This window comes from Jiella sp. M17.18 (assembly GCF_041027365.1).
Lineage (GTDB): Bacteria > Pseudomonadota > Alphaproteobacteria > Rhizobiales > Rhizobiaceae > VKMB-3413.
On the sequence record NZ_JBFTEH010000002.1, the window covers coordinates 54,817 to 110,001 of the forward strand.

57 protein-coding genes (2 of these 57 cut by a window edge) are annotated in these 55,185 nt (G+C 67.3%); 37 read left to right on the forward strand and 20 right to left on the reverse strand.

The genetic code is table 11. The features are described 5' to 3' along the window. From AB5S17_RS03630 to AB5S17_RS03640, 3 genes are all read right to left on the reverse strand, one after another. Positions 1–172: the beginning of a substrate-binding domain-containing protein gene (locus tag AB5S17_RS03630; RefSeq protein WP_369237373.1), read on the reverse strand. The gene continues 737 nt to the left of window position 1, outside the view; only the first 172 of its 909 coding nucleotides appear in the window; its start codon is at positions 170–172; its stop codon lies off the left edge, out of view. A 64-nt stretch (positions 173–236) separates the two neighbouring features. Then, positions 237–1,001, reverse strand: coding sequence for a c-type cytochrome (locus AB5S17_RS03635; protein WP_369236264.1), 765 nt, complete (start codon positions 999–1,001; stop codon positions 237–239). Positions 1,002–1,188: 187 nt separating this feature from the next. Beyond that, positions 1,189–3,036 carry a methanol/ethanol family PQQ-dependent dehydrogenase gene (locus AB5S17_RS03640; protein ID WP_369236266.1) on the reverse strand — a complete coding sequence of 616 codons (1,848 nt, stop codon included), beginning with the start codon at positions 3,034–3,036 and terminating at the stop codon, positions 1,189–1,191. A gap of 661 nt (positions 3,037–3,697) precedes the next feature. Here AB5S17_RS03640 and AB5S17_RS03645 point away from each other — a divergent pair. Then, the gene (locus tag AB5S17_RS03645; protein ID WP_369236268.1) at positions 3,698–4,639 is read left to right on the forward strand and encodes a quinoprotein relay system zinc metallohydrolase 2; all 942 of its coding nucleotides are present in this window, start codon (positions 3,698–3,700) and stop codon (positions 4,637–4,639) included. A gap of 161 nt (positions 4,640–4,800) precedes the next feature. Further along, positions 4,801–5,652 (forward strand): quinoprotein dehydrogenase-associated SoxYZ-like carrier, encoded by an 852-nt coding sequence (locus AB5S17_RS03650; RefSeq protein ID WP_369236270.1) that lies wholly within the window; start codon positions 4,801–4,803, stop codon positions 5,650–5,652. A gap of 128 nt (positions 5,653–5,780) precedes the next feature. Here AB5S17_RS03650 and AB5S17_RS03655 read toward each other — a convergent pair whose 3' ends face one another. Both AB5S17_RS03655 and pncA read right to left on the reverse strand, forming a co-directional pair. Then, the gene (locus tag AB5S17_RS03655) at positions 5,781–6,206 is read right to left on the reverse strand and encodes a hypothetical protein (RefSeq protein ID WP_369236272.1); all 426 of its coding nucleotides are present in this window, start codon (positions 6,204–6,206) and stop codon (positions 5,781–5,783) included. 146 nt (positions 6,207–6,352) lie between these two features. Continuing rightward, positions 6,353–6,991: a bifunctional nicotinamidase/pyrazinamidase gene (gene pncA / locus AB5S17_RS03660; protein WP_369236274.1), complete on the reverse strand. Its 639-nt coding sequence runs from the start codon at positions 6,989–6,991 to the stop codon at positions 6,353–6,355. Between the two features lie 320 nt (positions 6,992–7,311). Here pncA and AB5S17_RS03665 point away from each other — a divergent pair, with 320 nt between their 5' ends. From AB5S17_RS03665 to AB5S17_RS03680, 4 genes are all read left to right on the forward strand, one after another. Next, positions 7,312–7,554, forward strand: coding sequence for a hypothetical protein (locus tag AB5S17_RS03665; RefSeq protein WP_369236276.1), 243 nt, complete (start codon positions 7,312–7,314; stop codon positions 7,552–7,554). A gap of 248 nt (positions 7,555–7,802) precedes the next feature. After that, the gene (locus tag AB5S17_RS03670; protein WP_369236278.1) at positions 7,803–8,309 is read left to right on the forward strand and encodes a hypothetical protein; all 507 of its coding nucleotides are present in this window, start codon (positions 7,803–7,805) and stop codon (positions 8,307–8,309) included. 636 nt (positions 8,310–8,945) lie between these two features. Further along, entirely contained in the window at positions 8,946–9,098 is a 153-nt protein-coding gene (locus tag AB5S17_RS03675) for an ABC transporter (protein ID WP_369236280.1), read from the forward strand. Between the two features lie 296 nt (positions 9,099–9,394). Beyond that, positions 9,395–9,916, forward strand: a complete 522-nt coding sequence (locus AB5S17_RS03680; protein ID WP_369236282.1) for a hypothetical protein — start codon at positions 9,395–9,397, stop codon at positions 9,914–9,916. A 148-nt stretch (positions 9,917–10,064) separates the two neighbouring features. Here the strand turns inward: AB5S17_RS03680 and AB5S17_RS03685 are convergent, their stop codons facing one another. Beyond that, entirely contained in the window at positions 10,065–10,811 is a 747-nt protein-coding gene (locus tag AB5S17_RS03685) for a GntR family transcriptional regulator (RefSeq protein WP_369236284.1), read from the reverse strand. A gap of 99 nt (positions 10,812–10,910) precedes the next feature. Here AB5S17_RS03685 and dctP point away from each other — a divergent pair, with 99 nt between their 5' ends. From dctP to AB5S17_RS03710, 5 genes are all read left to right on the forward strand, one after another. Next, a complete protein-coding gene (gene dctP / locus AB5S17_RS03690) occupies positions 10,911–11,900 on the forward strand; it encodes a TRAP transporter substrate-binding protein DctP (RefSeq protein WP_369236286.1) in 990 nt (329 codons plus the stop codon). Positions 11,901–11,968: 68 nt separating this feature from the next. Further along, a complete protein-coding gene (locus tag AB5S17_RS03695) occupies positions 11,969–12,514 on the forward strand; it encodes a TRAP transporter small permease subunit (protein ID WP_369236288.1) in 546 nt (181 codons plus the stop codon). Continuing rightward, the gene (locus AB5S17_RS03700) at positions 12,511–13,839 is read left to right on the forward strand and encodes a TRAP transporter large permease (protein WP_369236290.1); all 1,329 of its coding nucleotides are present in this window, start codon (positions 12,511–12,513) and stop codon (positions 13,837–13,839) included. The genes AB5S17_RS03695 and AB5S17_RS03700 overlap by 4 nt, the downstream gene beginning before the upstream one ends. Further along, positions 13,836–15,188 (forward strand): malonyl-CoA decarboxylase, encoded by a 1,353-nt coding sequence (locus AB5S17_RS03705; RefSeq protein WP_369236292.1) that lies wholly within the window; start codon positions 13,836–13,838, stop codon positions 15,186–15,188. Before AB5S17_RS03700 ends, AB5S17_RS03705 begins: the two co-directional genes overlap by 4 nt. After that, entirely contained in the window at positions 15,185–16,708 is a 1,524-nt protein-coding gene (locus tag AB5S17_RS03710) for a malonyl-CoA synthase (RefSeq protein WP_369236294.1), read from the forward strand. The genes AB5S17_RS03705 and AB5S17_RS03710 overlap by 4 nt, the downstream gene beginning before the upstream one ends. 20 nt (positions 16,709–16,728) lie before the next feature. Here the strand turns inward: AB5S17_RS03710 and AB5S17_RS03715 are convergent, their stop codons facing one another. Together AB5S17_RS03715 and AB5S17_RS03720 are read right to left on the reverse strand one after the other, a co-directional pair. Further along, complete coding sequence (locus AB5S17_RS03715) at positions 16,729–17,190, reverse strand: DUF5615 family PIN-like protein (RefSeq protein ID WP_369236296.1); 462 nt, start codon at positions 17,188–17,190, stop codon at positions 16,729–16,731. Beyond that, positions 17,117–17,395 carry a DUF433 domain-containing protein gene (locus tag AB5S17_RS03720; RefSeq protein ID WP_369236298.1) on the reverse strand — a complete coding sequence of 93 codons (279 nt, stop codon included), beginning with the start codon at positions 17,393–17,395 and terminating at the stop codon, positions 17,117–17,119. Before AB5S17_RS03720 ends, AB5S17_RS03715 begins: the two co-directional genes overlap by 74 nt. A gap of 159 nt (positions 17,396–17,554) precedes the next feature. Here AB5S17_RS03720 and AB5S17_RS03725 point away from each other — a divergent pair, with 159 nt between their 5' ends. From AB5S17_RS03725 to AB5S17_RS03750, 6 genes are all read left to right on the forward strand, one after another. Continuing rightward, positions 17,555–18,340, forward strand: coding sequence for a DeoR/GlpR family DNA-binding transcription regulator (locus tag AB5S17_RS03725; RefSeq protein WP_369236300.1), 786 nt, complete (start codon positions 17,555–17,557; stop codon positions 18,338–18,340). 101 nt (positions 18,341–18,441) lie between these two features. Continuing rightward, positions 18,442–19,944 carry a glycerol-3-phosphate dehydrogenase gene (gene glpD / locus AB5S17_RS03730; protein ID WP_369236302.1) on the forward strand — a complete coding sequence of 501 codons (1,503 nt, stop codon included), beginning with the start codon at positions 18,442–18,444 and terminating at the stop codon, positions 19,942–19,944. Positions 19,945–19,962: 18 nt separating this feature from the next. Continuing rightward, on the forward strand, positions 19,963–21,039 hold the full coding sequence (locus AB5S17_RS03735; protein WP_369236304.1) for an ABC transporter ATP-binding protein: 1,077 nt from the start codon (positions 19,963–19,965) through the stop codon (positions 21,037–21,039). A gap of 11 nt (positions 21,040–21,050) precedes the next feature. After that, complete coding sequence (locus AB5S17_RS03740; protein WP_369236306.1) at positions 21,051–22,127, forward strand: ABC transporter ATP-binding protein; 1,077 nt, start codon at positions 21,051–21,053, stop codon at positions 22,125–22,127. A gap of 11 nt (positions 22,128–22,138) precedes the next feature. Next, positions 22,139–23,026, forward strand: coding sequence for a carbohydrate ABC transporter permease (locus tag AB5S17_RS03745; RefSeq protein WP_369236308.1), 888 nt, complete (start codon positions 22,139–22,141; stop codon positions 23,024–23,026). Continuing rightward, positions 23,023–23,916 carry a carbohydrate ABC transporter permease gene (locus AB5S17_RS03750; RefSeq protein ID WP_369236310.1) on the forward strand — a complete coding sequence of 298 codons (894 nt, stop codon included), beginning with the start codon at positions 23,023–23,025 and terminating at the stop codon, positions 23,914–23,916. Before AB5S17_RS03745 ends, AB5S17_RS03750 begins: the two co-directional genes overlap by 4 nt. 212 nt (positions 23,917–24,128) lie before the next feature. On the opposite strand, the gene AB5S17_RS03755 is transcribed toward AB5S17_RS03750, so the two are convergent. Beyond that, positions 24,129–24,485: a helix-turn-helix transcriptional regulator gene (locus AB5S17_RS03755; protein WP_369236312.1), complete on the reverse strand. Its 357-nt coding sequence runs from the start codon at positions 24,483–24,485 to the stop codon at positions 24,129–24,131. Between the two features lie 9 nt (positions 24,486–24,494). Next, entirely contained in the window at positions 24,495–24,731 is a 237-nt protein-coding gene (locus AB5S17_RS03760; RefSeq protein WP_369236314.1) for a type II toxin-antitoxin system RelE/ParE family toxin, read from the reverse strand. Positions 24,732–24,797: 66 nt separating this feature from the next. Here AB5S17_RS03760 and AB5S17_RS03765 point away from each other — a divergent pair, with 66 nt between their 5' ends. From AB5S17_RS03765 to AB5S17_RS03815, 11 genes are all read left to right on the forward strand, one after another. Further along, positions 24,798–25,082: a DUF2160 domain-containing protein gene (locus AB5S17_RS03765; protein WP_369236316.1), complete on the forward strand. Its 285-nt coding sequence runs from the start codon at positions 24,798–24,800 to the stop codon at positions 25,080–25,082. A gap of 89 nt (positions 25,083–25,171) precedes the next feature. Next, a complete protein-coding gene (locus tag AB5S17_RS03770) occupies positions 25,172–26,923 on the forward strand; it encodes an ABC transporter substrate-binding protein (protein ID WP_369236318.1) in 1,752 nt (583 codons plus the stop codon). Between the two features lie 118 nt (positions 26,924–27,041). Then, a complete protein-coding gene (gene glpK / locus AB5S17_RS03775; RefSeq protein WP_369236320.1) occupies positions 27,042–28,529 on the forward strand; it encodes a glycerol kinase GlpK in 1,488 nt (495 codons plus the stop codon). 125 nt (positions 28,530–28,654) lie between these two features. Beyond that, positions 28,655–28,918: a type II toxin-antitoxin system VapB family antitoxin gene (locus AB5S17_RS03780; protein WP_369236322.1), complete on the forward strand. Its 264-nt coding sequence runs from the start codon at positions 28,655–28,657 to the stop codon at positions 28,916–28,918. After that, positions 28,918–29,313: a type II toxin-antitoxin system VapC family toxin gene (locus tag AB5S17_RS03785; RefSeq protein ID WP_369236324.1), complete on the forward strand. Its 396-nt coding sequence runs from the start codon at positions 28,918–28,920 to the stop codon at positions 29,311–29,313. Before AB5S17_RS03780 ends, AB5S17_RS03785 begins: the two co-directional genes overlap by 1 nt. 150 nt (positions 29,314–29,463) lie before the next feature. Further along, on the forward strand, positions 29,464–30,027 hold the full coding sequence (locus AB5S17_RS03790) for a biotin transporter BioY (protein ID WP_369236326.1): 564 nt from the start codon (positions 29,464–29,466) through the stop codon (positions 30,025–30,027). Next, positions 30,020–30,715 carry an energy-coupling factor ABC transporter ATP-binding protein gene (locus AB5S17_RS03795; RefSeq protein ID WP_369236328.1) on the forward strand — a complete coding sequence of 232 codons (696 nt, stop codon included), beginning with the start codon at positions 30,020–30,022 and terminating at the stop codon, positions 30,713–30,715. The genes AB5S17_RS03790 and AB5S17_RS03795 overlap by 8 nt, the downstream gene beginning before the upstream one ends. After that, the gene (locus tag AB5S17_RS03800) at positions 30,712–31,302 is read left to right on the forward strand and encodes an energy-coupling factor transporter transmembrane protein EcfT (RefSeq protein ID WP_369236330.1); all 591 of its coding nucleotides are present in this window, start codon (positions 30,712–30,714) and stop codon (positions 31,300–31,302) included. Before AB5S17_RS03795 ends, AB5S17_RS03800 begins: the two co-directional genes overlap by 4 nt. A gap of 103 nt (positions 31,303–31,405) precedes the next feature. Then, positions 31,406–32,392 (forward strand): ABC transporter substrate-binding protein, encoded by a 987-nt coding sequence (locus AB5S17_RS03805; RefSeq protein WP_369236332.1) that lies wholly within the window; start codon positions 31,406–31,408, stop codon positions 32,390–32,392. Between the two features lie 16 nt (positions 32,393–32,408). Next, on the forward strand, positions 32,409–33,185 hold the full coding sequence (locus AB5S17_RS03810; protein ID WP_369236334.1) for an ABC transporter permease: 777 nt from the start codon (positions 32,409–32,411) through the stop codon (positions 33,183–33,185). Positions 33,186–33,216: 31 nt separating this feature from the next. Next, entirely contained in the window at positions 33,217–33,897 is a 681-nt protein-coding gene (locus AB5S17_RS03815; protein ID WP_369236336.1) for an ABC transporter ATP-binding protein, read from the forward strand. A gap of 7 nt (positions 33,898–33,904) precedes the next feature. Here AB5S17_RS03815 and AB5S17_RS03820 read toward each other — a convergent pair whose 3' ends face one another. Both AB5S17_RS03820 and AB5S17_RS03825 read right to left on the reverse strand, forming a co-directional pair. Beyond that, a complete protein-coding gene (locus AB5S17_RS03820; RefSeq protein ID WP_369236338.1) occupies positions 33,905–34,288 on the reverse strand; it encodes a type II toxin-antitoxin system VapC family toxin in 384 nt (127 codons plus the stop codon). Beyond that, a complete protein-coding gene (locus AB5S17_RS03825; protein ID WP_369236340.1) occupies positions 34,285–34,548 on the reverse strand; it encodes a type II toxin-antitoxin system Phd/YefM family antitoxin in 264 nt (87 codons plus the stop codon). Before AB5S17_RS03825 ends, AB5S17_RS03820 begins: the two co-directional genes overlap by 4 nt. A gap of 140 nt (positions 34,549–34,688) precedes the next feature. On the opposite strand from AB5S17_RS03825, the gene AB5S17_RS03830 reads away from it, so the two are divergent. After that, complete coding sequence (locus AB5S17_RS03830) at positions 34,689–35,294, forward strand: TIGR00730 family Rossman fold protein (protein ID WP_369236342.1); 606 nt, start codon at positions 34,689–34,691, stop codon at positions 35,292–35,294. A gap of 13 nt (positions 35,295–35,307) precedes the next feature. Here AB5S17_RS03830 and AB5S17_RS03835 read toward each other — a convergent pair whose 3' ends face one another. Next, entirely contained in the window at positions 35,308–36,630 is a 1,323-nt protein-coding gene (locus AB5S17_RS03835) for an ABC1 kinase family protein (RefSeq protein ID WP_369236344.1), read from the reverse strand. 205 nt (positions 36,631–36,835) lie between these two features. On the opposite strand from AB5S17_RS03835, the gene AB5S17_RS03840 reads away from it, so the two are divergent. After that, the gene (locus tag AB5S17_RS03840; RefSeq protein ID WP_369236346.1) at positions 36,836–37,408 is read left to right on the forward strand and encodes a cysteine hydrolase family protein; all 573 of its coding nucleotides are present in this window, start codon (positions 36,836–36,838) and stop codon (positions 37,406–37,408) included. 116 nt (positions 37,409–37,524) lie between these two features. Continuing rightward, entirely contained in the window at positions 37,525–39,075 is a 1,551-nt protein-coding gene (locus AB5S17_RS03845) for a GNAT family N-acetyltransferase (RefSeq protein ID WP_369236348.1), read from the forward strand. Between the two features lie 22 nt (positions 39,076–39,097). On the opposite strand, the gene rarD is transcribed toward AB5S17_RS03845, so the two are convergent. The 4 genes from rarD to pip (AB5S17_RS03865) form a co-directional block, all read right to left on the reverse strand. Then, positions 39,098–40,057 carry an EamA family transporter RarD gene (gene rarD, locus AB5S17_RS03850; protein ID WP_369236350.1) on the reverse strand — a complete coding sequence of 320 codons (960 nt, stop codon included), beginning with the start codon at positions 40,055–40,057 and terminating at the stop codon, positions 39,098–39,100. A gap of 114 nt (positions 40,058–40,171) precedes the next feature. Next, a complete protein-coding gene (gene pip / locus AB5S17_RS03855; RefSeq protein WP_369237375.1) occupies positions 40,172–41,128 on the reverse strand; it encodes a prolyl aminopeptidase in 957 nt (318 codons plus the stop codon). 31 nt (positions 41,129–41,159) lie between these two features. After that, positions 41,160–41,621: a GFA family protein gene (locus AB5S17_RS03860; protein ID WP_369236352.1), complete on the reverse strand. Its 462-nt coding sequence runs from the start codon at positions 41,619–41,621 to the stop codon at positions 41,160–41,162. Between the two features lie 108 nt (positions 41,622–41,729). Then, complete coding sequence (gene pip / locus AB5S17_RS03865; RefSeq protein ID WP_369236354.1) at positions 41,730–42,695, reverse strand: prolyl aminopeptidase; 966 nt, start codon at positions 42,693–42,695, stop codon at positions 41,730–41,732. A gap of 321 nt (positions 42,696–43,016) precedes the next feature. On the opposite strand from pip (AB5S17_RS03865), the gene AB5S17_RS03870 reads away from it, so the two are divergent. Further along, the gene (locus tag AB5S17_RS03870; RefSeq protein ID WP_369236356.1) at positions 43,017–43,358 is read left to right on the forward strand and encodes a hypothetical protein; all 342 of its coding nucleotides are present in this window, start codon (positions 43,017–43,019) and stop codon (positions 43,356–43,358) included. 133 nt (positions 43,359–43,491) lie between these two features. Here the strand turns inward: AB5S17_RS03870 and AB5S17_RS03875 are convergent, their stop codons facing one another. Next, positions 43,492–44,763 carry a flagellin gene (locus AB5S17_RS03875; RefSeq protein WP_369236358.1) on the reverse strand — a complete coding sequence of 424 codons (1,272 nt, stop codon included), beginning with the start codon at positions 44,761–44,763 and terminating at the stop codon, positions 43,492–43,494. A gap of 580 nt (positions 44,764–45,343) precedes the next feature. Between AB5S17_RS03875 and AB5S17_RS03880 the strand changes: the two genes are divergently transcribed. Next, on the forward strand, positions 45,344–45,928 hold the full coding sequence (locus tag AB5S17_RS03880; RefSeq protein WP_369236360.1) for a DUF922 domain-containing protein: 585 nt from the start codon (positions 45,344–45,346) through the stop codon (positions 45,926–45,928). Between the two features lie 114 nt (positions 45,929–46,042). On the opposite strand, the gene AB5S17_RS03885 is transcribed toward AB5S17_RS03880, so the two are convergent. Together AB5S17_RS03885 and AB5S17_RS03890 are read right to left on the reverse strand one after the other, a co-directional pair. Further along, on the reverse strand, positions 46,043–46,750 hold the full coding sequence (locus AB5S17_RS03885; RefSeq protein WP_369236362.1) for a DUF1007 family protein: 708 nt from the start codon (positions 46,748–46,750) through the stop codon (positions 46,043–46,045). A 1-nt stretch (position 46,751) separates the two neighbouring features. Further along, positions 46,752–47,939 (reverse strand): nickel/cobalt transporter, encoded by a 1,188-nt coding sequence (locus tag AB5S17_RS03890; RefSeq protein WP_369236364.1) that lies wholly within the window; start codon positions 47,937–47,939, stop codon positions 46,752–46,754. A 500-nt stretch (positions 47,940–48,439) separates the two neighbouring features. Between AB5S17_RS03890 and AB5S17_RS03895 the strand changes: the two genes are divergently transcribed. The 4 genes from AB5S17_RS03895 to AB5S17_RS03910 all read left to right on the forward strand — a co-directional run. After that, positions 48,440–50,473 (forward strand): hypothetical protein, encoded by a 2,034-nt coding sequence (locus AB5S17_RS03895; protein ID WP_369236366.1) that lies wholly within the window; start codon positions 48,440–48,442, stop codon positions 50,471–50,473. 234 nt (positions 50,474–50,707) lie between these two features. After that, the gene (locus tag AB5S17_RS03900; RefSeq protein WP_369236368.1) at positions 50,708–54,073 is read left to right on the forward strand and encodes a multiheme c-type cytochrome; all 3,366 of its coding nucleotides are present in this window, start codon (positions 50,708–50,710) and stop codon (positions 54,071–54,073) included. 1 nt (position 54,074) lies between these two features. Next, a complete protein-coding gene (locus tag AB5S17_RS03905) occupies positions 54,075–54,911 on the forward strand; it encodes an FTR1 family protein (RefSeq protein WP_369236370.1) in 837 nt (278 codons plus the stop codon). After that, on the forward strand, positions 54,851–55,185 hold the beginning of the coding sequence (locus tag AB5S17_RS03910; protein WP_369236372.1) for an FAD-dependent oxidoreductase. 1,126 nt of this gene lie beyond the right edge of the window; only the first 335 of its 1,461 coding nucleotides appear in the window; its start codon is at positions 54,851–54,853; its stop codon lies beyond the right edge, outside the window. The genes AB5S17_RS03905 and AB5S17_RS03910 overlap by 61 nt, the downstream gene beginning before the upstream one ends.

A 55,185-nucleotide genomic window follows, 5' to 3' on the forward strand; every position in this document is an offset into this window, starting at 1 on the left:
ACTTGCGGCCGAGCTTTCCCGCCAGGAACCGCGCCAGCGCCTGTTCGAAGCCCTGCTCCTTCTGGTTCGAATACGGCATGTTGTTGGGATCGGCGCAGACCCGGAGAACGTCCGGATCCACGAGCTCGATCTCGCCGCCGAATTGCCGGTCGACCTGAGCCGAGGCTTGCATGGGAACGGCGAGCGCAAACGCGCCCGCAATCCCGAGGAGAAGCTTCGAAAGGGCTGTCGTCATGTCAGAATCCTAGGCAGGAATATTCCTGTTTCTGAGCCTCCTTGTTGGCGGCGTGCGGCTTCGGCTCGCCGCGCGGCACGACGCCGTCGGCCCGGCCCCGCAGATAGATGTAGATCGCATCGAGCGAGCACATCACGTTGGGGTCGTTGCCCCAGGCCGGCATGACCGAATTGCCCGACGGGTTCCACTTGTTCTTCTGGCCGCCGACGACGATACCGGCGAAATCGTAATAGCTCAGATTCGTCAGCTGGTCGGTGAGGTTCGGCGCGAAGGAGGAGCCGAGGCCGTCGGGACCGTGGCACTGCATGCAGTTCGCCATGAACTTCTTGTAGCCGCGCCAGGTGTACCAGTCGAACTTGCCGTCGGCAGAGATGTCGTAGGTGGGGTTGCCCGCCGGGTCCTTGGCCTCGCCGAGATCGCCGACGGTCGGGAAGTTGCCCTCGGTGGCGGTGTCCTTCGACGGCGACTTGTCCGGCTGCATGGTCTTGACGTCGGACATCTTCTTCTGGTCCGAGCCGGCAGAGGCCTGGCCGGACGCATCCGAGGACGACGTCGCCGCCTGTCCGGTCGCCGCAGCGCCCGCACCCTGGCTCGCCTGGTTCCCCTGGCTGGTCTGACCTGTCGCCGCCGGCTGAGCTGCCGCGCCCTTGGTCCCTGCATCGGCGGACTGGCCGGCCGGAACGATCGTCGTGCCGCCCTGGGCGAGAGCCAGACCGGTCGTCGAAAGAAGGACGGCCGCGGCGAACGCGTACAACTGTTTTGACATTCAAACCTCGTGGATCGTGCAGGTCCGCGCCTGCCCTGGCCGGAACCGGAATCGTGAGCTGCGGGACGGGGGCGGACGGCCCGCCGTTCAAGACGAGAGCCCGGCGTCGAGGTCGTGCCTGACAGCGGGCCCTCTGAACATCGAAGGCCGGCGCCTCCTTTCGGGCGGCGCCGGCCGTCGCCTGGCGTTACTTCGAAGCCGTCTGGTCGGGGACGGTGAAGACCGTCAGCTGACCGCCCAGCGCAGTGTACTTCGACAGGGCCGCATAGCCGCCGACGGCGCCGAGGCCGGCATTCGGATCGGTGAGGCCCGCAGCGAGGCCGATGCCCGCCCAGCCGCCGACGCCGGAGAGGATGCCGACATATTCCTTGCCGTTGTGCTGATAGGCCATGACGTTGCCGATGATGCCCGACGGGGTCTTGAACTTGTAGAGTTCGTTGCCCGTCTTGGCGTCGACCGCCTTCAGATAGCCTTCGAGCGTGCCGTAGAAGACGACGCCGCCCTTGGTGGCGAGGGCGCCCGACCAGACCGAGAACTGCTCGGGCAGCGACCAGACGATCTTGCCCTGGTCCGGATCCCAGGCGATGAAGTTGCCCATGCCGCCATGGCTGTTCGGCGCGGGATACATCGACAGGGTCGCACCGACATAGGGCTGTCCGGCCGTGTAGGCGACGCGGAACGGCTCGTAGTCCATGCAGACGTGGTTGGTCGGCACGTAGAACAGCTTGGTGTCCGGCGAATAGGCCGCCGGCTGTTCGTCCTTGGTGCCGAGCGCCGCCGGGCAGATGCCGGTCGTGTTGTTGTCCTCGCCGTTCGCCTCGGTCGAGTACTTCTCGTTGACGAGCGGCCGGCCGTAGGTCTTGGAGTTCGGATCCATGTCGACCTTGGAGGCCCAGTTCACCGCCGGGTCGTACTTCTTGGCCATCAGCAGGGCGCCGGTCTTGCGGTCGAGCTCGTAGACGAAGCCGTTGCGGTCGAAGTGGACGAGGCCCTTGTGCTGCTTGCCGTCGACGGTGATGTCCGCGAGGATCATCTCGTTGACGCCGTCATAGTCCCACTGGTCGTGCGGGGTCATCTGATAGACCCACTTCGCCTCGCCGGTATCGAGGTCGCGGGCGTTGATGGTCATCGACCACTTGTTGTCGCCCGGACGCTGCGCCGGGTTCCAGGTCGAGGGGTTGCCCGAGCCGTAATAGACCATGTTCAGGTCCGGGTCATAGGCGATCCAGCCCCAGGTGCCGCCGCCGCCGATCTTCCACTGATCGCCCTTCCAGGTCTTCAGCGAGGAGTCCTTGCCGACCGGCTTGCCGAGTTCGGTGGTCTTCTGCGGGTCGATCAGCATCTCCTTGTCGGGGCCGGTCGAGTAGGCCTTCCAGGCTTCCTTCCCGTCCTTCAGGTTGTATGCCGTCATGCGGCCGCGCACACCGAACTCGCCGCCGGAGATGCCGACCAGGACCTTGTCCTTGATCACGTAGGGCGCCGCGGTCCCGGTCTCGCCCTTGGACGGGTCGCCGTTCTTGACGGACCATACGACGTCGCCGGTGTCGGCGTTCAGCGCCACCAGCGTCGCATCGGCCTGGTCGAGGATGACGAGCGCCGGATGGCCGTCACCGGCCGGGGCATAGGCGACGCCGCGGTTGACCGTGTCGCAGCACATCACCGGAATGACGTTCGGATCCTGCTTCGGCTCGTAGCGCCACTTGATCGCACCGTCGTTCTTCAGGTCGAGCGCGTAGACGATGTTCGGGAACGGCGTATGGACATACATCGTGTCGCCGATCACGAGCGGGTTGCCCTCGTGGCCGCGCAGGACGCCCGTCGAGAAGGTCCAGGCGGGGACCATGTTCTTGACGTTGTCCTTGTTGATCTGATCGAGCGAGGAATACCGCCAGTTCGCGTAATTGCCCGTCGGCATCACCCACTGCGAGGCGTCCTGCGCCATCTCCTGCAGATTGGTGTCCGCCGCCGAAGCGGAGGCGGCGAAGCCGACGATCATCGTCGTGGCGAGCGCTGCCTTCGTTAGTGTCCTGAGCATCAACTGTCCTCCCAAAGGAACTGATTGGTGGTGCCTGCCGATCGGTGACCGACGAACATCATTCCATCTGTACGGGGGAAGGTTTCCGGCAGCGTGTCACGACCGCCAATAGGGGTCTAGGTGGGCACCGTTGATGAATCGCCCTACCGAGGCCTTCGAAAACCGGGGTGCTCCCAACACCCGCGATCTTGAAGCCGGAAACCATGACACGACCCTAGATCGGGAAGTTTTCCTGCGCAAGCTCGGAAAAGGAGATTTTCTGGTTGCACTGCACAAATTCGAGTGTGCAAGGCAATATCCATCAAGTTGACGATCGCCGTTACCTCCCGCGGGCGAAATATCCGACGAGAATATCCTCTCCTCCCTTGGTCGAAATCTGGCAAAGCGTGCGAGTATTCGCCCCCGCTCCGAACGGAGGAACGGTTCGGCAGCTTCACGCGCCCGCAAATGTGACGAAATTTTCCTCACCAGGACGGTGCGCCTGCACGGCGCCTGAGAGGGAGGATCTTGCTGGTTCTCTTTCAGCGCAACTTTCGCAGCCGGTCGTCGGGGCCAAGCAATACATAACTGCCACTGGCATGGCGGCGACTTGACGTCAGGGCGGGCGCGTGCGGTTCAATAGGCTGATGTCGCAGCAAGATCTCCCTCCGCGGACGAGGACATGAGCGTGTCGCGCCTCCTGATCGCCCTTTGCGGGCTCCTTGCCTGCTTCGCCGGCGCGCGGGCAGCGGAATCACAAGGCCCCGACCCCCTCGCCTTCTCCGAGGTCGCGCCCGGCGTCTATGTCCATCACGGCCATGTTGCCGTGCAGTCGGCTGACAACGGCGGCGACATCGCCAATATCGGCTTCGTCGTCGGGGCCGACGCGGTCGCGATGATCGACAGCGGCGGCAGCGTCGCCGAGGGCAAGGCGGCCCTCGCAGCGATCCGGGCCGTGACGGACAAGCCGGTCCGCTGGCTGATCGACACGCACATGCATCCCGACCACATCTTCGGCAACCAGGTGTTCAAGGCAGCCGGGGCGACGATCATCGGCCATCGCCGGTTGCCGGCGGCGCTGGCTGCTCGTGCCAAGTTCTACAAGCAATCGATGCGCGACCAAATGGGCGCCGCGCTGGTCGACCCGGTGGTCGTGACCCCGCCGGACGAGACCGTGCCGGACGAGCGCGTGATCGATCTCGGCGACCGGAAGCTCACGCTGAAGGCGTGGGGCACGGCGCATACCGACAACGACCTGACGGTGTTCGACCAGAAGACGAAGACGCTGTTTGCCGGCGATCTCGTCTTCCTCGACCACATCCCGGTCATCGACGGGTCGATCAAGGGCTGGCTGGCGCAGCTCCCGGCGCTGACAGCGACCCCGGCGGAGCGGGTCGTGCCCGGCCACGGACCGGTGAGCGCTCCCTGGCCGCAAGCGCTGGCACCGGAGAGCGAGTATCTGAAGACGCTCGCCGCCGACGTCCGCAAGGCGATCGCCGACGGCGTGCCTCTGTCCGAGGCGGCGCAGACGGCCGGGCAGAGCGAATCCGCGAAATGGAAGCTGTTCGGCGACTACAACGCCCGCAACGCGACCGCAGCCTATGCCGAGCTCGAATGGGAGTGACGGCGACCGGGGCTCCGGGCGCTTCGACCGCAGGCGGCATCAGCCGGAGTTGATCGCGGGACCGCTTGCCGCTGCCGGGCGGCGGCGTCACATAGAGGAGACGGAACGGTGACCGGCCAGCGTGCCATCGACGGATCCGCGCATCTTGGGAGGATGACGACATGTTCCAAAAGCTTCGGCGCGGCACGGCGCCGCTCGCGGTCCACGCTGCGAGTGCCCTCGTCCTGACTGGTCTGTCGCTCGCTGCGGCACCGGCGCTCGCCGATGCGGCGAAGGCAACGCCGCAGGAGGCCGCGGCCAGCAGCGATTCGGCCTGGACCGGCCTGAAGAAGGATCTCGTCGGAGACCACGCCCTCGTCGAAGGCACCGACGCGGTGACGCTCGACGCGCCGCATCGCGCCACCGATCCCGCCATCGTTCCGATCAAGCTGACGCTCGACCCCGCCAAGCATATCCGCAAGGTGACGCTGGTGATCGACGAGAATCCGGCGCCCGTCGCCGCGACCTTTCACCTCGCCGAGGGCGCCGGCATCAGCGAGTTGTCCACCCGCGTGCGCGTCAACGCCTACACCGACATCCACGCCATCGCCGAGGCGGCGGACGGGACGCTCTACGTCACCAAGAAGTTCGTGAAGGCGGCGGGCGGCTGCGCGGCGCCTTCCGCCAAGGATCCCGAGGCGGCAAAGCGCGACATCGGCAAGATGAAGCTCAGGGAGTTTCCCACAGATCAGAAGGGCGTCCGCGAGGCGCAGCTGATGATCAAGCATCCAAACAATTCCGGGCTGCAGAAGGATCAGGTGACGCTCCTCTACATCCCCGCCCATTTCATCACCGACCTCGAGGTCGACAAGGGCGGCCGGAAGCTGTTCTCGATGGAGGGCGGGATCTCGATCTCGGAGGATCCGAGCTTCCGCTTTCGCTATGCGAGCGATGCCGCGGGCCCGTTCCACGTCAAGGCGAGCGACACCGAGAACATGGTCTTCGAAAAGACCTTTGACGGCAGCCAGTCCTGACAGGACGCTGTCGCCGCCGGCTTGGCACGCCCCGCGCCGGACTCACCGTCGCCGGGGAAGCCCGGCCGCATCCACCGCGGCCGCAGCCCGCCGGAAGTCGGCCCGCACGGGCGCCCGACGGGCCGCGCCTATTCGAAGCAGCGGACCTCGGCCTCGGCCTGCGCGCGCCTGAGGTCGCCGATCGCGGCTTTCGATTCGGCCCCGCCCTTGAACATCGATCCCTTCTCGCCCGCGACCTGGCCCATCGACAGGAAGGTCGAGGCCTCGACGTAGCGATCGTAGGGCACCAGCGAGGCGACGACGTCGAAGGAGCAGGAGCACTGCTCCAGCGCGGTCTGCGAATTGCCGTTCGTCGCCATGCAGGCGAAGACGTAGTCGGCGACGGCGTCGGTCGGATAGTCCGCGCGGGCCGGGTTCGGCGTCTTGCCGGGGACGATCGGACCGGCGCGCCCGGCCGTGGCCGGCCTTGGGGCGGACTGCGCCAGCACCGGCGAGGCGAGTCCCGCTGCAGCCATGAGCGTCAGGACGCGCCCGAGGGACATTGCTATCGTCATGTTCTTCTCCTCCCGCGGGCGCCGACCGGACAGCGCCTCCCGGCAACAAGTCGCGGTTCCGTCTCCAGATCCAGAGACGGGCAACCGCTCCACCGCGGGATTGTTGCACCCCGCACGGCGCAGTTCTCAACCCGACTTTTTCCCGATTAGGCGCTGGTAAACGCCGAGACCTCGGCGCGCTCGACGCCCGCCGCACGCATGTCCTGCCAGGCCCTTGCCAGGGATCCCTCCAGATCGATCGCCCGGCACGCGTCCTCGACGACGATCGCTTCGAAGCCCGCCCGCCTGGCATCGAGCGCCGTCCAGGCGACGCAGAAATCCGTGGCCAGACCGGCGATGACGACGCGGCGGACCTGCCTCTCCCTGAGATAGCCGGCAAGGCCGGTGGGCGTGCGGCGATCGGCTTCGACGAAGGCGGAATAGCTGTCGATGCCGCGATGGAAGCCCTTGCGCACGATCAGTTGCGCGCCCGGCACGTCGAGAGCCGGATGAAGCGCGGCGCCCGGCGTCCCCATGACGCAGTGGTCCGGCCAGAGCACCTGCGGGCCGTAGGACAGTTCGATCGTCTCGAACGGCGTGCAGCCATGGCTGCTGGCGAAGGATGCGTGGCCCGGCGTGTGCCAGTCCTGCGTCAGGACGACGACCGGAAAGGCCCGCGCCAATCGGTTCACCGCCGGGACGACGGCATCGCCGTCCGGCACGGCAAGGGCGCCGCCCGCGCAGAAGTCGTTCTGGACGTCGACGATGATCAGGGCGTCGCCGTCGCCATTGCGTGTCTCAACCATGCCGCCAGCATGCCATCACCGTCGCGCGCGGGGAAGACCGGAGGCCGGTGCCGTCCGTTTCCCGTTCCGGTCCCGCGGCACAGCCGTTCGCGACGCTGGCGGAGTTCGGGCCGGCATCCGTCGCCGAAGCCGACGGAAGTGGAACGCGAGCAGGCCGGCGCGAATTCTCCGGACGACACCACCGAGGAGAAATGTCGATGTCATCGCGCACACTGCTATCGCGCACACTGCTACCGGCCCTGCTGGTCCTTTCGGGTTTGGCGGGCCCGGCACTCGCACAGGCATCCCCGGCGACCGAGGGGTCCGCCGCGGACGATGGCATGGTCGAGGTCTCCCTCGGCGACTGGGGCGTCAAGACGCGGCTCGCGGCCGACCTGTCACAAGAGATCGGGGACATTCCGCTGACGGTATCGGTGCCGGCGGATGTGGCGAGCAGGGTGTGCCCGGTCGGCGCAGACGACCTCGAACAGCAGGTGGTGGTGAGCCCGACCCGCACCTGCACCGCCAAGTCGGCATCGCCCGCCTTGCGCGACGCCGTGCGCCGAACGATCTCCAGCCGCTGAGACGGCAGCCCCGGCCGCAGAATCGGGCGCGGCTTGCGGTGTCTGCTTCCCCCGGGCGACAGGCTCTTGCGCCACACCTTCGCCCGATTTTGCGCTTCACAGACCCGGCAGCGGCCGCCAAGCCTGCCCGACGCTGGATTCCGCGACTTCCACAGAGGTCTCGGGCGCTCTGCGGGCTGGCCGTTTCGCCCGCCGGGCCGTAAGCCATTGCCTCCGGTCCGGCCCGGAACGAACAGAACAGGTGACGGATGACACGCATTTTCTCGGCGCTGGCGATCGCCCTCCTCCTTTCCGGCTGCGCGACCTCGGACGGCGGGGTGGACGAGGCCGCCTTCCAGATGAACGCCTCGGCCGACGATGCGCACTGCCAGTCCCTGCTGATGCGGCCGGGAGACCTCGTCTACGCTCAGTGCCGCCTGGCGCTGCGCAAGACCTATCTCAACGACTACGCAGCGCGGAAGAAGGTGATCGAGGCGAAGTACGGCCCGATCGATCACGCGCTCGATCTGGCGCTGCGCAACGACGCCTTCTGCAATTACGACCAGAGCACCCAGATGGTGCTGAAGCAGATGTCGGATCAGGCCGTAGCCGAAGCCGCCTATGGCAACTGCTCCGACCGCCGCAACGAGCTCGACGCCGAATTCACCAAGGCGAAGGGCGTGCCCGGCGAGACGCTGAACGCCATGGAGCGTCCGATGATCATCCGGCAGAACATCCAGGCGGTCCAGGAAGCCAAGGACGTCATCAACGGCTGAAGCCGCAAGAGCGCCGCGGCGGCCTGCGGTTCGTGCCGGACCGCCTGCGCCTCCCCCGGGCGTATGAACGCGGGCAGCCTCGTGCCACGGCCGTGCCGCAGGTCTTGCCCGGCGGCCCGTGAACGGGCCCCTGTCGCAGGACCGCCCTCGCCTTCGAGCCTCGGCGACCCCGTTCGCGCCACGGGCTGTTCCGGCGGCCGACTCTCCGGTAACTTTCAAGATCACAGACGAAGATCTCGAGCCGCCATTCTTCTCGCTTGGAGCGTCGATGCTCCGGAGCATAAGCGCGTCTGATTCGTCGAAACCGGCGGCATGCAGGGCCATGCGACGCGCCGCCTCGCGGCAGATTACGCGTTTTCACGCAAGTTGAGGCGCCGGAACCACAGTCCGGCGAGCCCAACGCGGCGGCGCCCGATCTGACCGATCCCCCGGATTCCCGGGCTTTCAGAACCGCATCGGGCGAAGCGTAAGCATTCGTTAAGCTTGCCCGGGCAAGCTTCTGACGTTCGCCGCGGAGTGTGTCATTTGCGCACTTGCCGGTAGCGCCTTTAAGCAACAGGTTGCCGAAGCACCGGCCGCAAACGCGTCGGGATCTTGAACTGCGGCATCAACCGTCAGGCACTGATAGGTATTACCATGAAGAAAATCGTCATCGCATCGGTCGCGTGCTTCGCCCTCGCCACCTTCGCTGGTTGCATGGGCAAGGGCGTCGGCTTCGGCAAGGGCAAGGGCAAGGCTCCGGTTGCTCAGCCGGTCGTCGAGCAGCCGGCTTACGTCACCAAGGGCTAATGGCTCTTTGGTCTTGGGGGAGGCGTCACATTGGCGCGCTCCCCCAAGCCATCGCATACCCTATCTGATGTCCGGCGTGCGTGCCGGACTGACCGGTCGAGCCGTTTCGGCCCGGCCCCATCGAACCGGGTACATGCAAGCGCCCTCGTTCGACTCCCCCTTTGAAAGGCGAGACAATGGTTCCCCCCCTCGTCCGGCTTGCTGCTGCCCTGATTCTCACCACTGCGGTTGCCGGCTGCACGACCGGCGCATCGAATTCGGTCACGTCCGACGCTGCGTTCAGCGGTGATTCCTCCGTGCTGAAGCCGCTGGCCTATGCGTCGACCGGCGAATCGCGCAATCCGCAGGTCGCCAAGCCCTATTTCATCTCGTTCCGGGCGCGCACCGCGCTCAGCTACGGACATTCCTTCGTCATCTTCGGCAAGCTCGACGAGCACGGCCGGGTCCCGATGGATTCGCACGGCGTGCTGCGGCCTGACATGGCCGAGATCGCCGGCCTGCATCCGGCGACCTCGAGCAACGTGCCGTACACGATCGGCCATCTGCTGCCGGTGCCCTCGGAGACCGGCCCGAGCGACGGCGACAGCGAGCAGGAATACATGACGGCCCAGTTCACCATCCCGCTGACCAAGGCGCAGTACGAGGATGTCGCGGCCTATATCCACAAGCGGCAGAAGGACAGCCCGGTGTGGCATGCGGTCCTTTACAACTGCAGCGGCTGGATCGGCGAGATCGCCCAGCACATGGGCCTGAAGACGCCGAACTCGATCCTCTTCCCGAAAGAGTATGTCGAGGAACTGAAGAAGATGAACACCTGAGACGATCGACCGATCGCGAAAGACTGAATTTTAAGAGCCCGGTGCGCAGCGCCGGGCTCTTTGCATTGCGGGGGAGCCTCGCGCCCTGCGCCCCTTCCCGGCCCGCCCGCGGTCGGTCGATCAGATACCGGCGCATCGGCGACGCCGATCAGCGCGCCGGCGTCTTCAGGCTCGCGACGAGATCGGCGAACCGCTCCCCCTGCACCGCGACATGCGCCCGCAGCTCCCGCTCCGCCGCTTCGCCGTCGCCGCTTTCGATCGCGGCGACGATGCGGTCATGCTCGGCGAGTGAATCGCGCATGCGCCGCGGCACGCGCAGCTGCAAGCGCCGGAAGGTCTTGAGCCGCAGGTGCAGGCGCCGCGCCTCCCCCGCGAGAAACGCGTTGCCGCACGCCTCGTAGATGAGGTGGTGGAAGCGCTCGTTCTCATAATAGTAGGCGTCCGGATCCTGTGACCCGCCGGCTTCCGCGCAGGCCACCAGCGCCTGCCGAAGCGCCGCCAGCGCCGCCGGCCCGGCGCGGCGGGCCGCCAGCCGGCCGGCCATGCCTTCGAGCTCGGCCATCACCTCGAACATCTCGACCAGTTCGGCCAGCCCCACCTGGCGCACGAAGGCGCCGCGATTGGGAATGTGCTCGATCAGCCCGGCCGAGGCGAGCTGGTTGATCGCTTCGCGGACGGGCGTCCGCGACACGCCGAAGCGGGTCCCGAGCGCGGATTCGTCCAGCCGCTCGCCCGCCGAGAAGACGCCGGTGAGGATCTCCTGTTCGAGCACATCCTTGATGCCACCGGCCTTGCGGCCGGCCGAGCGCGATCGGGGCGCGGCGGCGTCGTCACTGCCGGAACGCTGCGAGCTGGGCGGTGCGGTCACGTCCGACGAGAGATCTGATGCACTCATGAGAATATCGTATACAATCAAGTTGACAGCGCATGCAACGCTGTGTTTGCTGACGGGAAGGCGCTTGGGAGGGCGCCGCCTGAACCTTGGGAGGAAGACATGAAATCGTTACTGCTCGCGGCTGTTTGCAGCCTCGCCCTTTCCGGCGGCGCCTTTGCCGCCGACATCACCCTGCGCGCCTCGCACCAGTGGCCGGGCGGCAAGGGCGACGTGCGCGACGAGATGGTCCAGATGATCGGCAAGGACATCGCGGCCGCCAATGTCGGGCTGAAGCTGCAGGTCTTCCCGAACGAATCGCTGTTCAAGGCGAAGGATCAGTGGGGCGCGGTGACCAAGGGCCAGGTGGACATCACCGCCTTTCCGCTCGACTACGCCTCCGGGCGCCACCCGGCCTTCTCGGCGACGCTGATGCCCGGCCTCGTCGGCAGCCACGAGCGCGCCAAGCGGCTGAACGACTCGGCCTTCATGAAGGACATCAAGGCGGAGATCGAGAAGGCCGGCGCGATCGTCCTCTCCGACGCCTGGCTCGCCGGCGGCTTCGTCTCCTCCAAGGAGTGCATCACGACACCGGCGAGCGCCAAGGGTCAGACGCTGCGCGCCGCCGGCCCGGCCTTCGAGCAGATGCTGGTCGGCGCGGGCGCCTCGATCTCCTCCATGCCGTCCTCGGAAATCTATACGGGCATGCAGCAGAACGTCCTGACCGGCGCCAACACCTCGTCCGGCTCGCTGGTCTCCTATCGCATCTACGAAGTGTCGAAATGCCTGACGGCGCCCGGGGAGAACGCGCTCTGGTTCATGTACGAGCCGATCCTGATGTCGAAGCGCTCCTTCGACCGGCTCGACAAGAAGCAGCAGGAGGCGATCCTTTCCGCCGGCAAGAAGGCGGAGGACTATTTTGCCAAGGAAGCGCCGAAGCTAGATAAGGAACTCGTCGACGTCTACAAGAAGCACGGCGTGAAGGTCGTGACGATGTCGAAGGAGAACTACAACGCCTGGCTCAATATCGCGAAGAAGACCTCCTACAAGGACTTCGCGGAGAAGGTGCCGAACGGCAAGAAGCTGATCGACGAAGCGCTGGCCGTCAAGTAACCGGGCCGTACTCACCGGGCGGGCCGGTCGGCTCGCCCGCGTCCTTCGATGAACAGGCGGGGAGCGGCATGCGCCTCTATATCGTGGTCGTTTCGGCGGTGTCGCGGGTCTTCGGTGTCGTCGCCGCCGCCGCGCTCGTCTCGGCGGTCCTGTCGGTCAGCGACATGGTCTTCGTACGCTATGCGCTCGGCCAGTCGACGGTCTGGCAGACGGAGTACACCACCTATGCCATCGTGGCCGCGACCTTTCTCGGCGCGCCCTGGGTGCTGATCGAGCGCGGCCACGTCAATGTCGACATCCTGCAGCTGGCGGCGGCCCCGCGCGTCCGGCTCGTCATGCAGGCGCTCGCGGGCCTGTTCTCGCTCCTCTTCGTGGCGCTGCTCGCCTATGCTGGCTGGTTCCACTTCGAAGAGGCCTGGAGCGGCGGCTGGACCAGCGACACGGTGTGGGCGGTGCCCCTGTGGATGCCGCTCCTGCCGATGCCGGTCGGGACGATCCTCCTCGCCCTGCAATATGTCGCGGAGCTGATGCGGCTCGTCACCGAGGGTCCGGTGACGGCAGAGACCCCGAACGACACGCTGTTCTCCGATACCACCAAGGAAGCGCATCCATGACGCCGCTGACCGACGGGCTGGTGATGCTCGTCGCCCTTCTCGGGCTCCTGGCGATCGGCACGCCCATCGCCTTCGCGCTCGGCCTCGTCTCGATGGGCGCGCTGTTCTCCGTCTACGGCGTCTTCTTCCTGCAGACGCTCGGCGAGCAGTTCTTTGGCGCCCTCTCCTCGTTCAGCCTCGTCTCGGTGCCGATGTTCATCCTGATGGGTGCGGCGGTCGCCTCCTCGCCGGCGGGCAAGGATCTCTACGAGGCGCTGGACCGCTGGCTGAACCGCGTGCCCGGCGGGCTCGTCCTGTCGAACCTCGGCGCCTGCTCGATCTTCGCCGCCCTGTCCGGCTCCTCGCCCGCGACCTGCGCCGCGATCGGCAAGATGGGCATTCCGGAGATGCGCCAGCGCGGCTATCCCTCGGAGATCGCCGCCGGCTCGATCGCCGCCGGCGGCACGCTCGGCATCCTGATCCCGCCTTCGGTCACGATGATCGTCTACGGCATCGCGACCGAGACCTCGATCGGCCGGCTGTTCCTCGCGGGCCTCCTGCCCGGGCTGATGCTGACCGTGTTCTTCATGGCCTGGACGATCATCGCCTGCAAACGCCGCGGGCTCGGCCTGTCGGACCTGACGCAGAGCTTCTCCATGCGCGAACGCTTCGCCGCGCTGCCGCGCGTCCTGCCGTTCCTGGCGATCATCGTCGGTGTCTTGTTCGTGCTCTATGGCGGCGTCGCGACGCCGTCCGAAGCCGCCGGCGTCGGCGCGCTGTTCTGCCTGATCCTCGTCGCGGTGGTCTACGGCATCTTCTCGCATTCCTGGAAGTTCTCGCAGATGCGGGCGATCTTCCGCGATACGCTGAAGGAAAGCGTGATGATCATGCTGATCATCGGCGCCTCCGAACTCTTCGCCTTCGCCCTCTCCTCGCTGTTCATCACCCAGACCGTCGCTCAGGCGATCGCCGACATGGACGTGAACCGCTGGGTGCTGATGGGGGTGATCAACCTCTTCCTGCTCGTCGCCGGCTTCTTCCTGCCGCCGGTGGGCGTGATCCTGATGACCGCGCCGATCCTGTTGCCGATCGTCACCCATGCCGGCTTCGACCCCTACTGGTTCGCGGTCATCCTGACGATCAACATGGAGATCGGCCTGATCACTCCGCCGGTCGGGCTGAACCTCTACGTGATCAACGGCATCGCGCCTGACATCTCGCTCGGCCAGATCCTCAGGGGCTCGCTGCCCTATGTCCTGTGCATGATCCTCGGCATCGTCATGCTCTGCCTGTTCCCGCAGATCGCGCTGGTGCTGCCGAACCTCGTCATGGGAGCCGACCTGTGAGCCGCGTCTCGCTTCTGTCCGATCTTCTGAGCTCGCTCGGCGCAAGGTCCTGGTTCCTCGGCGACGAGGTCAAGCCGATGGACGTCCCGGCGATCTGCGGCCTCTGCAAGAAACTGGTCTCGTCGAAGGGCGAGGCCACCGGCGTGCGGCTCGCCGCGGAGATCCTGAAGGGCATCCGCGCCCTCGACGAAGCCGGAACGGTCCGGCTGTTCGAGATGTTCGCGGCGGAGTTCACCCCGGACGCCGAAGCGTTGCGCGCGGCGGCCGAAGCCTATGCCGCCGATCCCGGCCCGGCCACGCTCGCCAGGCTCCAGCATCTCGCCGAGCCGCCGCGCCAGGAACTCTTCCGCCGCTTGAACCTTGCGCCCGGCGGCACGGCGGAACTCGTCAAGCTGCGCGAGAAGCTGCTGCCGCATCTGCGCGAGGATCGGGAGCGCTTCGGGCCGGTCGATGCCGACCTCCGGCATCTCTTCCAGTCGTGGTTCAACCGCGGCTTCCTGATGCTGCGGCCGATCGACTGGAACACGCCGGCGGCGATCCTGGAGAAGATCATCCGCTACGAGGCGGTCCACGCCATCGGCGACTGGGACGAGCTGCGCCAGCGCCTCGCACCCGCCGACCGGCGCTGCTTCGCCTTCTTCCACCCGTCGATCCCCGACGATCCGCTGATCTTCGTGGAGGTCGCGCTGACCGAGGCGATCCCCGCCTCGATCGCCGCCGTGCTCGATCCCGACCGGCTGGTCATCTCGCCGGAGGAGGCGGAGACGGCCGTCTTCTACTCGATCTCCAACTGCCACAGCGGCCTGGCCGGCATCTCCTTCGGCTCCTTCCTGATCAAACAGGTGGCCGAGGACCTGAAGGAGACGATCCCGAACCTGAAGACCTTCGTCACCCTGTCGCCGGTGCCGGGCTTCGCGGCCTGGCTGAAGAGCCTGCCCGCCGAGATGGCCGAGCGGCTTGAGCCGGAGGAGAAGCAGGCGCTGGCGATCGTCTCGGAGGAGGGCTGGGCGAGCGATCCGACGCTGGCCGGCGAAGCGCGGAGCGGCCTGCTGTCGCTCGCCGCGCGCTATTTCCTGCGCGCCAGGCGCCCGGACGGCCAGCCGCAGGACCCCGTCGCCCGCTTCCATCTCGGCAACGGCGCGATGCTGAACCGCATCATGCACCTCGGCGATCCGTCGAGGCGCGGGCTCGCCCAGGCGCATGGGCTGATGGTCAACTATCTCTACGATCTGCCCCGGGTCGAGCAGCGGCACGAGGCCTATGCGGCGGAGGGCGAGATCGCCGCCAGCCGCGCCGTCACCGCCCTCCTGCCCGGCCGGGCCGGCCACACGATGAAGGATGTCGCATGACCAACACGCTGTTCGACGCCCTGCTGGCGGCCGGCCGCCGCGATCTCAGCCGCCGCTTCGCGCTCCTGCCGGACGGCCGGGACTACAGCTACGAGGCTGTCGAGGCCGTCTCGGCACGCTTTGCCAATGTGTTGACGAAGCTCGGGCTCCAGCCCGGCGACCGGGTGGCGGTGCAGGTCGAGAAGTCGATCGAGGCGCTGATGCTCTATCTCGGCACGGTGCGCGCCGGCGGCGTCTTCCTGCCGCTCAACACGGCTTATACGCCGGCCGAGGTCGAGTATTTCCTGACCGACGCCAAGCCACGGGTCTTCGTCTGCGATCCGAAGAAGCGCGACCAGCTGGCCCCGATCGCGGAAGCCGCGGGCGCAACGATCGAGACGCTCGGCGTCTGGGCGTCGGAGGGCCAGAGCGCCGGCTCCCTGAGCGACAAGGCCCTGGCGGCCAGCAACCGCTTTGCCACGGTCGAACGCGGCCCGGAGGATCTCGCCGCCATCCTCTACACCTCCGGCACCACCGGCCGGTCGAAGGGCGCGATGCTCACCCACGCCAATCTCCTCTCCAACGCCGAAGTGCTGAAGGAGACCTGGCGCTTCACCGAGGACGACGTCCTCCTCCACGCGCTGCCGATCTTCCACACCCACGGCCTCTTCGTCGCGTCCAACACACTGCTCGTCGCCGGCGGCGCGATGATCTTCCTGCCGAAGTTCGATGTCGACGAGGTCTTCCGCCATCTCGGCCAGGCGACGTCGATGATGGGCGTGCCGACCTTCTACACGAGGCTTCTCGCCGACGAGCGGCTGTCACGCGAGACCGCCGGCCACATCCGCCTGTTCACCTCGGGCTCCGCGCCGCTTCTCGCCGAAACGCATCGAGCCTTCGAGGCCCGGACCGGCCAGCGCATCCTCGAGCGCTACGGCATGACCGAGACCAACATGAACACGTCGAACCCCTATGACGGCGAGCGGCGCGCCGGCACGGTCGGCTTTCCCCTGCCCGGCGTCTCGCTGCGCATCGCCGATCCGGAGACCGGTGCCGAGCTGCCGGTGGGCGAGATCGGCATGATCGAGGTGAAGGGGCCGAACGTGTTCTCCGGCTATTGGCAGATGCCGGAAAAGACCGCCTCGGAGTTCCGCAAGGACGGCTTCTTCATCACCGGCGATCTCGGCCTGATCGATGCGGACGGCTATGTCTCCATCGTCGGGCGCGGCAAGGATCTCGTCATTACCGGCGGCTTCAACGTCTATCCCAAGGAGGTGGAGCTCGCGATCGACGAGCTGCCGGGCGTCGTCGAGAGCGCCGTGATCGGCGTGCCGCACAAGGATTTCGGCGAAGGCGTCGTCGGCTGCGTGGTGGCGAAGGAGCCGCTTGAGGAAGAGGCGGTGATCGGGGCGCTGAAGGACAAGCTCGCCCGCTTCAAGCAGCCGAAGCGCATCGTCTTCGTCGACGAGCTACCGCGCAACACCATGGGCAAGGTGCAGAAGAACATCCTGCGCGAGCGGTTTGCGGGGCTGTTGAGCTGAGGCTGAGGGATCTCGCCGTTTCAGCGCTTGAAGGGCGATACCGGCGGAAGGGACGTATCCTCCTGCTTCAGATCGTCGAGCCGCCGAAGGGTCCTGCCGCCCTTCCAGTCGACGACCACAAGCGCGCTGTGGTCCAGTTCGGCAAGCTCATCGACGGCGGTTCTTAAGCCGACGGCGTTGGCCCGCAGCAATGTCAGATTGTTGGTCGGCAGGACGATGATGGAGAGCGTCCGGCCGACCAGGCTGTTCTGGAACGCCATGTTGCTGTCGGACGTCACCAGGACGTCGAACGACGCTTCCACGAGCGCGAGAAGTTCGCCGTTCTGTTTGCCCTTCCAGCCTTCGCGCTCGACGAACGAGACGACGTGGCCTTGGAGGACCTGCCGCAGCGGGCGAGGCATGTTCTCGTCAAGGAACACCCGCACGGCTTTTCGCCTCGCTTTCTTCGGTCGCTTGGTGAGCGACCGCAGGCGCGGCGTCAATCAGGCGCTTCCCGGCTTCGAGGATTGCGGCGCGCAGGTCGTCTCGGTCGAGCGTCGGGAAGTTGTCCAGGATCTCGTCGAGACTGTAGCCTTCGGCAAGGTTCTCGAACAGCATCTCCGCCTGGACACGGGTGCCGCGGAAGGTGGGTCGACCGCCCAGCACGCCTTCCTGCCGGACGATGACCGCCTGTCGGTCGGTAGCCATGGCGCTCTTCTTCCCTCACAGCACGCCTGCGACATTACCGGCGAGCGAGAGCGCTTTCAACGCTGCCCCCAGGCGGGGCCGCGTTCTGGGGCTTTCGTTCGTTGCGCTTTGCTTTCGGTTTCAGCATGATCGCGCCCTCGCCCGAGGAGTCTCCGCGCCATGCTGTCCGAACGCCAACTGCAGATCCTCGAAGCCGCCAAGCGCACAGGCCGTGTCGCGGTCGACGATCTGGCCAGCCGCTACGAGGTGTCGGTCCAGACCATCCGCAAGGACCTCAACGACCTCTGCGACCAGCGGCTGCTCACCCGCGTCCATGGCGGCGCGGTGCTCTCTTCCGGCGTCGAGAATGTCGGCTACGACGCCCGGCGGGTGATCGCGGCGGACGAGAAGGCCGCGATTGGACGGGCGGTCGCGGACCTCATTCCCGACCGGGCGTCCCTCTTCATCAACATCGGCACCACCACCGAGGCGGTGGCGCACGCCCTGCTGCGCCATGCCGGGCTGATGGTGATCACCAACAACATCAATGTCGCGACCGCCATGCGTCCCTATCCGGAGATGGAGGTCGTGATCGCCGGCGGCGTGGTGCGGCGCTCGGACGGCGGCATCGTCGGCGAGGCGGCCGTCGACTTCATCCGCCAGTTCAAGGTCGACTTCGCCGTCATCGGCGTCTCGGCGATCGACGCCGACGGCTCGCTGCTCGACTTCGATTATCGCGAGGTGCGCGTCGCGCAGGCGATCATCGGCAATGCCCGCCACGTCATCCTTGCGGCCGATTCCTCCAAATTCGAGCGCAGCGCACCCGTCCGGATCGGCCACCTGACGCAGGTGCATACGTTCGTGACCGACGCGGCACCGCCCGCGATCCACCGCATCTGCCGCGACGCGGAGATGCGGTTGATCGAGACGGGGCCCACTCAGGAAGACCGCTCACCCGCCGGATGACGAAACCGTAATATTTCGTTTGACCTTCGCTTTAGTTTCGCCGTAAGCTTCTGCATGTTCGCAATCGCAACCCGGATGTTGCGATGCGATAAGAGGAAGCGATGCGCGATTACGACGTCTTCATCATCGGTGGCGGGATCAACGGCTGCGGCGTCGCCCGCGATGCGGCCGGCCGCGGCTACCGCGTCGGCCTCGCCGAGATGAACGATCTCGCCTCCGGCACGTCCTCCTGGTCGACCAAGCTGATCCATGGCGGCCTGCGCTATCTCGAGCACTACGAATTCAGCCTCGTGCGCCATGCGCTGATGGAGCGCGAGGTGCTGTGGTCGATCGCGCCGCACATCATCCGGCCGCTGCGCTTCATCCTGCCGCATCACGAGGGCCTGCGGCCCGCCTGGCTGCTGCGCACCGGCCTCTTCCTCTACGACCATCTCGGCGGCCGGAAGAAGCTGAAGGCGACGGCCTCGGTGGACCTCTCCGGCCCGCTCGGCGCGCCGCTGAAGCCTCAGTTCAGGAAGGGCTTCGAATATTCCGACGCCCGGGTCGACGATGCGCGGCTCGTCGTCCTCAACGCCCGCGATGCCGAGGCGCGCGGCGCCGACATCCTGGTGCGCACCCGGCTGATCGAGGCGCGGCGCGCTGGCGGGCTCTGGCACCTGCGCCTGAAGGACCAGGCGAGCGGCGAGAGCCTCTCCGCCACCGCCCGCTTCCTCGTCAACACCGGCGGCCCGTGGGTCGACGCGATCATCCGCAACGCGCTCGGGCAGAACGAGGCCCGGCACGTCCGCCTCGTCCAGGGCTCGCACATCGTCACGAAGAAGCTCTACGACCACGACCGGGCCTATATCTTCCAGAACGCCGACGGCCGGATCATCTTCGCGATCCCCTACGAGGACGACTTCACCCTCGTCGGCACCACCGACCAGGACTACGAGGGCGATCCCGGCGCGGTCGCGATCACCGAAGGCGAGATCGCCTATCTTCTGTCGGCCGCGAGCGAATACTTCGCCCGGCCGCTCGCGCGGGAAGATATCGTCTGGACCTATTCCGGCGTCAGGCCGCTGTTCGACGACGGCGCCTCCAAGGCGCAGGAGGCGACCCGCGACTACGTCCTGAAGGTCGAGGGCGGCAAGGGCGAGCCGGCGCTGCTGAACTGCTTCGGCGGCAAGATCACCACCTACCGCGTCCTCTCCGAAGAGGTGCTGGGCCACATCGGCCAGGCGATCGGGTCGAAGGGCGCGAGCTGGACCGGCGGCAAGCCGCTGCCGGGCGGCGACTTCCCCGTCGACGGCGTCGCCGCGCTCGAGGCCGAGTTGAAGCGGCGCGCGCCGGCGCTCGGCGAGCGCACGGTGCGGCGGCTGGTGCGCGGCTACGGCACCGACGCGCTCCAGATCGCCCGCAGCGGCAGCCTCGGTGACGATCTCGGCCACGGCCTGAGCGAGGCCGAGCTCGCCTGGCTGATCGACAAGGAATGGGCCGAAACGGCCGACGACATCCTGTGGCGCCGCACCAAGCTCGGCCTGCGCTTTTCCCGGGAGGAGACGGCGCGGCTCGCGGCCCACATGGCACAGATCAAAGCGGAACGGAGGACGGCCGCCGAATAGGCACCGTTTGGGAGGACGATGCTCGAACTCAAAGACGTCAGCCGCACCGTCGGCGCCGAAAAGCACATCGTCGACGTGTCGCTGAAGCTCGAGCGCGGCACGGTCAACGTCCTGCTGGGGCCGACGCTCGCCGGAAAGACCTCGCTGATGCGGCTGATGGCCGGACTCGATGCGCCGACGGCCGGCCGGGTGTTCATGGACGGTGAGGACGTCACCGGCGTACCCGTCCGGCGGCGCAACGTCGCCATGGTCTACCAGCAGTTCATCAATTACCCGACCCTGACCGTCTACGAGAACATCGCCTCGCCGCTGCGCATCCAGAAGCGCTCGGCTGCGGAGATCGACGCCGCGGTGAAGAAGGCGGCGGAGCTCCTGCGGATGACGCCGTATCTCGACCGCACGCCGCTCAATCTCTCCGGCGGCCAGCAGCAGCGGACCGCCCTCGCCCGCGCTCTGGTGAAGGGCGCGGACCTCGTCCTCCTCGACGAGCCGCTCGCGAACCTCGACTACAAGCTGCGCGAGGAACTGCGCGAGGAACTGCCGAAGATCTTCGCCGAGACCGGCGCGATCTTCGTCTATGCGACGACGGAGCCGCAGGAGGCGCTGCTTCTCGGCGGCCGCACCGCGACACTGTCGAAGGGCCGCGTCACCCAGTTCGGCGAGACGACAAGTGTCTACCGCCGGCCGCACGACCTCCTGACGGCGCGCACCTTCTCGGACCCGCCGCTGAACGTCGTCGCCGTGACCAAGTCCGGCCGCAGCTTCGCCGGCCCCGGCGGCCTGACCTTTCCTGCCGCGGCGGAGCATGCCCCCCTTCCCGACGGGCCGTACCGGATTGGCATCCGGCCGCATCGGCTGACGCTGGGGGGCGGCGAAAGCACCGGCTTCGACGCGCTCGTCCAGCTCACCGAGGTGACGGGCTCGGAGACCTTCATCCACGCCGACTTCGGGGGCGAGCGCGTCGTCGCGCTGATCCACGGCATCAAGCGCGTGGAGGCCGGGGACCGGGTCCGGCTCGGCTTCGACCCGGCCCATGTCCTGGTCTTCGACGAAGCCGGCGAGGCCGCCGGTACGCCCGAAGCGCTGGCAGCCTGAGGAGACCGGCCATGGCTCGCATCCGCCTCGACCACATCCGCCACGCCTATTCGCCCGAACTCGCCCGCGCCGGCACCTATGCCCTGCGCGAGGTGGATCACGCCTTCGAGGACGGCGGCGCCTATGCGCTGCTCGGCCCCTCCGGCTGCGGCAAGACCACGCTCCTCAACATCATCTCGGGCCTCCTGACCCCGTCGGAGGGGCACGTGCGCTTCGACGACCGCGACGTGACGCTGCTGACGCCGGAGGCGCGCAACATCGCGCAGGTGTTCCAGTTCCCGGTCATCTACGACACGATGACGGTCGCGGAGAATCTCGCCTTCCCCCTGAAGAACCGCAAGGTGCCGGCCGCGGAGATCCGGACCCGCGTCGCCGACATGCTGCGGCGCATCGGTCTCGAAGCCAAGGCGAACCGCAAGGCCCGCGGCCTCACCGCCGACGAGAAGCAGAAGATCTCGCTCGGCCGCGGCCTCGTGCGCTCCGACGTCAACGCCATCCTCTTCGACGAGCCGCTGACGGTCATCGACCCGCATATGAAGTGGCAGCTGCGCTCGGAGCTGAAGCAGCTGCACCGCGAGTTCGCGATGACCATGGTCTACGTCACCCACGATCAGACCGAGGCGCTGACCTTCGCCGACAAGGTGGTGGTCATGTATGCCGGCGAGGTCGTCCAGATCGGCACGCCCGAAGAGCTGTTCGAGCGGCCGAAGCACACCTTCGTCGGCTATTTCATCGGCTCGCCCGGCATGAACCTCCTGCCCTGCCGGATCGAGAGCGGCGACGCGGTGGTTTCCGGCGCCCGCATCAGGCTCCGGGACGGGGCCGCGCGGGTCCATGCCGGCCAGACGACGGAACTCGGCATCAGACCGGAATTCGTCAGGATCGCACCGCGCGGAGAAGGCGTGCCGATCGTCGTCGACCGGGTCGAGGATGTTGGCTCGGAGCGCATCGTCCGGGCGCGGCTGAACGGCAATCCGCTGAGCGCGATCCTGCGCGACGACCATGCCGTGCCGGCCGAAGCGGACGCCGTCTTCGCGCCGGAGGCGCTGAACGTCTACGCCGATTCCTGGCTGGTCGAGCGAGGCTGAGGAGAAGCTCCATGGAAAAGACCTGGAACAACAAGGCCTGGTTCATGGTCCTGCCGGTCCTGGTGCTCGTCGCCTTCTCGGCGGTGATCCCGCTGATGACCGTCGTCAACTATTCGGTCCAGGACACCTTCGGCAACAACCAGTTCTTCTGGAACGGCACCGAGTGGTTCAAGGAGATCCTGACCTCGGACCGCTTCCACTCCTCGCTGATCCGCAATTTGGTCTTCTCCGGCATCATCCTGGCGATCGAGGTGCCGCTCGGCATTCTCGTCGCCCTGTCGATGCCGAAGAAGGGGGTCTGGGTGTCGGTCTGCCTCGTCCTGATGGCGCTGCCGCTGCTGATTCCCTGGAACGTCGTCGGCACGATCTGGCAGGTCTTCGGGCGCACCGACATCGGCCTTCTCGGCTATTCGATCGACGCGCTCGGCATCGACTACAACTACGTCGCCAACCCCATCCACGCCTGGATCACCGTCGTCGTCATGGACGTCTGGCACTGGACGAGCCTCGTCGTGCTCCTGTGCTATGCCGGCCTCGTCTCGATCCCCGACGCCTACTACCAGGCGGCCAAGATCGACGGCGCCTCCCGGCTGGCGGTGTTCCGCTACATCCAGCTGCCGAAGATGGGCCGGGTGCTGCTGATCGCCGTGCTCCTGCGCTTCATGGACTCCTTCATGATCTACACCGAGCCCTTCGTCGTCACCGGCGGCGGCCCCGGCAACTCGACAACGTTCCTGTCGATCGACCTCGTCAAGCTCGCCATCGGCCAGTTCAACCTCGGCGAAGCGGCGGCGATGAGCCTCGTCTACTTCCTGATCATCCTCGCCGTGTCATGGGTCTTCTACACCGTCATGACCAATGCCGGAGCCGACCGGCCGGCCAAGGAGGTGTCCGCATGAGTGACCACGCGACTGCCGCCCATCCGGCTCTTCCGGGCGAGAGCCACTCCGAGACCGCGCTCCGGGCCCGCGAGCGCGCGGCGAGCAGCCGGTTCCGCTGGAAGGCGCTGATCCCGATCGTCTACATCGTCTTCCTGCTCCTGCCGATCTATTGGCTCGTCAACATGAGCTTCAAGACGAACCAGGAGATCGTCTCGACGATGACACTGTTCCCGCAGCACTTCACGCTGAAGAACTACGTCACGATCTTCACCGACCGGTCCTGGTACTCCGGCTACATCAACTCGCTCGCCTATGTCCTGATGAACATGGTGATCTCGGTGGCGGCAGCGCTGCCGGCGGCCTACGCCTTCTCGCGCTACCGCTTCCTCGGCGACAAGCACCTGTTCTTCTGGCTGCTGACCAACCGCATGGCGCCGCCGGCCGTCTTCGCCCTTCCCTTCTTCCAGCTCTACTCCGCCTTCGGCCTGATCGACACCTACGTCGCCGTGGCGCTCGCCCACTGCCTGTTCAACGTGCCGCTGGCGGTCTGGATTCTCGAAGGCTTCATGTCGGGCGTGCCGAAGGAGATCGACGAGACCGCCTATATCGACGGCTATTCCTTCCCGCGCTTCTTCTTCAAGATCTTCATGCCGCTGATCGCGTCGGGCATCGGCGTCGCGGCCTTCTTCTGCTTCATGTTCTCCTGGGTGGAACTCCTGCTCGCCCGCACGCTGACGGTGACCGACGCCAAGCCCATCGCCGCGATCATGACCCGCACGGTGTCGGCCGCCGGCATGGACTGGGGGCTGCTGGCCGCCGCCGGCGCGCTGACGATCATCCCCGGCGCGATCGTGATCTGGTTCGTGCGCAACTACATCGCCAAGGGCTTCGCCCTGGGAAGGGTGTGATGGGAGTGGTTGCGATCCAGAAGGTGGGCGCCAGTCCCGGCCCAACGCCCGGTCATCCTCGGTCCCCGTCCCGAGGATCCGAAACGGCGCGTCAGCGAGACAGCACGGCTTTCTCATCCGCTTCGACGTCGCGGCGAGCGCAGAGTCGGGCTCTTAAGCCTTCCGGGATCCTCGGGACGGGGCCCGAGGGTGACGACGCTTCGATGAGTTCGCTAGTCCACGATGTCCTCGATGCCGAGCTTCAGCGCCTTGGCCAGCGCCCTCAGCGTCGACAGCCGCGGGTCGATTTTGCCGCTCTCGATGTCGCTAACCGTCGCCGGACGAAGCCCCGCTGCCGCCGCCAGATCGGCTTGCGTCATATTCACGGACTTGCGCCACGCGGCGAGAGGGTGGAGTTTGCCGTCCCACACCGCGCGCGCCAGTTCGCTGGGCATCGAAGGACTATCGGGATAGTCGAGTTCGGCTTGCCGTACCAAGGCGATGTCGCCGGCATCCTCGATCAGGTCATCGTATTCGGCGCGGGTCATGACGATCATGCTCTCGCCCTTAAGATTGACGGCCTCGTTCATGATGTCACCTCATCGATAGGCTTCACGGCGGTGGGCGACACGAAGCACCAACATGTCGTCCACCAAGACGAAGATCGCGCGCCAGACACCGATCCTCATTCGACACTCGTCCGATCCCGCCAGCTTCTTGACGTCGCCCTGCCCCGTCTCGGCAAATCGAAGCAACTTTGCCTCGATGGCATCTCGGTCGCGCGCGGGCATCCGGTTCAGGGCTTTCTTGGCTGCAGGATGGTAGACGACCTTCATTGCGGCATCCGTTCGAGCGCAGATATAAATTACGCTAACGCGTATGTGGATGGCAAGGAGGCTTAGATGATCGACCTCTCCTGGATGGCCTGGACCTGGCCGACCGCGATCTTCTTCGTCGCGATCTTCGCGATCCTCATCGGCATGGGCGCTTGGGAAGCCGCTTCGCCGGGAGGCAATCCCCGCATCGGCATACTGCGCTTCGAGACGACCCGCGGCGACCGGCTGTTCGTCTCGCTGCTCGGCTCGGCCTTGATCTGCCTCGGCTGGCTCTGGGCCACCGATCTCTCGCTCTGGTACGCGCTGATCGTCTGCGCGGCCTTCTTCCTTCTGGTCTTCCGGCTGGTCTAGCCGGAGGCGGAACAGGCATTGCCGCGCCCTGCCGGTCGGCGCGGACAAGCCTCACCTTCGGCCGGCGGATGATCTGGGAGGATTAACGGATGCGAAAGTTTCTCTTGGGCTCGACGGCGATGCTCGCCCTCGCGCTCCTCTCGAACCAGGCCTTCGCCGGGATGGACGAAGCCAAGCAGTTCCTCGACGCCGAGATCGGCGACCTGTCGACGCTTTCGCGCGCGGACCAGGAAAAGGAGATGCAGTGGTTCGTCAACGCGGCCAAGCCCTTCCAGGGCATGGAGATCCACGTCGTCTCGGAAAGCCTGACGACGCATGCCTATGAATCGAAGACGCTGGCTCCCTGGTTCTCCAAGATCACCGGCATCAAGGTGATCCACGACGTCATCCAGGAGGGCGACGTCGTCGAGAAAATCCAGACGCAGATGCAGACCGGCCAGAACCTCTATGACGGCTGGGTCAACGATTCCGACTTCATCGGCACGCACTGGCGCTACGGCCAGGTCCGCAACCTCACCGACTGGATGAAGGGCGAAGGCAAGGACGTCACCGACCCCTATTTCGACCTGAAGGACTTCATCGGCCTGTCCTTCACGACGGCGCCGGACGGCAAGCTCTACCAGTTGCCCGACCAGCAGTTCGCCAACCTCTACTGGTTCCGCTACGACTGGTTCAACGATCCGAAGAACAAGGCGGATTTCAAGGCGAAGTACGGCTATGACCTCGGCGTGCCGGTCAACTGGTCTGCCTATGAGGATATCGCCGAGTTCTTCACCGGCCGCGAGATCGACGGCAAGAAGGTCTTCGGCCATATGGACTATGGCAAGAAGGACCCGTCGCTCGGCTGGCGCTTCACCGACGCTTGGCTGTCGATGGCCGGCAATGGCGACAGGGGCCTGCCGAACGGCAAACCGGTCGACGAGTGGGGCATCCGCGTCAACGACAAGAGCCAGCCTTCCGGCTCCTGCGTCGCCCGCGGCGGCGACACCAACGGTCCGGCGGCGGTCTATTCGATCGTCAAGTATCTCGACTGGCTGAAGGCCTACGCCCCGCCCGAGGCGCAGGGCATGACCTTCTCCGAATCCGGCCCGGTCCCGGCGCAGGGCAACGTCGCCCAGCAGATCTTCTGGTACACGGCCTTCACCGCCGACATGGCCAAGCCCGGCCTGCCGGTCGTCAACGACGACGGCACTCCGAAATGGCGTGTCGCGCCCTCGCCGCACGGCGTCTACTGGAAGGACGGCATGAAGCTCGGCTACCAGGACGTCGGCTCCTGGACGCTGATGAAGTCGACCCCGGTCGAGCGCGCCAAGGCGGCCTGGCTCTACGCCCAGTTCGTCACCTCGAAGACCGTCGACGTGAAGAAGAGCCATGTCGGCCTCACCTTCATCCGCGACTCCACCATCCGCGACAAGAGCTTCACCGAGCGGGCCCCGAAGCTCGGCGGCCTAATCGAGTTCTACCGCTCGCCGGCCCGCGTGCAGTGGACCCCGACCGGCACCAACGTGCCGGACTATCCGAAGCTGGCGCAGCTGTGGTGGCAGAACATCGGCGACGCGGCCTCCGGCGCCAAGACGCCGCAGGAGGCGATGGACTCGCTCTGCGCCGACCAGGAGAAGGTGATGGCGCGCCTCGAGCGGGCCGGCATCCAGGGTGACATCGGGCCGCATCTCAACGACGAGCACGACATGGACTACTGGGTGAAATACGCCAACGAGCACGGCAACATCGCCCCGCAGCCCAAGAAGGAGAACGAGAAGGAGAAGCCGGTCACCGTCAATTACGACGAACTGGTGAAGAGCTGGCAGGACTCCGAAGCGGCGATGCCGCCCAAGGGCTGAGCTCCGGCCTCGGCGGGACGATGACGCAGTCGTCTTGCCGAATTCTTCGTCTTGAACGAGAGCCGGGGCGCCACCCCGGCTCTCTGCCGTCGAGATCAAACGATCCGGAGAACGCACCATGTCCGGCTATATCCTCGCCATCGACCAGGGCACCACCTCGACACGGGCGATCGTCTTCGACGACGCGTTCCACATCCGCGGCGTCGGGCAGCAGGAATTCCCCCAGCATTTCCCGCGCTCGGGCTGGGTCGAGCACGATCCGCAGGACATCTGGTCCTCGACCGTCGCGACGACCCGCGCTGCGCTCGCGGACGCATCGCTCTCGGCCTCCGACATCGCCGCGATCGGCATCACCAACCAGCGCGAGACGGTGCTGATCTGGGACCGCGAGACGGGCAAGCCGATCCACAATGCCGTCGTCTGGCAGGACCGGCGCACCGCCGACATCTGCCGCAGGCTCGTCGGGAACGGCGACGAGCCGATGATCACCGCGAAGACCGGCCTGATCGTCGATCCGTACTTCTCCGGCACCAAGATCGGCTGGATCCTCGACCATGTGGAGGGCGCGCGCGAGAAGGCCGAGGCCGGCAAGCTCGCCTTCGGCACGGTCGACTCGTTCCTCCTCTGGCGGCTGACCGGCGGCAAGGTGCATGCGACCGATGCGACGAACGCCAGCCGCACCCTCCTCTTCGACATCACCGCCAACGCCTGGGACGACGACCTCCTGAGGCTGCTGGGCGTGCCGCGCGCGATCCTGCCGCAGGTGCTGGACTGCGACGCCGAATTCGGCGTCACCGATCCGTCCCTCTTCGGCGCGGCGATCCCGATCCTCGGCATCGCCGGCGACCAGCATGCCGCAACGCTCGGCCAGGCCTGCTTCGCGCCCGGCATGCTGAAATCGACCTACGGCACCGGCTGCTTTGCGGTCCTCAACACCGGCGCGGAGCGCTGCACCTCGCACAACCGCCTGCTGACGACCATCGCCTACCGCCTCGCCGGGCAGACGACCTATGCGCTGGAGGGCTCGATCTTCGTCGCCGGCGCGGCCGTCCAGTGGCTGCGCGACGGCCTGAAGCTCGTCGACCGCGCCGACCAGACCGGCCCGATGGCGTCCGCCGCCGATGCCGAGCAGGACGTCTATCTCGTGCCCGCCTTCACCGGCCTCGGCGCCCCGTGGTGGGATGCGGAGGCGCGCGGCGCGATCTACGGCCTCTCCCGCAAGACCGGTCCGAACGAGATCGCCCGCGCCGCGCTCGAAGCCGTCTGCTACCAGACCGCCGATCTGTTGACGGCGATGCGGAAGGACTGGTCGCGGGCCGGCGACACGATCCTGCGGGTCGACGGCGGCATGGTCGCCTCGGACTGGACGATGCAGAGTCTCGCCGACATCCTCGATGCGCCCGTCGACCGCCCGGTGGTGCTGGAGACGACGGCCCTCGGCGCCGCCTGGCTGGCGGGCCAGAAGGCGGGCGTCTGGCCGGGAATGGACGGCTTCGCCGAGCGCTGGCGGCTGGAGCGCCGCTTCGAGCCGCAGATGGACGCGGTGACGCGCGGCCGCAAGCTGGACGGCTGGGCCGATGCGGTGAAGCGGACGCTGTCGCGATGACCCGGGGACGGCCAAGCTGTCGCTGACGCGCGTCGCGCTGAACTCTGCCGCATCGGCCGCTGGACAGCGGGATATCCGCCAACTAGCTTGAGGATATCCCGAAGGAGGCTGCGATGCCGCTCTAGGTGAAGGATCCGGAGGTCGGCGAACTTGCCGAACGCCTCGCGACACTCAAGCAGACAAGCAAGACCGAGGCGGTGCGGGAAGCGCTCCGCGAGGCGCTGGCTGCCAGCTCTGATCGGCCTGTCCCAGATGGCGTTCCAGACTCGATAGCCCGGCAGGTGAAGGAGGCCATGGACTTCGTCGCCGAACTGCATCGGAAGTATCCGTCCGAGGGACCGGGTCTTCCGGTGACGAAGGAATGGATCGACAGCCTCTACGAAGACTGATGCTGATCGACGCTTCGGCGCTCTGCGGGATTTTGGCGAGGGAACCCGACGCGGCCGAGTTGTTGGCGCGAACGATCGAAAGCGAGCGCCGGACAACCTCGCCGACGGCCGTCTGGGAATGCGCCGTCGCCCTGCCGCGCATTCTGGAACAGCCGCCTGGGATGTCGTATGCGATGACCACCGCATTCCTGACAAGGTACAACATCGAGATCGTCCCGGTTCCTGCCGAAGCGGCCGCGCTCGCCGTCGACGCCTACGCCCGCTTCGGCAAGGGGCGCCATCCGGCCGGCCTGAACTTCGGCGACTGCTTCGCCTATGCCTGCGCCCGGCATCTCGGCGTCCCGCTGCTCTACAAGGGCGACGACTTCGCGCTGACCGACATCGATACCGTCTGACGCCGCCTGGCAACGGCAAGGCCGTTGACGCCGTCGCCGCGATACGGTCAGAGGGGCGGGACGGCGGCAGGAGAGCGAGCGCGCTTGCGCAGGCCCCCCGGCCGTCCGACCACAGACGCTCGGCGAACCGCGCCTGAAAGGACTGATCCCGTGGCCACCAGAGACATCGTCTACATCGCGCTCTTCGCCGCCCTGATGGCGGTGCTCGGCGTCTTCCCGCCGCTGATGATCCCGGCGATCGCCGTGCCGATCACGGCGCAGTCGATGGGGCCGATGCTCGCCGGCGGCATCCTCGGCGCCAAGCGCGGTGCGCTGTCCATGCTTCTTTTCGTCGTCCTCGTCGCGATCGGCCTGCCGCTGCTCTCCGGCGGTCGTGGCGGGCTCGCCGTCTTTGCCGGCCCGACCGCCGGCTTCATCTTCGGCTGGATCGTCGCCGCCTTCGTCACCGGCCTCGTCGTCGAGCGGTTCTGGACGAGGCTGGGCTTCGTCCTCGCCTTTCTCGCCTCCGTCCTCGGCGGCATCGTCGTGCTCTACGGCATCGGCATTCCCTGGATCACCGCCGTCGCCCACATACCGCTCTCGACTGCCGTCGCAGGCTCCGCCGCCTTCATCCCCGGCGACCTGATCAAGGCGGGCGTCGCCGCCGCGATCATCGTCATGGTCAAGCGCGCCTATCCGCTGATCTCCCCACGCCTTGCCGACGGCCGTGCCTGACGACGCCGCGCCGCCGACAATCGCGATCCGCCATGCGGCGGTCGAGCGCAGCGGCCGCACGGTGCTTTCGGATCTCGACGTCACGCTGAGCGAGCGGCGCATCGGCGTCATCGGCGCCAACGGGTCCGGCAAGAGCACCTTCGCGCGCCTGCTCAACGGGCTGATCTTGCCCAGCGCGGGAGCGGTGAGCGTCGACGGGCTTGACACGAAACGGCAGGCAAAGGAGGTGCGGCGGCGCGTCGGCTTCCTGTTCCAGAACCCGGACAACCAGATCGTCTATCCGACCGTCGGCGAGGATCTCGCCTTCGGCCTGAAGGGCCGCGTGCCGAAGGCGGAGATCCCGCCGCTCGTCGATGCGACGCTCACCCGCTTCGGCCTTGCCGGCTTCGGCGATCGGCTGGCGCACGAACTCTCCGGAGGCGAGCGGCAGATGGTGGCGCTGGCGGGCGTGATGATCATGGAGCCTTCCTGGCTGGTGCTGGACGAGCCGACGACGCTGCTCGATCTCCGCAACACGCGCCGCGTCATGGCGGCGGTCGCCGCCCTGCCCCAGAACGTCGTGCTCGTGACGCACGACCTGGCGCTGCTCGACGACTTCGACCGCGTGCTGGTTGTCGATGAGGGCCGCATCGTCTGCGATGCCGCGCCCGCAGCGGCAATCGCCGCCTATCGCCGGATCGTCGGATGATCGCTGGCCTCTACCGGCCCGGCACCAGCGCCGTGCACCGCACGCGGGCCTCGGCGAAGCTCGTCGCGCTGGCGGTCTTCGGCACCGTTCTCCTCTCCCTGCCGTCGCTCTGGCCCGGCCTGATCGGGATCGGCCTCGTCGGACTCGGCTATGTTGTCGCCCGCCTGCCGGCGCGGTCGGCCTTCGCACAGATCCGCCCGGCCCTCTTCGTCCTCGCCATCCTGTTCCTGGCGCAGCTCTGGCTGGAAGGCCTCGCCCCCGCGGCCATCCTCGTCCTGCGCTTTGCCGCGCTGATCCTCGCCGCCGGCCTCGTGACCCTGACGACCCGCGCCGCCGACATGGTGGCGGCCATCGAGCGCCTGCTTGCGCCCCTGTCGCATCTCGGCATCGACGCCGGAAAGGTCAGCCTCGCGATCTCGCTCGCCATCCGCTTCATCCCGGCCGTCGCGGCCGTGGTGGAGGAGGTGCGCGAGGCGCAGATCGCCCGCGGCCGAAGCAGCTCGACCCTGGCGCTGGCGGTACCGGTGATCGTGCGACTGCTGAAAATGGCGGATGCCGTCGCCGAGGCGATCGACGCGCGGAGCTGACGGCGGTCGCAAGATCGGGACAGGCTCCCATCGGCAACGCCCACGGGAGGCCTCTATGCTCGCGCGATACGGCATCTTGGGCGGGTCTGGGAGGATCGCAGGAATGGGACTTTTCAAAGCGGCGATCGCCGCCGCGCTGATCGTCTGCGGAATGGCGCCGGCCGCCTTCGCCGAGACACCGACCGTCAAGATCGGCGTCCTGAAATACGGCACGGTGAACTGGGAGCTCGACGCGATGAAGCGGGCCGGGCTCGACGAGAAGAACGGCGTGAGCGTCGATACGGTGCCCTTCGCCGGCGACAGTGCGTCGGAGGTCGCCTTCCAGGCCGGCGCGGTCGACATGATCGTCTCCGACTGGCTCTGGGTCTCGCGCCAGCGCGCGACCGGCGCCGACTACACCTTCGTGCCCTATTCGACCTCGGTCGGATCGGTGATGGTGCCGGCGGACAGCCCCGTGAAGACTCTCGCGGACCTCAAGGGCAAGAAGATCGGCGTCGCCGGCGGTCCGCTCGACAAGAACTGGCTGCTGATCCAGGCGCTGGCCAAGAAGGCATACGGGGTCGACCTCGTCGCCGCGAACGACATCGTCTATGCCGCGCCGCCGCTTCTGACCGAGAAGGCGCGTTCGGGCGAACTCGATGCCGTCCTGAACTACTGGCACTATGCCGCTCGGCTGGAGGCGGCCGGCTTCCGCACGCTGATCTCCGGCACTGACGCGGCGATGAAGATGGGCACCTCCGGCCCCGTCGCCTCGATCGGCTGGGTGTTCCGCGACAGCTTCGCCAAGACCCATCCGGACGCGATCGAAGGCTTCCTCGCTGCGGACAAGGCGACCGACGCGCTGCTGGCGACATCCGATGACGCCTGGACGAAGCTGCAGCCGCTGATGCATGCCGAGGACGCGGCGACCTTTGAGACTCTCAAGAAGCGCTATCGCGAGGGGATCCCGGTGCGATCGAACGCGGAAGAGCTGAAGGACGTCACCAAGCTCTACAAGCTGCTCGCCGACATCGGCGGCGCGAAGCTCGTGGGGCCGGCGCCGGAGCTTTCGGCCGGCACCTATTATTCCGGCGCCGAGGACAGCCATTGAGGAAGAGGCGGTGACGATGCGGCGGCGGAGCGTGAGGACGCGGGCGGCGCCCGCGCTGGTGACGCTCGTCTCGCTTCTCGGCCTGCTCGCGCTCTGGTGGGTCGTCGCGGCGGTGGCGGACAGCCGCGTCCTGCCGACACCGCCCCAGGTCTTCTGGGCCCTCCGGCACGACGCGATGACGGGCGAGCTGTTCTTCGCCCTCGGCATGACGCTCACCCGGGTGGTGACGGCCTTCGTCCTCGCCATGGTGATCGGCTCGGCGATCGGCATCGCGCTCGGCATGAGCCGCGAGGCGAACCGCTTCTTCGATCCCTGGCTGATTCTCTTCCTCAACCTGCCGGCGCTGGTCGTGATCGTGCTGGCCTACATCTGGTTCGGCCTCAACGAGGCGGCGGCGATCGGCGCGATCGCCGTGAACAAGATCCCGAACACGGTCGTCACCATGCGCGAGGGCGCGCGAGCGCTCGATCCCGGCCTCGCCGAGATGGCGCGGGTCTACCGCTTCGGCCGCGTTAAGACGCTGCGCCACGTGATCCTGCCGCAGCTGCAGCCCTATTTCGCCGCGGCGTCCCGGTCCGGCATTTCGCTGATCTGGAAGATCGCCCTGGTGGTCGAGCTTCTCGGCCGCTCCAACGGCGTCGGCTTCGAGATCAACCTCTATTTCCAGCTCTTCGACGTCGCGGCAATCCTCGCCTATACGCTGGCCTTCATCGCCGTCATGCTGCTCATCGAGTTCCTGATTGTCCAACCCCTCGAAGCCCATTCCACCCGCTGGCGCGGCCGGCCCGCTTGACGTCCTCGTCCGGGGCAAGTCGTTCCGTACAGTGGAGGGGACGCTGCTGTCGGCGATCGACGAGATCGCCTTCGAGGTGCCGCCGGGAAGGTTTGCGACCCTCTTCGGCCCCTCGGGTTGCGGCAAGACGACGACGCTGAGGATCATCCTCGGGCTCGACACCGACTTCTCCGGTCATGTCCATCTGCCCGACGAGAACGGCCGGATCGCCGCCGTCTTCCAGGAGCCGCGGCTCCTGCCCTGGCGGACGGTCGAGGAGAACGTGCGCCTGGCGCTGCCGTCGGCGCTCGAGGGCAAGGACCTCGACGCCCTGTTCGAGACGCTGGGGCTCGGGGAGATGCGCGGGCGCTATCCCGGCGAGCTCTCGCTCGGCCTCGCCCGCCGCGTCGCCCTCGCCCGCGCCTTCGCGACGGAACCCTCGCTGATCCTCCTCGACGAGCCCTTCGTCTCCCTCGACGAGGAGACGGCGACACGGCTGCGCGCACTGCTCACGCAGGTCTGGTCGGCCCGCCCGACCACGGCGCTGATGGTGACGCACAATCTGCGCGAGGCGGTGGAGCTGTCGGATCGGATCGTGTTCCTGACCGAGCGGCCGTCGCGCGTGCGCGGCGTTGCGGAGATCGACACGCCAAGAGCGGAGCGCGATGCGGAATGGCGGGAGGCGACCGTGGCGGCGGTGGCGGAGCGGTTTGTCGGCGGGGCAGCGGGATAGCGCACGGTCAGAACGCGCGGCGCACGTCGGTCTTGGCGAAATCGTCGCCGACGAAGAGGAGTGGACAGGCGCGCCGCGTTGCGAGCTCGTAGGCGAAGCAGTCGCCGAAGTTCAGCCTGGCCGGATGATTGCCCTTGCCCCAGCGCTCGTAGGCGATCGCGACCTGGCGGGCCACAAAAGCGGTGACAGGTTCGATCTCGAAGTCGAAGCCCTCGAAAAGCGTCACCATCTCCTGCGAGATCGCCTTCCGCCCGGCGACGATGAGAGCCTCTGCCACAGTGCCGGCGGAGATGACGATGTCCCTGTTGTCCCGAAGCGCCGCGTCGCACGCCTGCCATTGTCCTTGCCGCAAAATCACCGCGATGAGCGCCGAGGTGTCGACCGCGATCATCCAGGCAGACCATCCTCATCGTAGAGGAAATCCTGGCTACGCGCCGGATCGTCTTGGTTTTTTCCGGCTCCTTTGGCGGCAGCCGATACCGCAATCCTGTCGAGAAGCGCGCCGCGCTCCTCCGCACTGAGGATCTGTTTCGCGCGAACGAGTTGCACCGCCGGTCGGTTATGCCGCGTCAGCACGACCTCCTCGCCGGCTTCCGCCCGGCGGACGAGATCGGTCAATTGCCCCTTGGCTTCGGTCACGGAGACTTTCATCGGTCGCACCCGCAGATCGCGATACGAGACGATTTAGACCAGCCGATGGTCCACTTCAACCGGCTCGCGTGTCGTGCGCGTCGATCCCCTCGCTCCTTCCCGGCTTGACCTCACCTTTCCCGCATCCGACCTTGCCGTCCATGAACACGATTCGATCCGTCTGCGTCTATTGCGGCTCCTCCGCCGGCCGCGATCCTCTCTACATCGACAGCGGCCGAGCGCTCGGCCATGCGATCGCGGAGGCTGGGCTGCGGCTCGTCTATGGCGGCGGCACGCGCGGCATCATGGGCGCGGTGTCGGACGGCGTGGTGGCCGCCGGCGGCAAGGTCACCGGCATCATCCCGCGCTTCCTGATCGACATGGAGGCGACCGAGCGCGAGCTGAAGCGGCTCGACGAGCTCGTCGTCACCGAGGACATGCACGAGCGCAAGCAGCTGATGTTCCAGCGCTCCGACGCCTTCGTCGCGCTGCCGGGCGGCATCGGCACGCTGGAAGAGCTGGTCGAGATCATGACCTGGTCGCAGCTCGGCCGGCACGAGAAGCCGATCGTCATCGCCGATATCGGCGGCTTTTGGCAGCCGCTTTCCGCGCTGTTCGACCACATGAACGCCGAGGGCTTCATTCACCGGGCCGAGCAGGTGAAGCCGCTGGTGATCGGCGACATCGCCGAAATCGTGCCCGCCATCCTCGCCGCCGCGCCGCAGGACGAGGACGAGGGCCGGCCGGAGATCATCGGCCGGCTGTGACTTGTGGTAGCAGTCAAAGATGGACTGCCAGCAGGCTCTTCACATCCACCTTCGCCCTGAGCCGCGCCGCCAGCAGGTAGGTCCCGCCGAACTTGCGCTGCAGGAACAGGGCGTCGACGGGCGGCAGGCGCCAGCCGTCGCGCTCGTCGGCGAAGGCTAGGCTCTGCTCGCGCATGGTCTCGGCGATCGACCGGTCGCCGAAGTCGAAGACGTCGGAACGCCGCAGCGGCTCGAGCGCCATTTCGAACATCGCCATCACCCGGTCCTGGTGGCGCTGCGGGACGCTCTCGTCGAGAAGGCCGATGTCGAGGAGCGCCTGCCGCGCCGCCGGCCGGTCCCCCGTCAGCCCGGCCGATCCGAGCCGCCGGCATCCCTCGGCGAGCTCCTGCGCATAGGCCCGGGTCGCGCCGAAATCGAGCAGCACGATGCGGCCCGTCTCCGGCTGATAGCGGTAGTTGGCAAGGTTCGGATCGGTCTGCATCAGCTGGAAGGCGAAGAGTTCGCGCAAGGCGAGGTCGATCAAGAGCCGCGCCACGCGGTCGCGAACCGCCTGCGACAAGCGCTCGAGGCTTTCGATCGGCACGGACTCGACGAAGGTCATGGCAAGGACTGTCGGCCCCGACAGGTCGCGATGGACCTCAGGCACCAGGAAGTCCTCTTCGCCCGCGAGCAGCGCGCCGAAGCGCTCCATGCAGGCCGCCTCGCGCTCGTAGTCGGCCTCTTCGTGCAGTTGCCGCTTCGCCTCGGCGAGCAGCGGCGCGACGTCGAGCTGCTTCGGGACGATGCCGGACATCCGCAAGAGCGTCGCGACATTGTCGACGTCGCTGTCGATGCTGCGCGCGACGCCGGGATACTGCACCTTGATCGCCAAGAGCCGGCCGTCGGTCGTCAGCGCCCGGTGCACCTGCCCGATCGATGCCGCGGCGATCGGCCGGTGGTCGAAAAAGTCGAAGCGCGTCTCCCATCCCCTGCCCCAGACGCCTTCGAGCACGCCCTGCAGCTGGCGGCGCGGCATCGGATCGGCGTCGGCCCGCAGCCGCGCCATGATCGCCGCCAGTTCCGGCGGCAACACGTCGCCGGCATCCATCGAGATCAGCTGGCCCATCTTCATCGCGGCGCCGCGCAGGCTCGCGAGCTGATCCGTCACCTTCAGGACGTTGCCGGGCGTCAGGATGAGGTCTTCGAGCCGCGGGCGCCGGCCGCGCACCGCCTGTCCCGCCGCATCGATCAGCAGCCCGCCGCCGAGGCCGGCGGCGAGCCCGCCGAAGCGCGCAAGCCGCGACAGCCGGCCGGAGGGGACGGACGAGCCGCGCGAGAACGGGGGGCGTGGTGCCAAGGGATCTTCGCCTTCTTGAAACGGCCGGGCGACGGGGTCTCCGGCGCCGGCGGCCTCGTCCCATATGGGCCGCCTCGCCCGCAACGGCACCGGCCTGCGGCGTGATGTCCGCGGCCGGCAGTCCGCCCCAGTCGGAGCGATGACCGCGGCGACGGGCCTACCCCCGCGTCACCAGACTGTCGCCGAAGTCTCCTAGGGCTCGGCAATGACCCGCCGCTGCCTCCTCGTCATCGACCTCCTCAACGAGTATCTGGACCGCTGGGAGCCTGACGCCGTCGATCGCCTGATCAGCGCGGCCAACCGGCTCGTGGCGGCCTTCCACGCATGCGATCTGCCGGTGATCTTCGTGCGCCAGGAGTTCCGGCCGGACCTTGCGGACGCCTTTCTGGAAATGCGTGATAAGGCCATCCACGCGACGATCGCGGGAACGCGCGGTGCTGCGTTCCACCCGGCGCTCGACCGGCGGTCCGCCGCGATGGAAATCGTCAAGAAGCGCTACAGCGCCTTCTTCGGCACCGACCTCGACAGGCGCCTCGAACGGCTCGGCATCGAGGAACTCACCATCGCCGGCATCAACACCCATGCCTGCATCCGCATGACGGCGATCGACGCCTACCAGCGCGATTACCGCGTGGTCCTCGCGTCCGAGGCGATCGGCTCCTACGACGAGCGGCACGCAAGGGTGACGCTCGACTATCTCGACGGCAAGATCGCCCGGCTCGCGCGGCTCGACGACATCCTGCCGTCGCTCCGGCTGCCCGCCTCCCCCACCGGCTGAGAGGCTCGCCGCCCGCCGCAACTTGCGCCACGTCCTCGGAATCCTATGTCCGGGCTGCGGGACAGCGCCGGTCGGCCTGTCCCGATTGCATTTCACCTCAGGAGATCCCCCTGCCCATGGCCGAGAAGCCCTCGACCCCGAAGATCGAAGTTCGCACCGCCGAGAAGAGCGACGTCCAGGCGATCATCGCCCTGTCGGCCAAGGTGTTCCGCGACGAGCCGGCCTATACGCGCGGCATGATCCTCGGCCAGCTCTCGGCCTTTCCGGAAGGCCAGTTCGTCGTCGCCTACGAGGGCGAGATCGTCGGCTATGCCTCGACCATGATGCTGCCGGAGGCAAAGGCGCTCGGCCCGCACACCTGGGCGGAGGTCACCGGCGGCGGCTACGCGGCGATGCACGACCGGCGCGGCGACTGGCTCTACGGCACCGAGGTCTGCGTCGATCCGGACCGGCGGCGCCTCAGGATCGGCAAGCGCCTCTACGACGCGCGGCGCCGGCTCTGCCAGGACCTCGACCTGAAGGGCATCGCCTTCGGCGGCCGCATGCCGGGCTACAAGCGCAACGCCCGGAAATACGGCTCGGCCGAAGCCTATCTCGAGGCGATCAAGGCGAACGAGGTGAAGGATCCCGTTGCCTCCTTCCACCTGAATGCCGGCTTCGAGCCGATGCGCCTCCTGAAGGACTACTATCCCTCGGACACCGCGTCGGGCGGCTACGGCGTGCTGATGGCCTGGCGCAACCCGTATTACGATCCCGCCCGCGAGGAGCAGCCGGTCAACCGCTCGAACCCCGACATGGTGCGCGTCGTCACTGTGCAGATGCAGGCGAGGAAGATCGCGAACCCGGCCGAGTTCTATAAGGCGGTCGAATATTTCGTCGAGGTCGCCTCGGACTATGACGGCGACTTCGTCGTCTTTCCGGAGCTGTTCACGCTGATGCTGCTCTCCTGCGAGCCGGAGGAGCTGAAGCCGGAGGCGGCGATCCGGCGGCTGACCGAGCACACGCCGGAATTCGTCAAGCGCCTCACCGATATGGCGATCCGCCGCAACATCAACATCATCGGCGGCAGCCACGCCACCAAGACCGAGGACGGCGACATCCAGAACGTCGGCTATGTCTTCTTGCGCGACGGCTCCGTCCATGCGCGCGAGAAGATCCATCCGACGCCGAACGAGCGGCAATACTGGCAGATCAAGGGTGGCGACCCGATCGACACGATCGAGACCGACTGCGGCTCGATCGGCGTGATGATCTGCTACGATTCCGAATTCCCGGAGGTGGCGCGCCGGCTCTGCGACCAGGGCGCGCGCATCCTGTTCGTGCCGTTCAACACCGACACCCGGCACGGCTATCTGCGTGTGCGCTACTGCTGCCAGGCCCGCGCGATCGAGAACCAGTGCTACGTCGTGACCTCCGGCATGACCGGCAACCTGGCGAATGTCGACAATCTCGACATCGAATACGCCCAGTCCGGCATCTTCACCCCCTGCGACTTCCCCTTCGCCCGCGATGGCATTGCCGCCGAAGCGTCGGAGAATGTCGAGATGGTGGCCGTCGCCGACCTCAACCTCGCGACACTGTCCTGGGCGAGGTACGAGGGCTCGGTGCGCAACTTCCGCGACCGGCGGCTCGATCTCTACCGCACGAAGTGGTCGGACGGGGGCTGAGCCGCCGTCGCGATCTTCCGCATCAACGCTGCGGCGCGGCGCCGTGGGTGGTCCCCACGGCGGCGGCCGGAGCCTTGGAAGCGGCCGGGGACGCGTTCGGCTGCCTGCGGCGCCTGAACAAGGTCACCGAATAGATCGCCAGCGCCGACCAGATGAAGGCGAAGGCGACCAGCTTCCAGAGATCGAAGGGCTCGCCGAAGACGAGGACCGCGATCAGCACCAGCAGCGTCGGCACGATGTATTGCAGGATGCCGACCGTCGCGAAGGAGAGCAGCCGCGCTCCCGCCGCGAACAGGATCAGCGGCACCGCCGTCAGCGGCCCGGCACCGACGAGGAGCGCCGTCTCCCAGCCGTTCGCGCCGAAATGCCGCTCGCCGGGCAGCAGCCACAGCATCAGGAGCGAGGGGATGAAGAGGATCACCACCTCCAGGAAGAAGCCCTCGCTCGCACCGACCGGCACGGTCTTGCGCAGGAGGCCGTAGGTCCCGAAGCTTCCCGCCAGCACCAGCGAGATCCAGGGCAGGCCGCCGGCCTTCACCGTCATCACGCCGACGCCGATCGCCGCGAGCAGGATCGCCACCGACTGCAGCCGGCTCGGCCGCTCGCCGAGGAAGATCGCGGCGAGCAGCACGTTGACCAGCGGGTTGATGTAATAGCCGAGCGCCGCTGCCACCGCGTGGCCGGCGACGATCGCATAGACATAGGTGCCCCAGTTCACCGAGATCAGCGTCGCCGTCAGCGCCGCGAGCGCCAGCGTGCGCGGATTGCGGAAGTGGCAGCCGACGTCTCGCAGGAGATGCTGCCGCGAGAGAATGAGGGCCGCGAAGGGAATGGCCCAGATGATCCGGTGCGCCACGATCTCGAAGGGCGAGAGGTGGTCGAGGAGCTTCATGTAGAGCGGGAAGATCCCGCCCCAGAGCGTATAGGCGGTCAGGGCATAGGAAAGGCCCCTCGCCCGGTCCGCTTGGGCGACCGTTTGCATTGGTTCGGCAGCTCGGTGAGGTGAAACGTGCCGCGGGTCTACCAGAGCCCCGCGCGCCGCGACACCCGCTTTCCGATGATCGCTGCCATCAGCCCGGCTGATGTGTCGACACGCTCAGCGCCGGTTGGCGAACTGGTCCGTCGCGCGGATCAGCCGGTCGAGGATGCCCGGCTCCGAGAAGGCATGACCGGCGCCCTCGACCAGGTGGAACTCGGCGTCCGGCCAGGCCTTGGAGAGCAGCCAGGCGTAGCGCGCCGGGCACGGCATGTCGTAGCGGCCGTGGACGATGACGCCGGGAATCCCGGCGAGCCTGTGCGCATCGCGCAGCAGCTGCCCCTCCTCCAGCCAGCCGCGATGGACGAAATAGTGGTTCTCGATCCGGGCGAAGGCGAGCGCGAAGTGGCCGTCGGAGAAGTCGCGGGTCAGCCCCTCGTCCGGCAGGAGCGTGATCGTCTCGCCCTCCCAGATCGACCAGCTCTTCGCCGCCACCAGCTGCTCGGCGGGATCCTCGCCGACGAGCCGCCGCCGATAGGCCATCATCATGTCGCCGCGCTCCGCCTCGGGAATCGGCGCCTGGAACCGCTCCCACTTCTCCGGAAACATCTCGGAGACGCCGAACTGGTAGTACCATTCGAGCTCGGCGCGGGTCAGCGTATAGACGCCGCGAACCACCAGCTCCGACACCCGCTCGGGGTGCGTCTCGGCATAGGCGAGCGCCAGCGTCGAGCCCCAGGAGCCGCCGAAGACCAGCCATTTTTCGACACCGGCCATCTCGCGCAGCCGCTCGATGTCGGCGACGAGATGCCAGGTGGTGTTGGCGTTCAGCTCGGCATGCGGCGTGGAGCGGCCGCAGCCGCGCTGGTCGAACAGCAGGACGTCGTAGCGCGCGGGATCGAACTGGCGCCGGTGCGCCGGCGAGAAGCCACCGCCGGGGCCGCCATGCAGGAAGACGGCGGGCTTGGCACCTCTCGTGCCGCAGCGCTCCCAGTAGATCCGGTGGCCGTCGCCGACGTCGAGCATGCCGCTCTCATAGGGCTCGATCTCGGGATAGAGCCCGCGCAGGTCGTTCATGGTCATGCCTCTGTTTTCGGGAGATGCCGGCCTATGCCTCGTCCGGCGATGGCGCGTCGGGATGCTGGTAGCTGACAACGGTTCCGATGGCCGCCGCGAACTCCGGATCGTCGTCCGTCGCTCGGCCGGGAAGCGTCGGCATCCGATCGACATAGGCGATCTTGCCCTCGATGCCGTCCTGGACGAACGGGACGATCAGGCCGGGATCGTCGAGCGCACCGATGGCGATCGAGGCCGCGTGCGCGGTCTCGTAGGTCAGCGGCGTCCCGCACTCCGGGCAGAAGCCGCGCATGGCATAATTCGACGAACGAAACCGCTTCGGCTCGGCCTTGGTCCAGACGAGGGTCTCCTCCCGCGCATGGACCAGCGGCGCATAGAAGTTTCCGAACGCCTTCTGGCACATGCGGCAATGGCAGATGCTCGCCGTCTCCGCCGCGATCTCGCAGCGAAAACGCACCGCGCCGCACTGGCACCCGCCGGTGTGGATGGACATCGTCGCACCCCTCTTCGATCGAACTTTCCGGCACTCTATCGCGCCCGCCCTTCGCGGGACATAGCCGCGCGGAACCCGGCGCCCGAGGGGCCCGCGCCGAGGCGCCGCCTATCCCAACTTGCGCGCGAAGCGATCCGTCGCCTCGAGCAGTTCGTGCAGGACGCCCGGTTCGGCGAAGGCGTGGCCGGCGCCTTCCACCATGCGAAAGTCCGCCTTCGGCCATTTCTCGGCGAGTTGCCAGGAGGTGATCGCGGGCGTGACCACGTCGTAGCGCCCCTGCACGATCACCCCCGGGATCGCCGCGAGCTTGTCGGCGTCCCGGATCAGCTGCCCCTCCTCCAGCCAGAGATCGTGGAAGAAGTAGTGGTTCTCGATCCGGGCGAAGGCGATCGTGGCGTCCGACACGGAGCCCGCGAGGCCGCCGGAGGGCGAGGCCGCGGTGCGCATCATGACCGTCGCGGATTCCCAGTTCGTCCAGGCGCGCGCGGCTTCCGCCCGCACCGCCCGGTCGGGATCGTGCAGCCGCTTGCGATAGGCGGCGATGAGATCGTCCTGCTCAGCTGCGGGGATCGGCCCGAGGAGGTTCTCCCAGCGATCAGGAAATAGGCGGTTGGCGCCCGCCTCGTAGAACCAGTCGAGCTCCGCCCGACGGCCGGTGAAGACGCCGCGCAGGATGAGGCCCGTCGCGCGTTCGGGATGGGTCTCGGCATAGGCGAGCGCCAGGGTCGCGCCCCAGGAGCCGCCGAACAGGAGCCAGCGCTCGACGCCCATCACCTCGCGCAGACGCTCGATATCCGCGACGAGGTGCCAGGTGGTGTTCGCCTCCAGCGCACCGAGCGGCGTCGACCGCCCGCACCCGCGCTGGTCGAACAGGAGCACGCGGTACGTCTCGGGATCGAACAGCCGACGGTGCTGCGCGGAGGCACCGCTGCCGGGCCCACCATGCAGGAAGACGGCGGGGATGCCGTCGGGATTGCCGGAAATCTCGTAGTAGAGCTCGTGGCCGTCGCCGACGGCGAGGCGACCGCTGGCGAACGGCTCGATCGCGGGATAGGCCCTGCGCAGCGACGCCATCAGGCTGCGCCGCTCGCTCGTTCGCGCCAGCCGCCACTGGCGAGCGCCTCGACAATTTCGGCAGCCGGGGTCCGACGGGATTGGCGGGCTGCCGCCGGCGCGTGTCGTGTCATGTCAGCGTTCATCTGGCGCCTTGTAGCACCACCAGGCGGTGCGGCAATGCTTTATCGCGAGCGGCCATCGGCGCCGCCGGCGGCGCCGGGACCGCCCGGGTGCATCGCGCACGCCCCGGCCGCATCGCGCACGCCTCGGCCGCTTGAATTCGAAGGCATTCGGAGACAGTGTCGCGTCACCCTCGCTCGATCAGTCACGGAGGATCCGATGGCGCCATGGTTCCTGGCTCGCCCCTTCGGCGCCCTGGTCTTGGCCGGGATCGGCTTTGCCAACCCCGCCGCAAAGGCCCACCTGCTCGACACGGCGCGGATCGTCGCCTGGGCCGGCGCCTCGACGCCATTCGGCGGCGCCGCCCTGAAGACGGCGCTTCGGCCGGCGGCGATGAAGAACACCAGATCCGGTGGACCGGATTTCCGTGATGACGTTGTCCGGGTATGGGCTTCGGACGGCCCCTGGTACGTCCTGCCGCTCGATCCGGTCTCGCAGGACGCCGTGGCAGCGTGCCCGCCCGGCGCCCCTTGCGCGGAGCCGCCAACGCCGGGCAAGTGACCCCGCGCATTGCCCGTGCCGCCTGCGGCCAGACCACATTCGGCCGCGGCACAGCGTTCGGTAGCAGAATCGGAACGGAGGCCCCGGCGTTTCCGCCGGGGCCTCCGTCAGGCCGGTCGGTGTCCGCCGCTTGTTAGCGGAACAGCGAGAGCAGGCTCTGCGAGGAGGAGTTGGCGATCGAGAGCGCCTGGACGCCGAGCTGCTGCTGCGTCTGCAGCGCCTTCAGCTTGGTCGATTCCTGCGTCATGTCGGCGTCGACCAGCGTGCCGACGCCCTTGTCGATCGTGTTCATCAGGTTGGAGACGAAGGTCGTCTGGCTGTCGATGCGGTTCTGCAGGGCGCCGATCGTCGAGGCACCAGCCGTCACCTTGCTGATCGCGTCGTCGACCGTCTTGATGTACAGCTTGACCTTCGAAGCGGTCACACCCGACCCAGAAATGTCGAGGCTGTCGACCGAGTCGTTCGAGAAGGCGACGTTGCTGATCGACAGCGTGTCGCCGGTCGCACCGCCGACCGTGTGGATGCCGCCGGTCGCCGCGGTGACCTTGGTGCTGTCGAAGCCGGCCGACTCGAGAGCGTGGTTCAACACCGTGTTGAAGGCGGTGGCGTTGGCGATCTTGCCGTCGGTTTCGCCCAGGGCCGCGTTGACGGTGGCCTGGTCGATGGTGACGGTCTTGGTCGTGCCGTTGAGGGTCAGGTCGAAGGACAGCGAGTCGTTCTGGTCGAGGGTCTTGGCCGAAGAACCGAACGTTCCCAGAGCGATCGTGGCCGCGGTACCGCTGGCGCCGACGGACTTGGTGCCGGCCGTCAGGCCGAGGGCGCTGCTGATGCCGCCGGCGCCGCCGTTCAGGATCGCCTTGCTCGACGAGCTGCTGTCATACAGCGCGATCTTCGAGGTATCGACGGTGATCGAGCCGAGCGACAGCGTCCCGGACTGGTCACGCGCGAAGTTCGCGACCATCTGCTTGTCGGCAGTGTATCCCGAGGCGCCCGAGTTGATCGACAGCCAGTTCTGGCCGGAGAAGGAGGCCGAGCTGGCGATCGACTTCAGCTGCTGCTGCAGCTGGCCGATCTCGTCCTGGACCGCCGAGCGGTCGACGCCGTCCTGGGTGGCGGTGGTCAGCTTGTCCTTGATCTGGTTGAGGACGTCCTTGGCCGAGTTCAGGCCGGTATAGGCGGTGTCGACGGCGGCCGCACCGATGCCGAGGGAGTCTTTCACCGCCGACATCGCGCCGTTGTCGGAGCGCATGGTTGTGGCGATGGACCAATAGGCCGCGTTGTCTTTCGCGTCGGCGACGCGGTAGCCGGTGGAGATGCGGTTCTGGGTGTCCTCCAGCGAGTTGTTGGTCGCCTGGAGGGTCTGCAGCGCCGTCATCGCCGCAGTGTTGGTCATCAAGCTGCTCATACTGATCGTCCCGTTACGAAATACAAATCAGGGATGGGACAGTCCGGATCGGCCGGGATGACGAGCCGACATCATGTCTATGGCCTGTTGGAACCCCGTCCCGCCATCTCGTCATGCCCGTACCATTGGTCAGCGCGGTTTGCCGAAACCTTAAGCCGAACGACGATTGCCGAGAAACGGACCGAATTCGTCAAATGAAACGGAAGACGGTGAACGTCCTATTGTTTTGCACCGTAAAGATATCTCGAAATTTTACGAGGCTTAACGTTAATTTCTATGGATAACACGCCGCGTTTACCATTAACGCGGCGACAAATAGATGAAGCCCGGACATCACCACAGCATGAACGGATCGCCCCCCGGTGCCCGCCGAGCGGTGGGATCCGCTTGAAGGAGCCAGCCGACGGCTCGACCCTGCCTTGGGCAGGAACTGCACGCCGTCCGCAGCATTGCTTGCCCGCGAAGCCGGATCATTCAGCGATCTCCGGCGCTTACCGCGAATGTGCGGGAAAAACCGCTTGCGGAGAAGCCGGATTCGGATGAGGATGGGCCAAGCGAAACGGGGGCATCAATGCTGAGGATGAGCGGGATTGTCGGCGTTGGGCTGGCGTGTGTTCTGGCGTGTCAGGCCAAGGCGGCATCGATCCATCAGACCACCACCTATTTTGCCGTTCATGGCGCGACGCTCGCGGACATCGACCGCGACCTCGGCAGCCAGGGCCCGTTCGTCCTCGACACCGGGATAAGGCATCCCGGCGCCACCCAGGTCCAGTTCGACGGGACGGTGACCTACCGGCACACCGCCTACGGCTGCGAGGTCGACCAGCCGAACCTGACGCTCAATCTGAAGATCATGCTGCCGCACTGGACGCCGCCCGCCGATGTCGCGCCGAGGACGGTGGTGGTCTGGCACGTTCTGGAGCAGGACATCCGCCGCCACGAAGAGACCCATGCCGCCATCGCCAAGAACTGGCTGAAGCGCCTGGAGAGCGTGTTGCGCAACCTGCCGGAAGAACGCACATGCGCGACGATGAAGGCGGCCGTCGGCGCGACGACGAAGCGCTACCTTGCGGCCCACGAGGCCGCGCAACAGAACTTCGACCGCATCGAGGCGGGACGCGTCGATGCGCGCCTTCACCGGGAGGTGCAGGCGGCGCTGCAGTAGGCGCCGTCCCAAGGCAGCGTGCAGATTGTCATCGCCGCGGCACCGGCTCCAACGCGAGGGCGCCAATTCGTTCGCCGCGCACCTGCGTGCCTCGGCGCAGCCCGCCGCGTAGCTTCAGCGGCAGTCGAGTTCCAGCCGCGTCGCCAGCACCTTGGAGAAGTCGACCCCGTCGGAGGGCGTCGGAACCGTCTGGTCGCTGTTGAACTGCGCGATCGAGCTCATCCAGCGCTTCGCCTCGTCGTCCGGCGAGGGCACGACGAACTGCTTGCGGCACTTGTCCGGCAGGTTCTTCAGCTCGAAGCGGCCCTCGTCCGGGAAGTCGAAGGCGACGAAATAGGTCTTGTCGTAGACCGAGAAGGTCACCGCCTCCTTCGTCAGGTCCACCGGATGCTTCGGCTTCATCGTGAAGGTGAAGAGGAGCTTGCCCTTCGACGGGCTGTAGATGACGTCGAAGTCGCCGGGCGGCTGCATCGCAATGTCGTCGGCACCGTGGCTGAGGAAGGTGTAGTAGGACCACTCGGCGATCGACTGCTTGACCTGCTTGCCGACCGCCTTCAGCTCGTCCGAATCCAGCCGGCCGTTGGCGTTGGCGTCGAAATCCGGGATGACGCTCGCCGAGAACAGCTCGTCCATCCACCAGATGTTCCTGATCGCGACGAGGTGGCCGGACTTGTCGCCGATGATCTGCATCCGCGCGTCGACGAAGACGTGCGGATGCGCTGCGGCGGCTGTGGCGCCGGCCAGAGTTGAGAGAAGGCCGCCCGCGACGGCCGCGATGGCGTGTGCAATCCGGCTGCTTCGGACGGATCGGGTCTGTCGCATCTCAACCTCCCTGCAGCGTGGCGCCGACGAGCAGCAGTCCGAGCAGCAGGATCATCGCCGCCCCGCCGACTTCCATGATATCCTGCAACAGGGCGGCGACGCGCCCGCGGCCGCTCGCCCTCAGCGCCAGCGACTTGGCGAATACGGCAAGCGTTGCCAGCACCGAGACGGTGATCGCCGTGCCGAGCGACATGGCGAGGACCGACAGGAGGCCGCCGAGATAGAGGCTGTTCAGCAGCGAGAAGGTCAGGACGACGATCGCCCCGGCGCAGGGGCGAAGGCCCGTCGAGAAGACCACCGACATCGCCGAGCCGAGCGACAGGCGCTTGCCGGACAGCTGTGCCGGGTCGGCCATGTGCGGCCGCCCGCAGCCGCATTCGTCGGGATCCTCGGCGGCGCAGACGCTCGCATCGAGGCCGGAGGAAGCCGGCCGCACCAGCGCGGCGCGGCCGGCCACGCCTCCACCGGCTCCGGAGACCGTGGTGGCGGCGCTTTCCGCTGCGAGACTCGGATGCCGCATCCGGAAGGTCGCGGCGGCCATGGGGCCGGAACCGCCGGACGGGAACGCGGTCCCCGCTGCGGCGGGCGCGAAGGCCGCCGGTTCCCCGGCGCCTGCGAGCGGCAGCGCGAGCCTCACCCCGCGCCGGCGCACCAGCGCCAGCAGCTTGCGCGTGAGGAGGACGGCGCCGAACAGCGCCACGAGGCAGTAGGAGGCGAGTTCCAGCGTGTCGGTCGCGTTGGTCATCGAGACGCCGGTGCCGCGCAGGACGTACCAGCCGAGGCCGACGCAGACGACCGCCGAGACGGCCTGCAGCAGGGCGGAGACGAAGGAGAGGAAGACGCCGCGCCGCAGCTGCACCTCGTTCGCCACCATATAGGCGGAGATCACCGCCTTGCCGTGGCCCGGCCCCGCCGCATGGAAGATGCCGTAGACGAAGGACAGGCCGACGAGGGTGAGGAAGCCGCCCGGCTGAGTGCGCATGGCGACCAGCGCATGGCGCAGCGCATCGAAGAACTCGCGCTGATAGAGCGTGACGATCACCAGCAGGCCGGCGAAGGGCCCGCTCGGCTCCGCCATGGTGTCGGCGGTGCCGATGCCGATGGACGAGCGGGCGAAGGCTGGATGAAGGGCTGCGAGGATGAGCCCCGTCGCGGCGAGCGACATCAGGCCCGCAGATTTCGGCCGCATGGCAGGTCCCCCGTCACCCGAAGCGTCCGATCGCGCTCCGGCATCGCTCGGCCCCCAGGCCGGCTTGTCGATCCTCGCGGCATCGGCCAGAAGAATGGCTGAAGTTTGCGCAGCGCAAGAACGCCGCGTTTCTCACACGAATTTAATGACGCCCCGATCGGCGGACGCGCCACGCGCAGAGCTGACGACGGGCGCTGGTCGCTCGGTGCCGACGCCAGCGACGCGGCGACCCATTCCCCCTCCTCGCATTACCGGCAAGATGCCGCTGCGTCATCCGCTCCGCGACGAGGAGTCGTCGTCTCGCGCGAAGTCGTCGTCGGCCGCTGTTTAGAAGGCTTCAAAACACCCAGTTTAGAAGAATTTAAAACTTGTGCAGAAAATTCAAGTTTCTTCTTGAAACACCAATTCGCCGGGTGCTACCAGTCCGTCGTCCGCTGCGGATACCAGTCGCTTGCCGAGCGATCCGCCGGGGATGTTTCGGTTGGAAGGGGACAAGACGTATGAGACGAACACTGGCCTGGTCGCTGCTCTGCTGCTCGGTTCTGGTGCCGCCGGCGCTGGCGCAGGACAAATCCGCACCGGTCAAGGTCACCGTCACCGACAAGACCTTCGACGTCGGCGCCGGCATGTTCGCCTATACCGAATACGAGCTCTCCGGCGAGCCGCTGGCCGAATCCCTCGGCCTCGACCTCGACGTCCTGCAGCCCGACCAGGCGGACAAGCCGACGCCGTTCGACTTCGCCGCCGGCATCGACACCTATGAATATTCCGAAGAGGCGATGTATGCGGTGAACTACGCCTCGCGCCTCGGGCCCCACCTCGTGAACGGGCCGGTGAACGCGGCGCGCGGCGGCACCATGGCCGATCTCGGCAAGCGGGTGATCGCACTCGCGGGCGCCGTCGGCTTTTCGCCGGACGAGCTGCAGCAGAACCTCTATCCCCTCACCTTCCCCTTCGCGGCGGGTTCGCCGGAATACGGGCAGACGGTCGACGTCTCGAAGGTCGGCAGCGACACGGTGGACGCGCTGACGCATGACGGCAAGGAGAAGACGCTCCAGACCGTCGTCCCCGCCTACTATCGCGACTTCAAGACGCTCGCCTGGAAGACCGATGACGGTCCCAAGGTCTTCACGCCCGTCGCCGCTGGCGGCGAGATGCTGAAGGACGTGATGTGGTCGCAGGACTTCCTCGGCGGCATGCACGTGAAGTCCTCCGGCGAGGAGGTTGGCGACGTCGAGGACATGAAGCTCGACCAGGACGGCAAGCACGCGCTCGGCGTCTCCGCCGCGGACGGCATGAACGGCATGCTGCTCACCGAGATCACCTGGGACAAGCTCAGGATGCTGCGCGACCGCTTCGCCTATGACGGCAAGAGCCTCGGCGCGACCGTCTCGCCGACCTACGACGCCAGCCAGCCGGTGTGGTTCCCGAACAAGGTCGACGTCACGCTGGCGCAGAAGAACGGCGTCAACGCGGTCGGCGATCTCAAGGTGGCCGACGGCGGATCCTCGCTGCGCGATGCCTGGATGATGCTCTGGCCGCTCGGCGAGATGTACGGCTATTCCGACCAGCGCACCGCCAACGGCAACCAGAACAAGGCGTTCCTGGCGGTGTTCGACGGCGAGCCGTTCCCGGCCGCGCCGGAGGCGAACCGCGGCACCGACCGCGCGAAATACGTGGTCGCCGACGACCCGTTCTCGCTGACCGAGACGCTGTCGAACATGGTGTTCCAGAACCTCGACAAGCTGCATTTCGACAAGGACGCCGGCACATTCGTCGATGCCTGGTCGGGCGGCAGAAAGGGCAAGACGGTAACGAGCTTCGACGCCGCCTATGCCATCGTCGCGCTCGACATCTACGAACGCGCGCTCGACGCGTTGCCCGTCGGCTATGCCTCGGCCACGAGCGGCAAGCCGCTTGATACCGATCAAGGCAAGCGCGCCAAGGCGCTGATCAAAGCAGAGGCCGACTTCATCGTGAGCAAGCTCGTCGGCAAGGACGGTCTCGTGGCGGACTCCTACGACATCGGCGCCGGCGCCTCCGACCAGCATTCGCTCGGCACGCAGTTTGCGGCGATCCGCGGCCTGTCCGCCGCCTTCGTCTCGACCGGCGACGAGACTTACCGGACCGCGGCCCGCAGCATTTACGACGCCGTCGAGACGCATATGTTCGACGAGGCGCTCGGCATCTTCAGCCCGAACCCCGGCAAGGACTTCTCGGTGACGCCCTGGACGGCCGGGGCGGTCGACGGGGGCCTGCGCGAACTGCTCCAGACCCTGCATAACAAGGAAGGCGAGAGCGATCCGCATCTGACCCTCGCCAACCTCACCCAGCGCTACACCACCTGGTTCCACGCGGTCGGGCGGGGCATGCAGCTGTCGGAATGGCTCGGCGACACCGGGGAGCACATGGTCGAGGGCGACGAGAGCGGCGACGTCAACGACAACGGCATCAAGCGGCCGGACATGGCCGGCGGGCGGTTCGGCACGGCGCCGGTGATGGCGGCGAAGGTCGAGGTCTCGGCCGCGAAGTAACAGGATTGCTGGCGGCGGAACGGACCCGTTCGGCCGCCAGCCGGAGCATGAGCAGGCAGATTGGATAACGGCTTTTCCACGCGTGACGCGTTGAGCGCGGCGGACGTTTCGGGACGGCGGGAGTTCGCAGGAACTTCCGCCTCCGGGCGTTTGCCGCGCCGTGTCGTTGCGCCTGCGCCTCGCACGACGCTTGATCCCTCGCCCGCGAAGGGGCCGGTCTCGAAGACCGCGGCGGTGGCCGAGCCGTTCTGTCACCGCCCGCGCCCGTCGCGGCTGTCACGGCGCCTCGCCCGTCCGGCGGAATGGGTGCTTTACGGCCTGCTCGTCACCGGCGCGCTGCTGTTCGACCCGTTCGGCCTGCCCTTTTCGGTGATGCGCTGGGCGATCTACGTCCACATCGCCTGCGCCGTCCTCCTGGTGCCGACGCTCGTCGTGCCCTTCTGGCTATCGCACCGCGGCATGGTGATGGGGAGCCGCCGCCGCTTCCAGGTGTGGAGCGGGCGGATCATCGAGGCCATGCTCCTCGGCCTCGTCGCCGGCGGCACGTGGCTGCTCGCCGTCGGCAACAACGGCACGCTGTCCGGCGCCATCGCGCACTGGAGCCATCTCGTCCTCGCTTTGCCCCTGGCGCTGCTCGTCGCCGTCCACGCATGGCGCTACGGCGTGCTGCGCCGCCTCCTCGGCGTCTCGGTCTTCCTGCTGGCACTGGCTCCGTCGCCGGCACCTGCCGCCGACGCCGCCCCGCAGCCGCATGCGGTGGAGAGTTCCTCGCTCCTGCTGCCTGCCGACGGCACGCGGCTCTGGAGCGCCAATTTCGACGCCGGCTCCATCTCCGCCGTCGACCGCAAGAGCGGCCAGCGGCTCGGCGAAGCCGTGCTCGGCGGCGATATCCGCACCCTCGCCTTCAACGCCGACGCAAGCCTGATCGCCGCCACCGACGAGACCGGCGGCACGCTCGATCTCGTCGACCCGACGTCGTTTTCCCTGAAGCGCAAGGTCACGCTGGGCGGCCGGCCGCACGGCGTCGTCTTCGACCGGCGCAACGACCTCTTCTGGGTCACCGCGACCGAGTCCGGCAAGCTCTACGGCGTCGCCGAGGACGGCACGGTGAAGGTGGACATGGCCGTGGCAGAGACGCCGCGCGGGCTCGCGCTGCTCTCGGACGGCCGCCTCCTCGTCACCCATGCCTTCCTCGGCACGGTCTCGATCTACGACGCGACGAAGCTGCCGCTGAAGCTGGACAAGACCATCACGCTGGCGGCCTCGCAGGACCCGGACGAGACGGTGTCGCAAGGCCTGCCGCGTGTGCTCGACACGATCGCCGTCAGCCCCGACGAGAGCCAGGCCTGGCTGCCGCACGAGCTGTGGAATTTCGACCACCCGTTCCAGTTCCAGTCGACGGTCTTCCCGGCGATCTCGGTGATTGCGCTGAAGCCGGGCGGCGAGCAGGAAGCGGTCTCGCGCCGCAAGCAGCTGTTCAAGCAGATCAACATCACCGAGGACGGCAACCGCACCCGGATCGTCTCGAACCCGTTCCAGGCGGCCTGGGCGAAGGATGGCGCGAAGGTCTATGTGACCATGGCCGGCAGCGAGGACCTCGTCGTCTTCGACCCCTCGCGCGCCCTGCCGATCACCGCGCATTCGAAGAAGGCGAAGACCACCGACGGCGCCAAGGCCGTGCAGATCTATCGCCATCTGCCGGGAGAAAACCCGCGCGGGCTCGTCGTCGACGGCGACGACATCTTCGTCCAGAACGCGCAGAGCCTCGACCTGTCGAAGCTGACGACCGGCGGCTCCGGCCCCTTCGCCAAGGTGAAGGCGGTGACCGACAGCTTTGCGAAGCTGGTGGAAAAGGATCCGCTCTCGCCCGAGCTGCGGCGCGGCACGCGGCTCTTCCACCTCGCCAACACCTCGGCCTTTCCGGACGCGCCGATGGCGGGCGACAACTGGATGAGCTGCTCCAGCTGCCACGTCGACGGCTTTAACTATTCCAACCGCTACCTCTTCCGCGACACGCCGGTGGACAAGTTCCACTCGGCCTTCACCGGCCACGGCTCGATCAAGAGCTTCGTCGCCGGCGACTTCGTCGGCGACTACATCCGCATGATCGAGAACACGCAGGGCGGCATGGGCGCCGACACGCGCTTCCCCACGCCGAAGACCGATCCGGACCACCCGGAAGCGCATGTCACGGCGATGATGAAAGACCTCCACGCCTATGTGACCTCGCCGGGCAACCTGCCGCTGCTCTCGACCTGGCTGCGCGGCGAGGACGGCACCGGCTCGGTCGCTAAGGACGCGTGGCAGAATTCCGCAGTCTGCTCATCATGCCACAGCCAGATCTTCAAGGACTGGTCGAACTCCATGCATCATCTGATGGGCCAGTCCGATCCCTATTACATGGCGATGGAAAACATGGCTGCTCAGGCGGAGGGCGAGCCGTTCCGCAAGTGGTGCATGGGCTGCCACACGCCGCAGGCACTGCTGACCGGCGAAACGACGTCTGCCGGCCCCTCGCATCTCTTCGACAAGGACGGCGCGACGCTCTTCGCGAAGCTGAAGGACTACGTCACCGCCACCGACGAGGGCACCGGCTGCATCTTCTGCCACCGTGTCGACAGGCTGGAGGCGGCCGGCGCGACGGCCGGCGCCAATGCCAGCCTGTCGGTCGCCCCGGACAGTCGCGAGACCTATCCGGGCGAGGATTCGCAATGGTCGGCGCTGCGCTGGATCGCCCACCGCGCGATCCGCGCCAAGCCGGCCGCCCATGTCGCCTCCTTCTCCGGGCCGCAGGTCGGGAGTCCCAAGCTCTGCGCCTCGTGCCACGACGAGTTCTCGCCCGGCACCGGCGCCTATATTGCCGGCACCTATTCGGAATGGGCCGCCTCCCCCTACAACGCCCCCGGCAATCCGGCGGTGAACCGCACCTGCCTCGACTGCCACATGCATGCCGACATCCAGCGGATCGGCGCGCCGGTTTCTGGCCAGCCGACGGACGGCGGACCGGTCGTGCCGAACGTGCGCAGCCACCAGTTCACCGGGGCGCAGTATCATCTCGTCGGCCTGCGCGACCCGAAGCTTGCCGAGATGTCGAAGGCCCTCCTGCGCCGCGCGGCGACGCTCGAGGCGCGGCTCGACAAGAACGGGCAGCTCGTGCTCCGCGTGACCAATGCCGGCGCCGGACACAATCTGCCGGGCGGCGTCTCGGACCTCCGGCAGATGTGGCTCGACCTCACCGTTACCGATGCGAACGGCAGGACGGTCCTCGCCTCCGGCCAGCTCGGACCCGACGGCCATCTGCCGAAGGACGCGCGCGTCTTCCACAAGGTGATGGGCGACAAGGACGGCAATCCCGTCGGCCTGCTCTTCTGGCACTTCGGCAAGATGCTGAAGGACACCCGCATCCCCCCGAAAGGCCATCGCGACGAGACCTTCGCCCTGCCCGCCGGAACCGCCTTCCCAGTCACCGTCGACGCGAAGCTGATGTTCCGGACTTTCGCGCAGGACTTTACCGACCTCGTGCGCCAGTCGCACCCCGACATGCCGGCGCCGGAGCCGGTCGAAATGAACCATCTGCATCTGGAATTGGGACAGGACTGACATGCTCGTCACCTTCCTCATCGCCTTCCGCGAGAGCCTCGAAGCCTTCCTCCTGGTCGGCATCCTCATCGCCTATCTCAGGCGCATGGACGCCGGGCGCTACGTCAAATGGATCTATGCCGGCGTCGCCGGCGGGCTCGTCGCCTCCCTCGTCGGCGCCTTCGTGCTGCAGGTGGTGGTCGACCAGTTCTCGAACGACATCTACCGCGCCTATCTCTCGGCCGGCATCATGCTCGCGGCGACGGTCGCTCTCACCTACATGGCGATCTGGATGCAGAAGCAGGCGAAGGCCCATACGGCCCATGCGACCGAGCAGCTGCGGAGCTATGTCACCGCCGGCAACGTCCTCGGCATCGCGCTGCTCGCCTTCATTTCGGTCTGGCGCGAAGGGCTGGAGACGGTGCTGTTCTTCTCCGCCCTCGCCTATACCGGCGCGGCGATCTCGCTGCCCGGCATCGTCGTCGGACTGCTCGCCGCGATCGCGCTCGTCTGGGTGCTGATCAGCGGCACGCGCAAGGTGCCGCTCGGCACGCTGTTCCGCTGGACCAGCCTGCTCCTCGTCGTCGTCGCGGCCGGCCTGCTCGGCTCGGCGATCAACACGCTGCAGGGCGTCCACCTTCTGCCGGGGACGATCGCGCCGCTGTTCGACCTCTCCGGCGTCCTGCCGGACCGGGATGGCGTCGGCGCCTTCCTGCGCGGCCTGTTCGGCTACAACGCCACGCCGACGCCGCTGCAGTTCGCGGTGTGGGCGGCCTTCCTGGCGGTCGCGGTGGTGCTGTGGAACCGCGCCTATGCCGCGCGACCGGCCGGCTCGGCGGCGCCGGCCGCGCGCGCATGATGCTCGGCGAGCCTCCGCGCCACGTCGTCGTCATCGGCGCGGGCCCCGCCGGCCTGACGGCGGCGCACGAGCTGACCCGCGCCGGCGTCGCCGTGACCATCCTCGAACGCCGCAAGGCGCTGGGCGGCCTCGGCGGCACGACGACCTTCGAGGGATTGCACGGCACCTACCGCTTCGACTTCGGCGGCCACCGCTTCATCACCAACAACCGCGACCTGTTGCGGCTGGTCGAGGAACTCGTCGGCGACGACCTCCTGACGGCGGAACGCCACAG

Bases quoted from the DNA above. Each gene is read 5' to 3' on its own strand.
- AB5S17_RS03870 (WP_369236356.1), top strand. From the start codon at position 43,017: ATGGCGCCATGGTTCCTGGCTCGCCCCTTCGGCGCCCTGGTCTTGGCC.
- rarD (WP_369236350.1), bottom strand. From the start codon at position 40,057: ATGCAAACGGTCGCCCAAGCGGACCGGGCGAGGGGCCTTTCCTATGCC.
- dctP (WP_369236286.1), top strand. From the start codon at position 10,911: ATGAAATCGTTACTGCTCGCGGCTGTTTGCAGCCTCGCCCTTTCCGGC.
- AB5S17_RS03810 (WP_369236334.1), top strand. From the start codon at position 32,409: ATGCGGCGGCGGAGCGTGAGGACGCGGGCGGCGCCCGCGCTGGTGACG.
- AB5S17_RS03700 (WP_369236290.1), top strand. From the start codon at position 12,511: ATGACGCCGCTGACCGACGGGCTGGTGATGCTCGTCGCCCTTCTCGGG.
- AB5S17_RS03895 (WP_369236366.1), top strand. From the start codon at position 48,440: ATGAGACGAACACTGGCCTGGTCGCTGCTCTGCTGCTCGGTTCTGGTG.
- AB5S17_RS03645 (WP_369236268.1), top strand. From the start codon at position 3,698: ATGAGCGTGTCGCGCCTCCTGATCGCCCTTTGCGGGCTCCTTGCCTGC.
- AB5S17_RS03885 (WP_369236362.1), bottom strand. From the start codon at position 46,750: ATGCGACAGACCCGATCCGTCCGAAGCAGCCGGATTGCACACGCCATC.
- AB5S17_RS03880 (WP_369236360.1), top strand. From the start codon at position 45,344: ATGAGCGGGATTGTCGGCGTTGGGCTGGCGTGTGTTCTGGCGTGTCAG.
- AB5S17_RS03830 (WP_369236342.1), top strand. From the start codon at position 34,689: ATGAACACGATTCGATCCGTCTGCGTCTATTGCGGCTCCTCCGCCGGC.
- AB5S17_RS03675 (WP_369236280.1), top strand. From the start codon at position 8,946: ATGAAGAAAATCGTCATCGCATCGGTCGCGTGCTTCGCCCTCGCCACC.
- AB5S17_RS03800 (WP_369236330.1), top strand. From the start codon at position 30,712: ATGATCGCTGGCCTCTACCGGCCCGGCACCAGCGCCGTGCACCGCACG.
- AB5S17_RS03695 (WP_369236288.1), top strand. From the start codon at position 11,969: ATGCGCCTCTATATCGTGGTCGTTTCGGCGGTGTCGCGGGTCTTCGGT.
- AB5S17_RS03710 (WP_369236294.1), top strand. From the start codon at position 15,185: ATGACCAACACGCTGTTCGACGCCCTGCTGGCGGCCGGCCGCCGCGAT.
- AB5S17_RS03655 (WP_369236272.1), bottom strand. From the start codon at position 6,206: ATGACGATAGCAATGTCCCTCGGGCGCGTCCTGACGCTCATGGCTGCA.
- AB5S17_RS03785 (WP_369236324.1), top strand. From the start codon at position 28,918: ATGCTGATCGACGCTTCGGCGCTCTGCGGGATTTTGGCGAGGGAACCC.
- glpK (WP_369236320.1), top strand. From the start codon at position 27,042: ATGTCCGGCTATATCCTCGCCATCGACCAGGGCACCACCTCGACACGG.
- AB5S17_RS03650 (WP_369236270.1), top strand. From the start codon at position 4,801: ATGTTCCAAAAGCTTCGGCGCGGCACGGCGCCGCTCGCGGTCCACGCT.
- AB5S17_RS03760 (WP_369236314.1), bottom strand. From the start codon at position 24,731: ATGAAGGTCGTCTACCATCCTGCAGCCAAGAAAGCCCTGAACCGGATG.
- AB5S17_RS03905 (WP_369236370.1), top strand. From the start codon at position 54,075: ATGCTCGTCACCTTCCTCATCGCCTTCCGCGAGAGCCTCGAAGCCTTC.
- AB5S17_RS03725 (WP_369236300.1), top strand. From the start codon at position 17,555: ATGCTGTCCGAACGCCAACTGCAGATCCTCGAAGCCGCCAAGCGCACA.
- AB5S17_RS03820 (WP_369236338.1), bottom strand. From the start codon at position 34,288: ATGATCGCGGTCGACACCTCGGCGCTCATCGCGGTGATTTTGCGGCAA.
- AB5S17_RS03640 (WP_369236266.1), bottom strand. From the start codon at position 3,036: ATGCTCAGGACACTAACGAAGGCAGCGCTCGCCACGACGATGATCGTC.
- AB5S17_RS03825 (WP_369236340.1), bottom strand. From the start codon at position 34,548: ATGAAAGTCTCCGTGACCGAAGCCAAGGGGCAATTGACCGATCTCGTC.
- AB5S17_RS03635 (WP_369236264.1), bottom strand. From the start codon at position 1,001: ATGTCAAAACAGTTGTACGCGTTCGCCGCGGCCGTCCTTCTTTCGACG.
- AB5S17_RS03845 (WP_369236348.1), top strand. From the start codon at position 37,525: ATGGCCGAGAAGCCCTCGACCCCGAAGATCGAAGTTCGCACCGCCGAG.
- AB5S17_RS03860 (WP_369236352.1), bottom strand. From the start codon at position 41,621: ATGTCCATCCACACCGGCGGGTGCCAGTGCGGCGCGGTGCGTTTTCGC.
- pncA (WP_369236274.1), bottom strand. From the start codon at position 6,991: ATGGTTGAGACACGCAATGGCGACGGCGACGCCCTGATCATCGTCGAC.
- pip (WP_369236354.1), bottom strand. From the start codon at position 42,695: ATGGCGTCGCTGCGCAGGGCCTATCCCGCGATCGAGCCGTTCGCCAGC.
- AB5S17_RS03840 (WP_369236346.1), top strand. From the start codon at position 36,836: ATGACCCGCCGCTGCCTCCTCGTCATCGACCTCCTCAACGAGTATCTG.
- glpD (WP_369236302.1), top strand. From the start codon at position 18,442: ATGCGCGATTACGACGTCTTCATCATCGGTGGCGGGATCAACGGCTGC.
- pip (WP_369237375.1), bottom strand. From the start codon at position 41,128: ATGAACGACCTGCGCGGGCTCTATCCCGAGATCGAGCCCTATGAGAGC.
- AB5S17_RS03670 (WP_369236278.1), top strand. From the start codon at position 7,803: ATGACACGCATTTTCTCGGCGCTGGCGATCGCCCTCCTCCTTTCCGGC.
- AB5S17_RS03875 (WP_369236358.1), bottom strand. From the start codon at position 44,763: ATGAGCAGCTTGATGACCAACACTGCGGCGATGACGGCGCTGCAGACC.
- AB5S17_RS03685 (WP_369236284.1), bottom strand. From the start codon at position 10,811: ATGAGTGCATCAGATCTCTCGTCGGACGTGACCGCACCGCCCAGCTCG.
- AB5S17_RS03755 (WP_369236312.1), bottom strand. From the start codon at position 24,485: ATGAACGAGGCCGTCAATCTTAAGGGCGAGAGCATGATCGTCATGACC.
- AB5S17_RS03735 (WP_369236304.1), top strand. From the start codon at position 19,963: ATGCTCGAACTCAAAGACGTCAGCCGCACCGTCGGCGCCGAAAAGCAC.
- AB5S17_RS03745 (WP_369236308.1), top strand. From the start codon at position 22,139: ATGGAAAAGACCTGGAACAACAAGGCCTGGTTCATGGTCCTGCCGGTC.
- AB5S17_RS03740 (WP_369236306.1), top strand. From the start codon at position 21,051: ATGGCTCGCATCCGCCTCGACCACATCCGCCACGCCTATTCGCCCGAA.
- AB5S17_RS03665 (WP_369236276.1), top strand. From the start codon at position 7,312: ATGGTCGAGGTCTCCCTCGGCGACTGGGGCGTCAAGACGCGGCTCGCG.
- AB5S17_RS03720 (WP_369236298.1), bottom strand. From the start codon at position 17,395: ATGGCTACCGACCGACAGGCGGTCATCGTCCGGCAGGAAGGCGTGCTG.
- AB5S17_RS03765 (WP_369236316.1), top strand. From the start codon at position 24,798: ATGATCGACCTCTCCTGGATGGCCTGGACCTGGCCGACCGCGATCTTC.
- AB5S17_RS03770 (WP_369236318.1), top strand. From the start codon at position 25,172: ATGCGAAAGTTTCTCTTGGGCTCGACGGCGATGCTCGCCCTCGCGCTC.
- AB5S17_RS03805 (WP_369236332.1), top strand. From the start codon at position 31,406: ATGGGACTTTTCAAAGCGGCGATCGCCGCCGCGCTGATCGTCTGCGGA.
- AB5S17_RS03750 (WP_369236310.1), top strand. From the start codon at position 23,023: ATGAGTGACCACGCGACTGCCGCCCATCCGGCTCTTCCGGGCGAGAGC.
- AB5S17_RS03890 (WP_369236364.1), bottom strand. From the start codon at position 47,939: ATGCGGCCGAAATCTGCGGGCCTGATGTCGCTCGCCGCGACGGGGCTC.